Origin of the sequence: Pseudobacter ginsenosidimutans (genome assembly GCF_007970185.1) — a bacterium.
Taxonomy (GTDB): Bacteria; Bacteroidota; Bacteroidia; order Chitinophagales; family Chitinophagaceae; genus Pseudobacter; species Pseudobacter ginsenosidimutans.
Window position 1 is genome coordinate 634,385 of the sequence record NZ_CP042431.1, and the last position, 57,671, is coordinate 692,055.

The 57,671-nt window shown below is 47.7% G+C and carries 39 protein-coding genes (2 of these 39 running past the window's edge); 16 read left to right on the forward strand and 23 right to left on the reverse strand.

What is annotated here, in order from left to right:
* The 4 genes from FSB84_RS02460 to FSB84_RS02475 form a co-directional block, all read left to right on the forward strand.
* Window positions 1-524: the 3' portion of an endo-1,4-beta-xylanase gene (locus FSB84_RS02460; protein ID WP_225979964.1), read on the forward strand. 583 nt of this gene lie to the left of the window's left edge; the window shows 524 of its 1,107 coding nt (coding positions 584-1,107); its start codon lies beyond the left edge, outside the window; its stop codon occupies window positions 522-524.
* A 19-nt stretch (window positions 525-543) separates the two neighbouring features.
* Complete coding sequence (locus FSB84_RS02465) at window positions 544-2,193, forward strand: glycoside hydrolase family 43 protein (protein ID WP_130543062.1); 1,650 nt, start codon at window positions 544-546, stop codon at window positions 2,191-2,193.
* Window positions 2,194-2,379: 186 nt separating this feature from the next.
* The gene (locus FSB84_RS02470; protein ID WP_207234303.1) at window positions 2,380-4,767 is read left to right on the forward strand and encodes a TonB-dependent receptor; all 2,388 of its coding nucleotides are present in this window, start codon (window positions 2,380-2,382) and stop codon (window positions 4,765-4,767) included.
* Between the two features lie 165 nt (window positions 4,768-4,932).
* Complete coding sequence (locus FSB84_RS02475; RefSeq protein ID WP_130543061.1) at window positions 4,933-6,204, forward strand: NAD(P)/FAD-dependent oxidoreductase; 1,272 nt, start codon at window positions 4,933-4,935, stop codon at window positions 6,202-6,204.
* Between the two features lie 265 nt (window positions 6,205-6,469).
* Here FSB84_RS02475 and FSB84_RS02480 read toward each other — a convergent pair whose 3' ends face one another.
* The 8 genes from FSB84_RS02480 to FSB84_RS02515 all read right to left on the reverse strand — a co-directional run bounded on the left by FSB84_RS02480 (window position 6,470) and on the right by FSB84_RS02515 (window position 19,955).
* Window positions 6,470-9,019, reverse strand: coding sequence for a polynucleotide kinase-phosphatase (locus tag FSB84_RS02480; protein WP_130543060.1), 2,550 nt, complete (start codon window positions 9,017-9,019; stop codon window positions 6,470-6,472).
* A 6-nt stretch (window positions 9,020-9,025) separates the two neighbouring features.
* On the reverse strand, window positions 9,026-10,408 hold the full coding sequence (locus FSB84_RS02485) for a 3' terminal RNA ribose 2'-O-methyltransferase Hen1 (RefSeq protein ID WP_130543059.1): 1,383 nt from the start codon (window positions 10,406-10,408) through the stop codon (window positions 9,026-9,028).
* A 165-nt stretch (window positions 10,409-10,573) separates the two neighbouring features.
* Window positions 10,574-12,103: a RagB/SusD family nutrient uptake outer membrane protein gene (locus tag FSB84_RS02490; RefSeq protein WP_130543058.1), complete on the reverse strand. Its 1,530-nt coding sequence runs from the start codon at window positions 12,101-12,103 to the stop codon at window positions 10,574-10,576.
* 17 nt (window positions 12,104-12,120) lie between these two features.
* Entirely contained in the window at window positions 12,121-14,709 is a 2,589-nt protein-coding gene (locus tag FSB84_RS02495; RefSeq protein ID WP_158643754.1) for a SusC/RagA family TonB-linked outer membrane protein, read from the reverse strand.
* 20 nt (window positions 14,710-14,729) lie between these two features.
* On the reverse strand, window positions 14,730-15,512 hold the full coding sequence (locus FSB84_RS02500) for an STN domain-containing protein (protein ID WP_147122017.1): 783 nt from the start codon (window positions 15,510-15,512) through the stop codon (window positions 14,730-14,732).
* A gap of 41 nt (window positions 15,513-15,553) precedes the next feature.
* Entirely contained in the window at window positions 15,554-16,801 is a 1,248-nt protein-coding gene (locus FSB84_RS02505; RefSeq protein ID WP_130543056.1) for a FecR family protein, read from the reverse strand.
* A gap of 31 nt (window positions 16,802-16,832) precedes the next feature.
* On the reverse strand, window positions 16,833-19,340 hold the full coding sequence (locus FSB84_RS02510) for a zinc-dependent metalloprotease (protein ID WP_130543055.1): 2,508 nt from the start codon (window positions 19,338-19,340) through the stop codon (window positions 16,833-16,835).
* Between the two features lie 78 nt (window positions 19,341-19,418).
* Window positions 19,419-19,955 carry a S41 family peptidase gene (locus FSB84_RS02515; RefSeq protein WP_130543054.1) on the reverse strand — a complete coding sequence of 179 codons (537 nt, stop codon included), beginning with the start codon at window positions 19,953-19,955 and terminating at the stop codon, window positions 19,419-19,421.
* Between the two features lie 201 nt (window positions 19,956-20,156).
* Between FSB84_RS02515 and FSB84_RS02520 the strand changes: the two genes are divergently transcribed.
* From FSB84_RS02520 to FSB84_RS02530, 3 genes are all read left to right on the forward strand, one after another.
* Complete coding sequence (locus tag FSB84_RS02520; RefSeq protein WP_130543053.1) at window positions 20,157-20,756, forward strand: RNA polymerase sigma-70 factor; 600 nt, start codon at window positions 20,157-20,159, stop codon at window positions 20,754-20,756.
* Window positions 20,757-20,907: 151 nt separating this feature from the next.
* On the forward strand, window positions 20,908-23,766 hold the full coding sequence (locus tag FSB84_RS02525; RefSeq protein WP_130543052.1) for a TonB-dependent receptor: 2,859 nt from the start codon (window positions 20,908-20,910) through the stop codon (window positions 23,764-23,766).
* Between the two features lie 26 nt (window positions 23,767-23,792).
* Window positions 23,793-24,848: a phytase gene (locus tag FSB84_RS02530; RefSeq protein WP_130543051.1), complete on the forward strand. Its 1,056-nt coding sequence runs from the start codon at window positions 23,793-23,795 to the stop codon at window positions 24,846-24,848.
* 64 nt (window positions 24,849-24,912) lie between these two features.
* On the opposite strand, the gene FSB84_RS02535 is transcribed toward FSB84_RS02530, so the two are convergent.
* From FSB84_RS02535 to FSB84_RS02545, 3 genes are all read right to left on the reverse strand, one after another.
* Window positions 24,913-25,347, reverse strand: coding sequence for a hypothetical protein (locus tag FSB84_RS02535; RefSeq protein ID WP_130543050.1), 435 nt, complete (start codon window positions 25,345-25,347; stop codon window positions 24,913-24,915).
* A 40-nt stretch (window positions 25,348-25,387) separates the two neighbouring features.
* Window positions 25,388-25,525: a type II toxin-antitoxin system HicA family toxin gene (locus FSB84_RS31620; protein ID WP_130543241.1), complete on the reverse strand. Its 138-nt coding sequence runs from the start codon at window positions 25,523-25,525 to the stop codon at window positions 25,388-25,390.
* Window positions 25,526-25,608: 83 nt separating this feature from the next.
* On the reverse strand, window positions 25,609-26,826 hold the full coding sequence (locus FSB84_RS02545) for a glycoside hydrolase family 88 protein (RefSeq protein ID WP_130543049.1): 1,218 nt from the start codon (window positions 26,824-26,826) through the stop codon (window positions 25,609-25,611).
* Between the two features lie 79 nt (window positions 26,827-26,905).
* On the opposite strand from FSB84_RS02545, the gene FSB84_RS02550 reads away from it, so the two are divergent.
* The 5 genes from FSB84_RS02550 to FSB84_RS02570 all read left to right on the forward strand — a co-directional run bounded on the left by FSB84_RS02550 (window position 26,906) and on the right by FSB84_RS02570 (window position 36,232).
* Window positions 26,906-27,520 carry a DUF6252 family protein gene (locus tag FSB84_RS02550; protein ID WP_130543048.1) on the forward strand — a complete coding sequence of 205 codons (615 nt, stop codon included), beginning with the start codon at window positions 26,906-26,908 and terminating at the stop codon, window positions 27,518-27,520.
* A 132-nt stretch (window positions 27,521-27,652) separates the two neighbouring features.
* The gene (locus tag FSB84_RS02555; protein WP_130543047.1) at window positions 27,653-30,562 is read left to right on the forward strand and encodes a triple tyrosine motif-containing protein; all 2,910 of its coding nucleotides are present in this window, start codon (window positions 27,653-27,655) and stop codon (window positions 30,560-30,562) included.
* Between the two features lie 236 nt (window positions 30,563-30,798).
* Window positions 30,799-33,918 (forward strand): SusC/RagA family TonB-linked outer membrane protein, encoded by a 3,120-nt coding sequence (locus FSB84_RS02560; protein ID WP_130543046.1) that lies wholly within the window; start codon window positions 30,799-30,801, stop codon window positions 33,916-33,918.
* A gap of 26 nt (window positions 33,919-33,944) precedes the next feature.
* A complete protein-coding gene (locus tag FSB84_RS02565; protein WP_130543045.1) occupies window positions 33,945-35,351 on the forward strand; it encodes a RagB/SusD family nutrient uptake outer membrane protein in 1,407 nt (468 codons plus the stop codon).
* A gap of 380 nt (window positions 35,352-35,731) precedes the next feature.
* Window positions 35,732-36,232, forward strand: a complete 501-nt coding sequence (locus FSB84_RS02570; RefSeq protein ID WP_130543044.1) for a hypothetical protein — start codon at window positions 35,732-35,734, stop codon at window positions 36,230-36,232.
* A 40-nt stretch (window positions 36,233-36,272) separates the two neighbouring features.
* Here the strand turns inward: FSB84_RS02570 and FSB84_RS02575 are convergent, their stop codons facing one another.
* From FSB84_RS02575 to FSB84_RS02625, 11 genes are all read right to left on the reverse strand, one after another.
* Window positions 36,273-37,589, reverse strand: coding sequence for a MutS-related protein (locus FSB84_RS02575; RefSeq protein ID WP_130543043.1), 1,317 nt, complete (start codon window positions 37,587-37,589; stop codon window positions 36,273-36,275).
* A 6-nt stretch (window positions 37,590-37,595) separates the two neighbouring features.
* On the reverse strand, window positions 37,596-38,933 hold the full coding sequence (locus FSB84_RS02580; RefSeq protein ID WP_130543042.1) for a MutS-related protein: 1,338 nt from the start codon (window positions 38,931-38,933) through the stop codon (window positions 37,596-37,598).
* Between the two features lie 25 nt (window positions 38,934-38,958).
* The gene (locus tag FSB84_RS02585; RefSeq protein WP_130543041.1) at window positions 38,959-41,250 is read right to left on the reverse strand and encodes a Gldg family protein; all 2,292 of its coding nucleotides are present in this window, start codon (window positions 41,248-41,250) and stop codon (window positions 38,959-38,961) included.
* A gap of 44 nt (window positions 41,251-41,294) precedes the next feature.
* Entirely contained in the window at window positions 41,295-42,221 is a 927-nt protein-coding gene (locus FSB84_RS02590) for an ABC transporter ATP-binding protein (protein ID WP_130543040.1), read from the reverse strand.
* A gap of 86 nt (window positions 42,222-42,307) precedes the next feature.
* Entirely contained in the window at window positions 42,308-43,813 is a 1,506-nt protein-coding gene (locus tag FSB84_RS02595) for a PKD-like family lipoprotein (RefSeq protein ID WP_130543039.1), read from the reverse strand.
* Between the two features lie 21 nt (window positions 43,814-43,834).
* On the reverse strand, window positions 43,835-44,533 hold the full coding sequence (locus FSB84_RS02600) for a DUF4843 domain-containing protein (RefSeq protein WP_158643755.1): 699 nt from the start codon (window positions 44,531-44,533) through the stop codon (window positions 43,835-43,837).
* A gap of 18 nt (window positions 44,534-44,551) precedes the next feature.
* Window positions 44,552-46,015: a RagB/SusD family nutrient uptake outer membrane protein gene (locus tag FSB84_RS02605; RefSeq protein ID WP_130543037.1), complete on the reverse strand. Its 1,464-nt coding sequence runs from the start codon at window positions 46,013-46,015 to the stop codon at window positions 44,552-44,554.
* 11 nt (window positions 46,016-46,026) lie between these two features.
* On the reverse strand, window positions 46,027-49,530 hold the full coding sequence (locus FSB84_RS02610) for a SusC/RagA family TonB-linked outer membrane protein (RefSeq protein ID WP_130543036.1): 3,504 nt from the start codon (window positions 49,528-49,530) through the stop codon (window positions 46,027-46,029).
* A gap of 198 nt (window positions 49,531-49,728) precedes the next feature.
* Window positions 49,729-50,979 carry a FecR family protein gene (locus FSB84_RS02615; protein ID WP_158643756.1) on the reverse strand — a complete coding sequence of 417 codons (1,251 nt, stop codon included), beginning with the start codon at window positions 50,977-50,979 and terminating at the stop codon, window positions 49,729-49,731.
* 103 nt (window positions 50,980-51,082) lie between these two features.
* Window positions 51,083-51,667, reverse strand: a complete 585-nt coding sequence (locus tag FSB84_RS02620; protein ID WP_130543034.1) for an RNA polymerase sigma factor — start codon at window positions 51,665-51,667, stop codon at window positions 51,083-51,085.
* Between the two features lie 98 nt (window positions 51,668-51,765).
* Window positions 51,766-53,469, reverse strand: a complete 1,704-nt coding sequence (locus tag FSB84_RS02625; RefSeq protein ID WP_130543033.1) for a DNA methyltransferase family protein — start codon at window positions 53,467-53,469, stop codon at window positions 51,766-51,768.
* Window positions 53,470-53,557: 88 nt separating this feature from the next.
* Here FSB84_RS02625 and FSB84_RS02630 point away from each other — a divergent pair, with 88 nt between their 5' ends.
* Genes FSB84_RS02630 through FSB84_RS02645 form a run of 4 tightly spaced genes read left to right on the forward strand, consistent with a single transcriptional unit; the run spans window position 53,558 to window position 56,815 of the window.
* Complete coding sequence (locus FSB84_RS02630; RefSeq protein ID WP_130543032.1) at window positions 53,558-54,262, forward strand: hypothetical protein; 705 nt, start codon at window positions 53,558-53,560, stop codon at window positions 54,260-54,262.
* 54 nt (window positions 54,263-54,316) lie between these two features.
* Complete coding sequence (locus FSB84_RS02635; RefSeq protein WP_130543031.1) at window positions 54,317-55,279, forward strand: DUF2157 domain-containing protein; 963 nt, start codon at window positions 54,317-54,319, stop codon at window positions 55,277-55,279.
* Window positions 55,263-56,336 (forward strand): DUF4401 domain-containing protein, encoded by a 1,074-nt coding sequence (locus FSB84_RS02640; RefSeq protein ID WP_130543030.1) that lies wholly within the window; start codon window positions 55,263-55,265, stop codon window positions 56,334-56,336. The genes FSB84_RS02635 and FSB84_RS02640 overlap by 17 nt, the downstream gene beginning before the upstream one ends.
* Window positions 56,333-56,815, forward strand: coding sequence for a GDYXXLXY domain-containing protein (locus FSB84_RS02645; RefSeq protein WP_130543029.1), 483 nt, complete (start codon window positions 56,333-56,335; stop codon window positions 56,813-56,815). The genes FSB84_RS02640 and FSB84_RS02645 overlap by 4 nt, the downstream gene beginning before the upstream one ends.
* Window positions 56,816-56,980: 165 nt before the next feature.
* Here FSB84_RS02645 and FSB84_RS02650 read toward each other — a convergent pair whose 3' ends face one another.
* Window positions 56,981-57,671: the 3' portion of a PLP-dependent cysteine synthase family protein gene (locus FSB84_RS02650; RefSeq protein WP_130543028.1), read on the reverse strand. Its footprint extends 221 nt past the window's final position; only the last 691 of its 912 coding nucleotides appear in the window; its start codon lies off the right edge, out of view; the stop codon is at window positions 56,981-56,983.

The following is a 57,671-nucleotide window of genomic DNA, read 5'->3' on the forward strand; positions in this document are numbered from 1 at the left end:
ATGCGCATGAAGCAGACCCCAAAGCATTGCTTTTCTACAACGATTACAACGAGATCGATCCGGTAAAAAGAGCAAAGATCATCCGCCTGGTACAAAGCCTCCAACAAAAAGGCGTGCCCATCCATGGTATCGGATTGCAGGCGCACTGGGCAGTGAATGAGCCATCATTTACTCAACTCGACAGCACATTGAATGAATTCTCAGCCACCGGGCTTCAACTGCAGATCACGGAACTGGATATCTCTGTCTACCGGAAAGAACATGATGCCAGGCGAAGACAATCATCCGACGCTGATACCAGCTTCTCAGCAGAGAAGGAAGCCCTGCAAATACAACGCTATAAAGAAGTGTTCCAACTATTCAGGAAATACCGCCGCCAGATCACCGGCATCACATTCTGGAATATCTCCGACCGCTATAGCTGGCTTGATAACTTCCCTGTAAGAGACCGCAAAGACCATCCACTTCTATTTGATACCCGCTTACAACGGAAAAGCGCATACGAAGCAGTGGTCAACTTTTAACCTTATCAATTTTCAGCATATGAAATTTCTGTTCACCGCATTCCTCGCCATGATCCTGGGAATTGCAGCTGCGCAGCCAATGCAATACAGGAATCCCATCCTGAGCGGCTTCTATCCCGATCCCAGCATTTGCAGGGCAGGCGATGATTACTATCTCGTCAATTCCACTTTTGTATATTTTCCCGGTCTGCCCATCTTCCATAGCAAGGACCTGGTGAACTGGAAACAGATAGGACATGCGCTGGACAGACCCGAACAACTCAAACTCGATGGAGCCGGTGTGTCAGCAGGATTGTATGCGCCTTCCATCACTTACCACAATGGCAAATTCTATCTCGTATGTACCAATGTGAGCGATATCGGCAATTTTGTGATCACAGCTGATCATCCGGCAGGCCCCTGGAGCAATCCTGTTTCACTGCCCAATATGCCCGGCATCGATCCCAGTATTTTCTTCGATGATAACGGTGATGGATACATTGTATGGAACAGCGATCCTCCGGATAATAAAGCGCTCTACGAAGGGCACAGGGCCATCCGCATGATGCGCTTCGATGAAAAGAAACTGACCGTAACTGGTGAACATAAGATACTCGTGAACGGAGGAACAGATCTCAGTAAGAAACCCATTTGGATCGAAGGGCCACACCTCTACAAAAAAGATGGCTGGTACTATCTCATGGCAGCCGAAGGAGGAACCGAATTCAATCACAGCGAAGTGATCTTCAGAAGCCGGAATGTAGACGGACCTTATGTTCCCTATGAAAGAAATCCAATCCTCACACAAAGACATTTGGATCCCAACCGCTCCAACCAGGTGACCAGCACCGGTCATGCAGATCTCGTGGAAACAAAAGATGGAAAATGGTATGCCGTTTTCCTCGGCTGTCGTCCGTATGATGATGATCATTACAATACCGGCCGCGAAACATTCATGGCGCCGGTGCAATGGAAAGATGGCTGGCCGCATATACTTGAAGGCGATCAGGCTGTGCAATTATTCTATCCTGTGCCTTTCCCACAAACTACTGTCTCCGTAAAAAACCCTTACAGCAATCCCGTTCAATTCACAGACGATTTCAATAATAAGAAACTGGACTTTCGTTATATCTTTCTAAGAACACCGCGTGAACAATGGTACAGTCTCACTGAAAAACCCGGCGAGCTGATGATGAACCTGCGCCCTGAAACTGTCAGCGGAAAAGCACAACCTGCTTTCATCGGCTTCCGGCAACAGTCTGCGAACTGTCTGGCAAGCACCCGCCTTAAATTCACGGCCAAAAGTCCCAATGAAAAAGCCGGGATCGTGCTTTTCCAGAATGAGACGCATCATTATTTCCTCTGCATTTCTGTGGATGCCGGTAAACCGGTGGTGCAATTGTTCAAATCCTCTGCAGACAGTTTAGTAATGCTGGAGCAGGGGCCAATCCCCGGCGGCGCTGCTGAATTGAGCGTGAAAGTGAATGGTCCAACCATCAGCTTCAGGTACAAGAATGGGAAAGACTGGAAGGAATTAAACACCATCGCTGACGCCAGATTTCTCAGCACACATACTGCGGGCGGTTTTGTGGGCGCCATTATCGGTTTATATGGCAGTTCCATGGGCCAGAAAACGAGCTCCAAAGTGTATTTCCAGCAAGTCAGCTATTCTGATCTAAGCAAGCAGTAGTCAGCATTTCCGCTTTTCGTAAACCCATTTCCCGGATTCGATAAGAGCCCGGGTCCCCGGCATTTAATTTTGCGCCGTCAAACGGCTGCAACCTCTTCTCTATTGCATACATCCTGCAGCCTTCACTGACAACCAACCCGTCCCGGAATTAAAATAAATAAAACAATGATGAAAAAATCAGTTCTCATGATGACGCTGATCTTCATCTGCTCCCTGATCACATTTGCAGCAGATGAAACAGGAATCATCAGAGGAAAAGTAACCACTTCAGACGGCAACCCTGCAGAAGCCGTTACGGTCACTTTCAAAGGAACCAAAAGATCAGCAGTAACAGACGAGTATGGCAATTTTGTAGTGCGTAACCTCGAACCAGGGAACTACACAATCGAGATCTCTTTCGTAGGTCATGAAACCTATCAGAAAGAAGTGACGGTAAAAGAAAAAGAAACCATCAATATCACCATCGAACTGCAGGTATCTTCCAAAGACCTGCAGGAAGTAATTGTGAGCGGCAACAAGATGACGCGCACCAGCAGTGATTATGTATCAAAGATCAACCTTAAGAATACAGAGAACTCCCAGGTGTACACAACCATCACCGGCACATTGATGAAGCAACAGATGGCATTTTCTGTGGACGATGTGATCCACAATTCTCCTGGTGTACAAACCATGTGGCAGGCCACCGGCCGTGGTGGCGATGGCGGCGCTTATTACAATATGCGCGGCTTCATCGTTCAAAGCCAGCTGAGGAATGGTATTTCCGGAAATATCACCAGCCGCGCCGATGCCGTGAACGTAGAACGTATCGAAGTGGTGAAAGGCCCATCCGCTACGCTCTTCGGCAGCACACTTTCTTCCTACGGTGGTTTGATCAACCGTGTTACCAAGAAAGCATACGACCATTTCGGTGGCGAAATTTCCTACGCAATGGGAAGCTATGGTTTCAACCGCGCTACTGTTGATATCAACACACCGCTGGACAAAGACAAAAAAGTTTTGCTCCGCACCAACGCGGCCTATTATTCTGAAGGAGCATGGAGGGATTACGGGTTCAACAAAGGTTTTGTATTTGCTCCAACGCTTACCTACAAAGCCTCTGATCGTCTTTCTTTCAACTTCGATGCAGAGATTTACAACTCCAGCAATGCATCAGAACCTTTTGTATTTTTCTATTCCCCCACAGACCAGCTGGGAGCACATAACCCCAAAGAACTCGGCATAGACTATAAAAGGTCATATTCTTCCAATGATATTTTCCAGAAATCGAAAGTGGCTAATTTCTTTGGCCAGGCATCTTACAAAATATCAGACAAATGGACTTCACAAACCAATGTGAGTACTTCTTACAGTAACTCTGATGGTCCTTTTGCTTATTTCTACCTGGTGCCTAATACAGACCGTCCTGGTGCTGACTCCATGGTACGTGCCGTACAGTCTACAGCCAACAGTGACATGAATGTGTACGAAGTGCAGCAGAATTTTATCGGTGATTTCAAAACCGGCAAACTCAGGCATCGCGTATTGGCCGGATTGGATTATCTCCACCAGAACTCCGATCAGATGTTCTATGGCGCCGATTTCGATATGATACCCAAGAACGGAGTGATCCCTACTTACGGTAATTTCAACAAGGATAACCTGAACAAAGTATTGCAGGATGGTTCCACCGTTTGGTATTATCCTGTAAGATTCCAGGCTTCCACTTACAGCGCATACGTAGGCGATGTAGTGAACATCACAGATTACGTGATCGCATCTGCAGCTGTTCGTGTAGACAGATATGATTACAGAGGCAATTTCGATCCAACAAAAGGCGGTTATGAGGGTGGCTATGCACAAACATTCTTCTCTCCCCGTTTCGGACTGGTGATCCAACCCATTCCTGATGTAGTATCCATCTTCGGTAACTACCAGAATGGTTTCACCAATAAGCCCGGTGGTCCATATGTTGAAGAAGGAGAGCCCAGGAAGAGTTTCGATCCTGAGGAAGCAACGCAATTGGAAGGCGGAGTAAAAGTGAACCTGCTCGGAGGCAAACTCACCAGCACCGTGAGCTATTACAATATCAAAGTAAAAAATGTATTGCGTGCTGATCCTATCCACCCCAACTTCTCGATCCAGAATGGAACCCAGAGAAGCCAGGGTTTCGAAGCGGAAGTAATTGCAAACCCCGTGAAAGGTCTGAACCTCGTACTCGGTTATGCTTATAACGATTCTAAATTCCTGGAATCTGATGAAGGCGTGAAAGGCCGTCGTCCGGACGTTGCAGGGTCTCCCCACACATTCAATAGCTGGGTGAATTATACTTTCTCCGGAAAACTCAAAGGCTTTGGCATCGGTGGCGGTGTTAGATATCAGAGCGATAATATGATCGTGAACAGTGTGGAGAACGGCGTATTCACGCTTCCTGAATTCACACTGGTAGACGCAACTATCTATTATGATCAGGCTAAATGGAGATTCGGCCTGAAATGTAATAACCTTACCAACCAGGAGTATTATATCGGTTACACTACCCTCAATCCTCAGCAACTGAGGACCATCATGGGAAGCGTTACCTTCAAGTTCTAATCCTTTTCATTTGTTATATAAAAGAGCCCGGGAATACCCGGGCTCTTTGCTTTCAATATTTATTGGTAAATTTATGCCTGCCGGACAAGCCCCGCCGGCTAATAGCACTCCCCTTACCTCCCTGGCATAGTTTTATTTTTGAACACGTATATAAATCTTAATGACATGGCACAGGACATTCAGAAAGTTGTAGTTGTAGGAGGAGGATTTGCAGGGATCAATTTTGTAAAAAGGCTCGCCAATGACGACCGGTTCCAGGTAACGCTGGTAGACAAGAACAATTATCATTTCTTCCCGCCCCTCTTGTACCAGGTGGCTTCTTCTTTCATCGAGCCTTCCAATATCAGTTATCCTTTCCGCCGGATGTTCCAGAAAATGAGGAATTGCCGTTTTCATATGGGCAGTTTCCTGAAAGTGAATCCGGAGCAAAACACGATCGAAACCGATACAGGAATTCTCTCATACGATATACTCGTTCTATCCGTAGGTGCTGAATCGAATTATTTCGGCATGACTAACGTGCAGCAACATGCGCTGCCGATGAAGAATATCGATGATGCGCTCGTTCTCCGCAACCAGCTCCTGCTGAATATGGAAGAAGCTGTCCGTTCTGCCGATCCGGATGAAAAGGCAAGATTATTGAATATCGTTATTTCCGGCGGAGGTCCTACCGGTGTGGAAGTGGCCGGTATGCTGGCCGAGATGGGCCGCTATATCCAGGCCAAGGAATATCCTGAGATCCGCGACCTCACATCGCATATCTATCTTATTGATGCCGGCCCCACTTTACTCGGCCCCATGAGCCCGAAGGCGCAGAAAGAAGCCACTGCACAACTCGAACGCCTGGGCGTTCATATCATTCTCAATAAAGCCGTGAAAGATTATGTAGATGGGAAAGTGATCCTGGCCGATGGCACGGCTATCGAAACTCATGCACTGATCTGGACCTCCGGCGTAACCGGCCGCACTTTACCCGGTATTCCCGCGGAATCGATCGGCCGCGGCAAGCGTCTGCTCGTAGACGCCAACAACAAAGTACTGAACACAACCAATATCTATGCCCTTGGCGATATCTGTTTCCAAATCTCCGATCCAGCCTTTCCTAACGGTCATCCTCAGCTGGCGCAGGTTGCCATCCAGCAGGGAACATTACTCGGAAAGAATCTCAAACGCGCGGCAGACGGACAAAAAATGCTCTCCTTCTTCTACAACGACAAAGGCTCCATGGCCATCATCTCCAAATACAAGGCCGTTGCCGACCTTCCCAAAACATTCCTGAAGGGATTCATTGCCTGGTTCATCTGGCTTTTCGTTCACATCATCCCGTTAGTAGGCTTCCGCAATAAGGTATGGCTGGCCTTCTCCTGGATGTGGGCCTTCTTTACCAACAATCCAACGCTAAGACTAATCATCAGACCCAAAAAAGACAAAGCCTAAATAACCTACTGCAAGCACAACCCACCCCACCCATCATAACCACTCACGCAGAAAGCAAACCAGTGGATCCCACATTAAGATTGCTACACCTCCCCGCTGCCCATCTGTTTTGGGTATATGCGAACAGGGCCTCCGAAACATAAGCGAAGAAGCCCGGCTCAGTTCCACAGCCCAACCAAACCAACCAACAGCCCAAAAACATCCACCCGCGTTGGTTTGTTTCGCAGCCCGGTTCGCATACACCCAAAACAGCAAGCACAAAAAACTACAATCGGGGATCCACAGGTTCGCTTTCCAGCGCCAACACACCAAATACGCATTGGTGTACAGCTCGCAGCGGCATATGTTGGCAGAATCTTTCCAGTCCTTCCAAGCCCAGCGCAAACTCACGCAGCGCCAGTGAGCGTTTACCATTAAGTCCACGATTCTTTAATCTGTTCATATTCTCCGGCAAAGTATATTCAGCTCCATAGATGATGCGGAGATATTCACGTCCACGCACTTTGATAGCAGGTTGGATCAGTCCTTTTGCATTGGTCTCAATAAAGTTCCAGGGTTTCACTACCATTCCTTCTCCACCACTGGCATTAAGCTGCAGCCACCAGTCAGTTGCCTGTTGAATACTGTTCTCAGCTTGCAAATCGGTCACTTTGTATTCAGTTGCGAGCAGGATGCCCGGATCCTGTGCGCAGATAGTGGCGATGGTATCCATATGCCAGCCATGATCCTTATCAAAATAGGTCTGGCCTTCTGCTGCGAGAATATGGAATGGTGCAATTTTGTAATCTTCCAGTTGTTCAACCGGCCAGCAATATTGACGGTAAGCAGTGATAAAATTCTGTACGCTTGCCTGTTTTTCCTTATAGCGGCTTAGCAGTGCTTGTACATCTACGTGTGTACCTGCCTGTTGCAGTACCTGCATGGCAGCCTGCAGGGAACCCGTGGCCACAGCACCGACTGCTCCATATTGATTTTGCAATAGAGTTTGCGCTTTGCTGCTCCAGGGCATGAGCTCGGTATCCAGACAAACCCAATCTGTTTTGAATTGATCATAGAATCCCGCTGATTCAAGTGCTGTATTCAGTCTCTGCAATAAAGCCTGCTCAGTGACAGTATCAGTGAAGAACGCCCGTCCGGTTCTCGTATATATCACACCGGTAGCGTCCCCTGTAATACCAAAAGCTTTCTGAATGGCTTTCGCATTTCTTCCCACGATCACCACAGCCCTTGATCCCATATGTTTCTTTTCACAGACCAGTTTCTGAATTCCTGCTTTTCTGAAATAATCGAATGCCTCGGTGGGGTATTCGAGATAATCAGGCAGGCTGCTGGTTTCAGATGGACTCATTGTAGGGGGAAGATAGATAAGCCAGCGTGGATCTACAGCAAACCGGCTCATCACTTCAAGCGCCGTAATGGACTGCTCTTCACGAATAGTAATATTATGTCCGAGCCTGGTAGGAACGATCTGCTTTCCTGTGAAATCCGATATATCCAGCACATCATCCTGTTGTTGCTGCAGTGTAAGTGTAACCGGCGCCGGCGCGAGCGGACGCACGGGCTCGCTGTACACTTTTGCTGCCGGAACAGAAACCAATTCCTTTTCAGGATAGCGAAGGGCGGTCAACCTGCCGCCGAACACGCAACCTGTATCGATATCGATCGTATTGTTAAGCCATTGCGGTTCAGGCACGGGCGTATGACCATAAACTACCATCGCTTTGCCTTTGTATTCAGCAGCCCAGTTGTAACGGATGGGCAAACCGAATTCATCTGTCTCTCCGGTTGTTTCTCCATACAACGCAAACTCACGAACAGCGCCGGATCCGCGGCCCTGCATGGATTCTTTCATGCCCGCATGCGCTACTACCAGCTTGCCATCATCAAAAACATAATGGCTGATCAGTCCATCCACAAATTGCACGATCTCTTTCCGGAACTCATCGGACTCACCTGCCAGTTGCGCAACAGTAACTTCCAGTCCATGACGGACATGCACCTGCTTACCGGTGAGCCATCGTTTCAGTTTATCATCGTGGTTACCGGGCACGCACCAGGCAAGACCTGTTTTCACCATCGGCATGATCAGTTTCAGCACGCCGGGAGAATCTGGACCGCGATCCACCAGATCGCCGAGAAAGATTGGTTTTCTTCCTTCCGGATGAACCCAGTTATCATTTTCTTTTTGGTAGCCGAGTTTTTGCAACAGCAAAACCAGTTCATCAACACAGCCATGTATATCGCCGATGATATCAAATGGGCCGTGTACTGTTTTCTTATCGTTGTACAAAGGATCGCGGATGATGCCTTTGATATTGTCTGTGTCTTCCACGCTCAGTTCAAATATCTGTCGAAAGCCTTCTCCTTTCAGATAGCGTAAGCTTCTGCGAAGTTGCGAGATCTGATGCGGGATCACGTGCGGGCCAAGATCGCGATCCGGACGGACCTTGCTTCGTTGTGAGCAGATCTTTTCAGGCGTGTTCACTACGATGGCTACAGGCAGTACATGGTATTCACGCGCCAGTTTGATCCAGTCCTTTCTGGCGCTTTCCTGCACGTTGGTGGCATCTACTACTGTGAGTAAGCCATTCTTCAATCTCTTAGCAACGATATAGCGGGCCAGGTCAAATGCATCATTGGATGCAGACAGGCTGTTCTCATCATCGCTCACAATACCACGGCATTGATCGGAGCTGACGATCTCCGTTGGTTTGAAATGCTTCCGGGCGAAAGTTGATTTGCCGGAGCTGGAAGCCCCGATCAAAACTACCAGGGAAAGCCCTGGAATATGTATGTATTCTGCGTTGGATCGCATGAGGGATTATTTGTTCTTTGAGAAAATAGCCATTTGCGTAAGTGCGCCTGCTTCAGGCTGTTCTTCACCCACGGCTTTGAAGCTGACATGGTACCCGTGTTCGGCAGCTACGCGGTTGCCCCAGTCGGAAAATTCCTGGCGTGTCCATTCGAAACGATGATCTGTATGCCGCATCGCATTTTCAGGCATGGATTCGAAAAGTACATTGTATTCCTTGTTGGGCGTTGTGATGATCACATATATCGGCTTTGTATAGCCGAAAATCACTTTTTCCATGGCAGCCAGCCTGGGTTCATCCAGGTGTTCGATCACTTCCACCAGTGCGGCGGCTTCGTATCCTTCCAGCCGTTGATCCCGGTACATGAGAGATCCCTGGATCAGGCCGAGCCTTGCACGCTGCCTGTCTGGCATCCTTTCAGTTTTCAGCCTGTCATTGGCAATACTGAGCGATCGATGACTCACATCCATACCCAATATTTTTTTGAACTGCTTTTGTTCAATCAGGAGTTTGAGCAGTTTACCTTCTCCGCAACCGAGGTCCGCTACAGAATGTGCGCCGGTGAGCAGCAGCTCATCGCAAACCGCCTGCAGGCGCTGATCGTGCACGCGCAATTTAGGGGTATGCTCCGCTCCTTCAGTTGCATCTTCCTGTTCCTCGTCCTCCTCTTTCAATAACATGCTGAGGGCTTCATTGGTAAGACTGCTTTTATATTTGAGGTAACGTTTGGTGATCAGTTCGCGGGCGGGATGCGAAGGCAGCCAGTCCTTCCCTTTCTCCATCAGTTTTTCCACTTCATGCTGCCCTACGAAATAATGCTTCTCGTTATCACAAACTGGAATGAGCAGGTAAAGATGCGACAGCAATTGCTGAATAGTGATAGTATTTGTCAACTGAACTGAGTAGAACCGGCTAAGCCCCCATTCCGGGAATTTCGGATCAATAGGGTAACGGGAAGCAATAACTGTATAGCCCAGAGGTACAAACAAAGACCGCAGCAATTCCTCTCCTCCTGAAACGGGCAGACCGCTCAGCTGCACTTCCAGCGGGAACGGGATATCCACCAGTTCCGGCTTCAGCTGGCAACGGCCGCCCATGGCTGTACCAAAGGATTTGGCGATGGCGGCGCTCATGAGCGAACTGGCCACATAGGGGCGGTCGTTCACATATTGTTGCAATGCGAAATCGTTCTCGTTCTTTTTGCGGACGAGTCCCACGGGATCGATGTCCAGCAACAATGCGATGGTACATTTTTCGTCTGTGGATTCGGGATAGAATAAATGCGCGATGCCGGCAGAGATCTCTACCTGCTGCACTTTACCGGGATGTTTGTGCAAGAGAAAGCTCAGGTCGGATGCAGGTCTTCGTGTAGTGCTGATAGTAAGTAACATAAATAATTCCTGGTTGCCGGGAAAAAAGGGCCCTTTTCAAAAATAACTAAAAATCCTTATGAGTGGCAACCGGGAAAGGATAGATGCAGATGGCAATACTGTTCCATAAAAAAGCCCCGGAAAAATCCGGGGCTGTACTTAAAAGAACTACATGAAAGAAGAATATTAGTAGCCGGGATTGGGCTTCAGCAGCGGGTTCCTTTGAATTTCCCTGGCAGGGATCGGAAGCAATAAATGATCGGGATTCCAGGGCTGTTTGTTGGGCATTGCACCTAAAACTGCGTTGGCCTTTCCAAACCTTCTGAGATCAAACCATCTTTGTCCGTCTTCGGTGAAGAGTTCTGTTTGACGTTCATGCAAAACCGCTTCCAGCAGTTCTTCTTTGCTGGCTGCTGTTGTATTGCCTAGTCCGGCGCGGTTCCTGATCTTGTCGATATCCGCTGCAGCGCCGGTAAGATCTGCACCTTGCTGTGCCCTTGCTTCCGCCCTGATGAGATATTGCTCAGCCAGCCTGAGTACCATATGCGCCTGTGCAGGGACCGGTGCATTGTTTGCCGTTGGCAGTCCTTCATACTTAACCGGATAAAAATATTTCTTGCCATGATAACCTTCCATATCGGGAGAAACAAACCCATCTACCCAAACAGCTCTCCTGTCATCATCCGTTTCAAATGCCGCCAATTGTTCCAGCGATAAAAAATAAGAAGGAATGATCTGCGGTGCAACAGCCGGGAAAAAGGAAGGGTCAAGGAACAATGCCTGATAATCCGGCGGCAACATTGAATAACGGAAGAAAGGAGCCAGTCTGGAACCCTCAACAGTAATATCGTGCGTATTGCCGGGCACATGCTCCAGTTGAAAAATGGCTTCAGGGCTATTGGGTTTGAACACATTTGCCAAAGGAATAATATCGTAAAGACTGGTCTTATCAATCACTGCTGTAGCCTGCGCTTCAGCTTCCGCCCATTTTTGCTGATAGAGATACACTCGCGCCAGCAAAGCGGCTGCAGCCCATTTGTTGGGGCGGCTCCTCTGCTGTGCTGAGAATTTGTAATCATCCGGAAGATTGGCAAATGCATCTTTCAGATCTGCCTCTATCTGCCTGTACAGGTCTGCAACCGGGGTTCTGGGAACCAGTGCAGTTTTCCTGATATCAGTTGTTGTCATCAGCGGCACATCGCCATGCAGGTTGAGCAGCATAAAATGACAGTAAGCCCTCACAAATTTCGACTCTGCATTCAGTTGAACACGTGTTGTATCGGAAAGCAATGGCGAAGTGGAGGTAGTCACCCCTTCAATAATGGAATTGGCTGAATAGATCACCCGGTATGGCACATCCCAGAAAAGCGGTTGTGCCAGTGCGTTATCATTTCGTAATTGATTGGAGTAATACTGATAGTCATCCGGGTTGTTAACCCCTGCCAGCGACTCTACTTCATCAGCCATCATGCCGGCATAAATGCTAAGGCCGCCATTACTGAAATTAGGGCTTCCGTCTGTACCTGTCATCATCATGGAATACATACCCGCAAGGGCTGAGTAGGCATTCTGGTTATTGTTGAAGACTTTCTCTGTAGCGATCGTTTCGCGCGGCGGATCGATCTCCACCAGTTTCTTACACCCTGTTAAAGCCAGGGCAGTCAGCAGGAAAACTGCAGATCCGGCTTTTGTGTTTAATAGATTGGAGAAATTCATTTCAGCAGTTTTGGAGTTTAGAATGAACAGTTGAGTGTGAGTGCGATGGTTCTGCTGGGAGGCAATGAGCCACCGCCCCAGGACAATTCCGGATCGATGCCTTTGAAATTGGTCAGCAGAAAAAGGTTATTGGCATCCAGGCTGATGGTCATGGACGACAATCCTGCCAGCTTCAGCGTTTTCGGTGGTATGCTGTAAGCGATGGAGGCAGAGCTGAGGCGGATAAAATTCGTTTTCTCGAATTTACCATCGGAGTTCTGAAGATCTCCCTGATTGCTGGGAAGCGTACTGACAGTTGGTTTGGCCACATTGGTGATCTGCCCGGGCGTTGTCCAGCGATGATCGAATTCATACTGGCTGATATTCTGCATCAACCCGATCCTGCCGTTCAGGAAAGTGGAAGCCCAGTAACGTTTACAGCTGAACAAAAGATCGAGGGTCACCTGCTTGTACCGAAGCGTGCTTCTTACGCTTCCCTGGAAATCGGGAATGGGGTTCACAGTATAATACCTGTCGTCATCACCGGTACCTGGCGCTACACTGCTATTGGTTTTCACTTCTCCATCCTTATTGATGTCCACAAACTCGAATCTGCCGGTCTGCGGGTTCACACCAATAAACTTGTACACGTACTGATCGTTGATGGAAGCGCCTATTTTGTATTCTGTAAAGTAGGGGCTCAATTCCAGATTTGGATAGCTCTTGAGTTTATTTTTGGAATTACTGGTCTGGAAATTCAACTGCCATCTCCAGTCTTTCCTTTGAATAGCGGTAGCATTCAGTGTGAGTGCCCATCCGGTATTCAGTACATTGGCGGGAGAGTTGGCTGTTACATAATCGAAACCAGTAAATGATCCTGTAGGGAACTGGACCAGTTGATTATCTGTATTATTCTTCCACCAGTTGGCTGTTACTGAGATCCTGTTCCAGAAATCAAGCAATAAGTTCACAGACAGTTGCTTGCTGCTGGCCCAGTGAAAATCCTGGTTGGCCTGGAGTTGCGGCACCAGCGGGTTCAAGCCATTGTAATTGGTGAGTGGCGTGTAATTGGATTCACTGTTCCACTGTGACAGGTACCTGTAATCTCCTACACCATCAGTTCCTACGATACCGTAGTTAAAGGAGGGTTTGATGAGCGTAATGAATTCAGGTATTGCTTTGCGTGCCCACTCTTCTTCCGTGATGATCCAGGCGGCGCCGAATGCGCCAAAGTTGCCGAACTGTTTACCGGGCCCGAAGCGGCTGCTGCCATCTCTTCTTGCACTGATATCGAAGAACAGTTTATGGGCATAATCGTAATTCACCATTGCGTACACACCTGCATATTTGTATTGCCCGTATCGTTCGCTGGTGGTGGTTTTGGGGGCATTGGACAATGATCCGATCAGGTCGTCTGAAATGTAATCACTGCCATTGATGGAAAGGCTTTGCGTGATATTGCTCTGATAGGTACCGCCGATCCTTGCACTGATGGCTCCGTTGCCCACAGGCTTGTTGATGGTAATGCCAGGATCCACCGTAAAGTTGCTGACCCTGGTGTTACCGGTATAATTGTTCCCTTTCTGATCAGTAGTGGAAAATGGATTTTTGGAAGCAATGGGAACAAGGGAAACAGAGTTGTTATTTGACTGTGTGTATTTGAAACTGGTAACCAGGCTCACTCCTGTGAATAACAGGTAGCCCAGATCAAGGCTTGATTGCAATTGATTGTTCTTTCCTTCATTCGATTTTTTCAGATTAGCAAAAGGGAAATTCACTTTTGCTATTTCATAGGCAGCATAGTTGAGATTACCGCTGCTGTCCATTGCATCCGGTGCATTGGGAGGCAGTGTGTAGCTGGCACTCAGCAGTACAGCGTCGGTTTTGGAATGCACAAACATAGCGGTAAGCTGGCTGGTGAATTTCTTGTTGGCGCTTTTGTGATCGAGTGCAAACGAGAAAGTGGCAGACTGGTTGGTTCCGCTGACAGCCTTGATATCGGTGGTCTTTGAATAGCCGCCGCTCAACCTGAAATTGGTCATCTCGTTGCCACCCGAAAGGCTTGCATTGTAGCGGGTATAACGACCGGTATTGCCATAAAGATATTTCTGCCAGTTAACGTTGCGGGTAGTGTCCCACAACAGCAGGTCCGGCGCATAGTTGGGATCACCTGGAATTTTGGAAGGAGTTTTGCCGTCATTGGCAAAAGCTTCTCTTCTCAACTGAAGGTAATCTTTGATGTTCAGCATATCATAGTACTTCGTTACATAAGTAAGCCCCTGTGAAACTCCAAAAGTCACTCGGGTGCCACCGCCCTTGCCTCTCCTTGTGGTGATGAGGATCACACCGTTGGCGCCACGGCTTCCGTAAACCGCCGTTGCTCCTGCGTCCTGCAATACATCGATCGACTCAATGTCTGCAGGGTTCAATCCGAAAAGAATGCTCAATCCTCCAAGTCCGTACACATCCGATTGATTGAGGCCCGATGAGATCATGGTCGGTTCCATATATTCCACTTTCCTGTTGTTGAGGTCCATGATGGTTTGAGGAATACCATCGATTACGTACAGAGGATCGGAGGGGAAGTTCGGGTTGATACTGTTCCGCCCTCTGATCTCCACCTTCACCGGAGCGCTGGCTTCGCCACTCAGGGGGTAATAACGATGCCGGGTACACGACCGGTCAGGGCCAGCAATGGGTTTTGTACCGGCACATTCTCGATGTCCTTACCGGAAACAGTAGCGATGGTTCCAGTGGTAAATCTCTTGGTTGTAGTTCCATATGCTTTTACCACTACTTTGTCCAGTTCGTTATCCGCTACCTCCAGGGCAACCACCAGTTCCCTGCTCCTTGCTTTTGCCCTGTAAGTCGTATATCCAACATAGGAGAATATGATCTCTTCACCAGGGATCACTCCTTTGAGAACATAATTGCCTTTCACATCCGTGAGGGTTGAGCGCTTTGATAGGGTAGAGCTGATGGAAACATTTTCCAGTGGTCCTTTTTCCGTAATTACAGCACCTTTGAGGGTGATGGTATCAACAAACGATTCGTTCTTTGGCTGAGCAGGCGCAGCTTTCCTGCGGGTATTCACGCTCACTACTTTTCCAACCAGTTCGTATGTAAGATTGGAATTATCAAATACTTTGTTCAGTGCTGCTTTTAGCTCTTCATTCTTCAACTGTACAGAAACCGCCTGCGATTTTTCCAGGTCTTTGGCATACACGAAATAGTAGCCGGTTTGCTTTTCAATTTCTTTACAGACCTTTTCCAGCGGCATTTTATTGGCTGAAATGGTTACTGTCTGAGCTGCTACCTGTGCACCTGCCTGAATAAGACCCAGCAGTAAAAGAACAGCAGTCATCCTGACCATGCGCCAACGGGCCTTGCGTTGCAGTGTCCCGTTATAGATTTGGTGTGAGCCTTGCATAAGTTGTTTTGGTATTGCGTTGCTGTTATTCAAAAATTTTCTCAATCGGGAGATACTGTGACTGTTTTCCCTTCAAACTTGAAATGGACCCACCCTGTGGATTCCAATACTTTCAATACATCTGATAAATTCATGGTGCGGGGGATCTTACCCACAAATTGTTGTGTGATATTTCCTTCATACACCACTTCCACATCGTACCAGCGTGAAAGCTGGCGCATGATGTTTTGGATATTCACATCCTGTAAATAGAAAATGCCATTCTTCCAGGCCAGCACTTCCTCCAGGTCTGCGCTGGCTGTTGTAAGGCTTAGCTCCTTCAACCTTGCCTGCTGCCCCGGTTGCAGGATCACATGCGCATTTCCGTTATTAACTCTTACTTTTCCATTCACAAGCGTAGCGGCTCTTACAGGTTCGTCAGCATAGGCCTGGATATTGAATCCCGTACCCAATACTTCCACCTGCATGGGCTCTTCCTTACCGCCAACATTCACTTTGAATGGCCTGTTTGCATTCTGTGCTACTTCAAAATATGCTTCACCGCTGAGCTCCACTACCCTTTCCCTGCCTTTGAATGCTACAGGAAAACGGAGGCTGGATGCTGCATTCAGCCATACTTTACTACCATCCGGCAATGTAACCTGGTATTGTCCTCCGCGGGGTGTGATGATCTTGTTATATACCATTGCAGTATCGGCTCCTGTATTCCCCGGATCATAACTGAGCACTCCCTCCTCATTTTTCCGGATATGGGTTTCGCCTTGTTTTGCCAGCTCACCTGAAGCTGTGTCCAGCAAAATAGAGCGCCCGTCTTCCAGTTGCAGGATGGCTTTGTCACTCCCGGGCAGCGCCTCACTGTTGTAATGCGCTGTACGGGAAGTGTCAGTCTGGTCATCACCGGTACGGCTGGTCAGCCAGAATGTTGCAGCAATGCCCACGATCAGGATCCCGATGGCCGCAGCAGCAGCATAGCGGTACCAGGTTTTGCGTACAGGTATTTCCGTTATAATTTCCGGAGTACTTGTTTCATGGCTACCCTGTTGGATCCTGGTCAGCATATCCTTCAATGCAGCGTCCTCGTTGACAGAGTAGAAAGAACGAAGCGCAGATTCAATAGAAGCCTGATCTGTCAGGCTTTGATAGAATTTCCTGTTCTCCTCTGTTTGAGGCAGCAGCCATGCTTCCAGTTGCTGTTCACCTTCGGGTTGAATGGTGCCCTGCAGTTTCTGAAAGAAGAGAGCTGCCAGCTCCTGCATTTTTTGAATGGAATCCTGATCGTGCATTGCCATAGGGTGCGGTATTAGATAAGGTTGATAATAATTATTTTTCGTTTGCTGATTTGGCCAGTTTCAGTTCCAGGTCTACCAGGTGTGCTTTTGTTAAAGCATCACTTGCTTTATTGATTGCCTGCTTTACTATTGGCAACAGGGATTTCAACTCTGCAACAGAAATAGAATAAGAGTCGGTCTCAATATATGGGTTCGGCTCTCCCGGATTTGCTGAGCTGGTGGTATTGGCCAGATTGAACGACAACGCTCCCACATAGGCTTTCTGGATCGCGCGGCGATAGCCATCGATCTTTACGGAAGGCTGTTTCAATTCTTTCCAGACATTGTTGCGCAGCATGGTCAGGTATTGATCAGTTCCCAGGGTCTTTACATTCCCGAAACGTTTTTCATTGTTCACCACATTTTGGATAACTGGTGCATCCAGAAGGGTATTGATCACACGCATTTGTATATCTTCCACAAAATTCGCATAGGGGCCACCGGTACCCATCGTCCTGTCAGTGATCTTGTCTGAGAGCAACCAGGTAGGTGTGGTAAGCACTTCATCCACCAGGAAGTTCATGGCATCTACCTGTTTATCTTTGGCTACAGGCGCCACTACAGGTTTTGCATCATTGTCTGTACGGATGGTAGTGGTAGTTCCTCCCATGAATTTGATCACATGGCCTACATACCTGAAGTACTGGTTGGCTGTTTGATTGTACATCTGCGCAAGGTCCCTGTTGAAACCATCATCGGTTTTTGTCCATTCAGGCAGACCTTCAATTACGCGTTTCAGATTCCTGATCCCATAAGCATTTGCTTTGGCGGGGTTATCGCCGAGGTCTTCAGACTGGCTGCGCGGATCATGACTGCCTGTTTCATAGCTGCCGAAAAGCAGTCGTGAATTGGCATTGAGCTTTTGGGTGGTAAGATCGTAGAGTTCCTTCTTTTCATCACTGGCAGTTTTACCGGTGTACTTGTATCCCCATTCGATAGCCCAGTCATCATACTCGCCGATCCTTGGGAAGAGCAGTTCCTGCGGGATATTGTCTTCAGGTTGCGCTACATAGTTGAATCGTGCATAGTCCATGATACTGGCGGTATGGCCATGTTGTTTCAGGTAATTGATATCACGGAGACTTTCAACAGGTGTCTGGCTGCTGCTGATATGGTTATGCCTTAGGCCCAGTGTGTGGCCTACTTCATGGCTGGATACAAAGCGGATCAGTTGTCCCATCAGCTCTTCATCGAATTGCATCTTACGCGCTTCAGGATCATTGGGAGCTGCCTGTACCATGTACCAGTCGTGCACCAGGCTCATCACGTTATGATACCAGCCAATATGGCTTTGAATGATTTCGCCACTGCGTGGATCATTCACGTTAGGACCATAAGCATTGGGAATTTCAGAAGGGAAATAACGGATAAAGGAATAACGTGCATCGTCCATATCCATAGTAGTATCATTCTCCGGCCATTCTTTTCCTACGATGGCGTTTTTGAATCCAGCTTTCTCGAAAGCTTTGGACCAATCATTCACACCGAGGATCAGGTATTTTCTCCATTGTTTGGGAGTATTGGGATCGATGTAGAACACGATGGGTTTTGCCGGTTCTACCAGTTGTCCGCTTTTGTAGCGGGCCATGTCTTCAGATTTCGGCTCCAGTCTCCATCTTACAATGAAGCGTTGTGTTTCCGATTTTTGTTGTTTATCTCCGAACACATAAGAGTAGTTGGCAAAATATCCGATGCGCGGGTCCATGATGCGACGCTGCATAGGTACTTTGGGAAGCGCAATGAAGCTGGTCTTCATTTCAAGAGTGGCCGGCGCCTGATCGGGCCTTCCTGTGGCCTTGTCTTCCTTGAGCAGAGTATTGTGACTTGAAAGCAGTTCCACGTTCATGGGAAACACTTTGATCTGCATCAGTTCCTGGTCCCTGCGAATATCCAGCAGGTTTGAATTAACGCCCTTCGCAACTTTCTGAACAAAGCTTTGTCCGTCTTTCAGGAATTTGCTCATATCAATCACATAACTGGCGGAGTCTTTGCCATAAGCCTTGATGGGAAATGTACCAGCCACCGGATCAAGATTGGATAGCTTAACAGCTTTTGCGATCACCTGGTTGCTGTCTGCATCGGCGATTACCTGCCTGAAGCGGATCCTGATATTATCGTTTTGTGCTTTTTCAAAATAAATGGTGTTCTCTTCCAGTTCTTCGCCGGCATAGAGATTGATGCCTCCAGGTCCACGGTTCACCCGGTTGATCACCATAATATCTCTTCCCATTAGTGTATCGCCTATCTCAAAGAAAACACTGTCGAGTTCTTTGGAACTGTATACATTGAAGAGACCTTTTTGTACTGGGAGATTTTTTACTACCTGGTCTAATGGTTTCACGCCATTCTTGGAAGGAGGCACTGCCGGTGGTTTGGGAGCAACAACGGTAGCGGATGCTGGAGCATTTTTCTTGCTGACTGCTGCGTCTTTGGTTCCACCTTTGAACCAGGCGCAGGAACCTGCCAGCACACAGAGCGGCAGATAAAAATATTTCTTCATGATGCTTTCTCTAACAGTTTTGTACGGTTAATTTTTTTCAGTCTGGCCGGAGCCTTACCGGATCCGATGATCAATAGATCAAAAACAGCTATTGTTGTTAGCTTTCTTTTTAGCGCTGATGCTGAATCCGGAGATCTGTTGCGCGCTGTTCAGAAAGGTTTCAGCCCTTGAAGCAGAACGATTGTCCCACAGCAATACAACAGGCACTGTGTTGCCAGCAAACTCAACAGAATAATCCTGGCGGTTCCCATTGATCGCATTACTGCGCAGATCGATGATGAAACCCTTGCCATTACTCTGTTTGGCCCATTGGCTCAAAAAAGACAAGGCTAACGGTTTGTAGTTGTTTACCAGGCTGAGCGCCAGAGAATCATAATTCGGGTCAGGTAAAGAAAGGGAGTAGTAGGAACTGGCCCCTCCATCAGTTGACAAATCTACTGAACCTGTTGCAAATGGCAGCCCTGATTTGGCATCAGGAGTGGCCAGGGAAAACAACGGAATATCCGCAGCCTGACCATTGTCTGTGAACATAGGGAACTTTTTTCGTTCCGGTGGCGCCGCCGGGCCTCCACCACAGGATGCCAGCGTTCCTGCAAGTATAAACACTGCAGCCATTTTCCGGAATTGAGCAGTACTTCTAAAAAGCATAACTAATCTGGGTTATGGGATGATGAATGAACCTAGAACACCCTCCCTCAATAATTGAACTAGTCCATTTCAAATTATTTTTTTGTAACCATTCACCCTGCCTGTTTTATGTTGAATTCCCTAACTTAGCCAGCATCATTGCAGGTTCCTGCCTGCACGCCAGAGCTAATGACAGACATCAATGATTTTGACGACAACCTCATTCCTGCATTCCGGCAAGGAGATCAGCAGGCCTTTACTGTATTCTTCAGACAGTATTACAGGCCTCTCTGTTTTTTTGCCGAACAACTGTTAGGATCCATGAGTGATGCCGAAGACATCGTGAAAGACAGTTATCTCAAACTCTGGAACAAACGCACAGCCTTCGATCAGCCGCAAAGCATCAAAAGCTTTCTCTACACAGCAACCCGGAATGCTTCGCTTAACCATCTCCGTCACCAGAAGGTGAAAAACAATTTTCAGAAAGAGATGCATTACCTCGATGATCAGAAAGGAGATGAACTTGTATTGCAACAAATGATCCGCTCCGAACTGATGCGCTCCATTTACCAGGAGATCGAAAAACTGCCGGAGAAAAGGCAGCAGGTTTTCAGAATGATCTATTTTGATGGTTTGAAAAATGAAGAGATCGCCGAAAAGCTCGGCATCTCCGTTTTTACTGTGAAAGAACATAAAGCGAAAGCCCTCGCTCAACTGCGGATGAAATTCTCGGACGAACAACTGATGGTCTTCTTCATCATCTGCGGAGCTGCTGCCTTCAATATTTAGGAACTCCTTCATTATCAAAGCTTCTTCATTTCTCTTCATATTCCCCTAACAATTACTTCAACATTGCATAACATGCCGGAATGGGCCCCTGCACTGCGCTTCAAATACCTTCGCGCCGGGAAATATCCCATACTCACCAACAATTCAGTTTATGAAAAAATTGTACGCAGTACTGGTAGCTACCTTGCTGACCAGCATCGCTATGGCTCAATCTGCCATCATCAAGATCAAAGTGACAGATGAGCAACGCCTCCTCCTGCCCGGCGCCAGTATCCAGCTGGATGAAAAAGGCGCCCGCGCAGTTTCCGGCAATGATGGAATTGCCACCCTCATGAATGTGCCCAACGGAAAACATACCATTACGGTTACCTATATCGGTTATCAAACCCTCAAACTCGATTTCGAAAATGGCGGCAAGCCGGTAGAGCTCACTGCCAAACTACAATCCGGTTCCAACTCACTGCAATCCATACTCGTAATGGGTGATCGCATGAAAGGCCAGGCCAAGGCCCTGAACCAGCAAAAGAATTCAGATAATATCACCAATATCATCAGCGCTGATCAGATCGGTCGCTTTCCTGATGCCAATATTGGAGATGCCATCAAGCGCGTTCCGGGTATCACCATGCAGAACGACCAGGGCGAAGCGCGCAATATTGTAGTTCGCGGTATGGGCCCGGAGTTCAACTCCGTTACCTTCAACGGTGAACGCATCCCCTCTGCAGAAGGCGATAACCGCCGTATCCAGATGGACCTGATCCCTACAGATATGGTACAAACGGTTGAAGTGAACAAAACACTCACTGCAGACATGGATGCAGACGCTATCGGCGGCTCCGTGAACCTGGTTACCCGTTCCACACCCGGCGCCTTCCGCCTCTCCGGCACACTGGCCGGAGGTTTCAGTCCGATCCGCGACAATGGCTGGAACGGAACAGCCAGCGTTGTTATCGGAACCCGTGTACTAAAAGATAAACTGGGCATGATTTTCAGCGGTTCCTACAATCGTAATAAATTCGGCTCGGACAACGTGGAAGCCGTATGGAGCAAAGACGCAAACGGTAAAGTATTTGTGAACGACCATGACGTAAGGGTGTACGATGAACTGCGCATCCGTCGCAGCGCCGCCGCCACCTTCGATTACAAGATCAATGCACTGCATACCCTCACGCTCACCGGTAGCTATAACTGGCGCGATGACAAGGAAAGCCGCTTCCGCCTCCGTCACCGTTTCCGCGGTAAACTGGATGATATCAAACCCGGCGAACTGATCTATGATGATAATGGAGAGATCACCGGCTTCAACAACGGCGAAGTACTCCGCCAGACAAAAGGCGGAGCCGATAACAACCGCAGCGAGAACCGCCGCCTGGAAGATCAACGTGTACGCTCACTCGCTCTCAAGGGAGATCATATCTTTGGAAGGCTTCGCGCCAACTGGAGCGCACAATACGCGAAAGCTTCAGAGAAAAGGCCCAATGAAAGATATATCGCCATGCGCCGCAGGAATATCACCGTGGACCAATCCATCACTGATGCCAAATTCCCCGTCCTTTCCGATAACACACCACTCTCCGGATACGATAAACTGGATGAATTGACAGAACAATTCCAGGACCAGTTCGAAGAAGACTTCAACGGAAAGCTCAATCTCGAATACCCTGTAAGCATCATCCCCCAGCAAAAAGGCTGGCTGAAACTTGGTGGTCGTATCAGGAGCAAGACCAAAGAACGCAACAATACTTTCTTTGAATACGAGCCCGTAGATTTCGCAGACAATATTTCCGAACTGCCATTGGTAGATAAGACCAACAGCAGCTTCTATCCCGGCAGTAAATACAAAGCAGGTCAGTTCATCGATCCAAAATACCTTGGTGGACTCAACTTCAAAGACCCTGCACAATTTGAAGAGACTGACGCCATCGCCGAATATCTTTCCGGCAACTACAAAGCAAAGGAACTGATCACCGCCGGCTTCCTGATGCTGAAGCAGGATATCACCGAGAAATTCTCCGTGAACCTCGGCATTCGCGTGGAGCATACCAATATCGACTACACCGGTAATATCATCGAAGATGAAGACGTGTTCAAAGGACAGGCACCCGAGAAAAATAGTTACACAGACGTTCTTCCCAATATCAACCTCAAATACCGCTTCAGCAATTACTTTGTGATGAAAGCGGCCTGGACCAATACCCTGGCCCGTCCCAAATATTTCGACCTGGTTCCTTATTTCAACGTGAAACCAGGCGACAATGAGATCGAAGCCGGTAACCCAACACTGGAGCCCGTGAAATCTTCCAATCTCGACCTGATGGCCGAGTACTATTTCAAAACAGTAGGTATCGTATCAGCAGGCGTATTCTACAAGAAGCTGGATGGTTTCTTCTACACCTATATCGATAATAATTTCACTTCCGAAAAATTCGCCAGGGCATATCCCGATCTCACCAATCCAATCGCTCCTGGTGACAACTACACTTTCATTCAACGTCGCAATGGTGATGGCGCTGATGTGTACGGATTTGAAGTGGCGGTTCAGCGTCAACTCGATTTCCTGCCAGGCTTCTGGAAAGGTTTTGGAGTATATTTCAACTATACTTACACGCATTCCAAAGCCAAAAGCATTTATGATGCAGAGGGAACACTCGTGCGCAACAATGTGAAATTGCCAGGTGCAGCTCCCAATATCTTCAATGCATCTCTGAGCTACGAAACAAAACGTTTCTCTGCCAGGCTCTCCGCCAACTATACCTCTTCGTATGTTGATGATAGTGATGACGCGGGTTACAATGCAGATAGCTTCTACGACAGGTTCTACGATAAACAATTCTTCCTCGATGCCAACGCTTCTTATGCCATCACACCAAAATGGAGGATCTTTGCAGAGGCCAACAACCTCACCAACCAACCCCTCCGTTATTATCAGGGCGAAAAGAACAGGACCGCACAAGTTGAATACTATGGATCTAAATTCAACCTGGGCGTGAAATTTGACCTCGTAAAGTAAATTACACTGATCGTTAAAACATGTTGATGAAGCATATATTATTATCCCTGTTCACCATCTCCCTGCTGAGCTGCAGCCAGCAAAAGAAGATCGCAGCACTGGATCCCAATGCGCTCAAACCAGCGGTGGTAACAGAAAAAGTACCCTTCGATACGGATGATCCGGCCATCTGGGTCCATCCAACCGACAAATCACAAAGCCTCGTCATAGGCACCGATAAAGAAACAGGCGGCGGCCTCTATGCATTCGACCTGAACGGAAAGATCGTTCGCAAAGTGGTTGGACTGCAACGCCCCAACAATGTGGACATCGCTTATGGTGTGATGCTGGGCGGCCAAAAGAAAGACCTCGCCATCGTAACGGAACGCGAAACCAACAAGCTTCGGTTCTTCTCTCTCCCGGATATGCAGGAATTGGGAACAGGACTGGAAGTATTCGAAGGCGAAACCGCACGCAAGCCCATGGGCATTGCCGTATACACCAGGCCATCTGACAATGCCAGCTTTGTTGTGGTAGGAAGAAAGACAGGCCCTTCAGGTTCCTACCTCTGGCAGTACCGGATCCTGGATGATAAAGGACAACCCGCCATGCAGCTCGTTCGTAAGTTCGGTGAATACAGCGGCAAGAAAGAGATTGAATCCATCGCCGTGGATAATGAGAACGGTTATATTTATTACTCCGATGAGCAGGCTGGCATTCATAAATATCATGCTGATCCGGCCAAAGGCAATGAAGAACTGGCCTTCTTCGGTCAAAAGGATTTTAAAGAAGACATCGAAGGGATCTCCTTCTACAAATTCCCCGATGGCACTGGTTACATTGTGGTTTCCGATCAACAGGCCAATCGCTTCAATTTCTATCCGAGAGAAGGAAGCAAGACTAACCCGAATGAACATACGCTTATTGCCGGTCTTCCTTTCTCCACACAGGAAAGCGATGGCAGCGAAACAACATCCGTGAGCCTTCCCGGATTTTCCGGAGGATTGTTTGTAGCGATGAGTACAGACAGAACTTTTCAATATTATCGTTGGGCGGATATAGCCAAGGCCGCAGGGCTCAGGGTACTGAACGCCGCTGAATAATTTATTTCGAGAAAAATGGAACATGCCGCTCGCGTAAAAGTGAGCGGCTTGTTTGTTTATAAGATCAGGCAACATAAATAGTATGCGCCAGTAAGTCTGAAGCAATCTTTTGGATCGCTATGCGCAGTTTGTTCGCCTGTTCATTGGAAGGATATTTCACGCCGCTTGCATATTGCCTTACCAGGCCCGGATTCAATCCGGCAAATTTTGCAACTGAAGTGATATTGAGATAATCATGCTCCTGGAAATATGCCTGCAGATCATAACTGAACTCAAAGTCGAGTTTGCTGACATCGATCTTATTCCAGAATTTATCATTCTTACCTTTATGTTTGACATAATCCGTGATCAACTTTTTGAGGTTATCGATCACTTCCCAGGTATTGTTACCGTAAGGTGTAGGCGTGAAGTTTCCACGGTTCCCGATCCTTCCCCACAAAATACCATCATGCCTTTCAATAACAATATCCAGTTTTAATGAATTCGATTTTGATTTCATAATGGACCATTTTAAAAGAAACGAATTGTTTTCGCTCAGCTCACTTCTTCAACTTCCTCAATAAGGAAAAAGCTAGTCTGGTGCCTACCTCCTTACTTCCGTGAAACGGAACTGCCACTATTTCTCCGGAATTGGGGTTCTTGAAAATCTTATGACTACCAGACTGTCTGATTTCTATCTAACCCCAGAATAAAAGTAGCAATTAAGCTACCAAATAAAAAGTAACCAAATTGCTACCTATTGCAAAATTCTTATTTTACTTTATTTTCTTCCTGCCATTTCTTTATACCTCTTCAATGCTTCCACATAATAATAATCCGCATAACTGATCCCTACATTGATCTCAGACTTCGCGGGCAAATGGCCCACACTATGCATCAAAATAAAACCTCCATTGGTTCCGGGCGCTGCTTTATACACAGGCGCAGATAATGATTTCAAGATCCTTTCCGCAGCCGCGTAATATTTTTTTGCAGCCGCATCATCTGCATAGGTGCAAAGCTCCAGCAAAGCTGCCGCCATCACAGCTCCTGCAGATGCATCCCGCGGGGCATTTGGAATATCAGGCGCATTGTAATCCCAGTAAGGGACCATATCTGCGGGAAGGTTCGGATGATCAAGCATAAAGGCAGCGATCTTTTCCGCCATCTGCAGGTAACGTAGATCTTTCGTTTCGCGATAGGTCATGGTATAACCATATAACCCCCATGCCTGACCGCGTGCCCAGGCCGACTCATCAGCATATCCCTGGGCAGTTCTCCGCTGTATCACTTCTCCGGTATGCTTATTGTAATTCACAACATGATAAGAGCTGTTATCATTCCTGAAATGATGTTGCATGGTGGTATTGGCATGCGTTACGGCAATCTTGTAGAAAGAGGAATCGCCGGTAACCTTTGTGGCATAGAACAGCAATTCCAGGTTCATCATATTATCAATGATCACCAGGAACTCCGAAGAATCAGGAGAGTTCCAGGATTTGATACAACCAACAGCAGGATTGAACCGGGTACTGAGTGATGCTGCGCTTTTCACCAGCACATCCTTTGTACTGTCAGCCGGTTGCAGCCTTTGCAGGTTGCCGAAACTGCAGTACATCATAAAGCCGAGGTCGTGTGTGCCGGTATTGAACTGTTGGGATTTCAGTAAACCCAGTATGCGCTGCGATTCATTCCAGAGCTGCTTGTCTTTCGTCTGTTCCCAGAGATAGAGCAAAGTGCCGGGATAGAATCCGCTGCACCACCAACCCGGTCCGCTCGCTTCAAATTTCTTTGCAGCAGGATCGTAATTGCGGGGGAACTTTCCTGCGGGTAGCTCCTTCATCATCACTTTGTATTGGGAACCGGCATTGATGAACTCTCCACCGATCTGCTTCAAAAACTTTTTATCAGCAGAAAATCTTGTTTGAGCGGAGGATTGGAAAGCAAGCAGGGAAATCATGCCTGAGGCAAGAAGCAGGCGGTAAAATGAAGATCTCATGTAAATTGAATTATAGTATTGAAAGATAATTTTTTCTTTTTTAAATATCTTTACCTCTCAAATAAAAACTTATTCAGCTATGCATATTATGAAAGCGGCAAAAGGCTTACTACCAGCGGTGTTCATCACTATGATGATGGCATGTAACGACAATGCAAACTCTAAAGAACAGACGAAAAACGCAGACAGTCTTACATCAACAGCAACAATTAACACCCCTACAGATAGCAGCAATACCAGCACTACTGCTGCATCTCCTGCCCCTACAGCCGACTGTATGATCAAGGCTACGCTTGGCGCACGCGAATGGAAAGCATCGGGTGTAACAGTGAACCGGGTGAACGAACATTTGACCATCAGTCATGACGGCGACTATACCGATTCTACCGATATTCACAATATGCAGATCATCATCAATAATTATAATGGTCCGGGCACCTATACTTTTGATGGCAGCGGCAATGTCACATTCTCTTTCGGATTCACTCAAACAGACAATTACCTCACATCGTCGCAGAGCAGCACAGGCTCCATTATTGTTACGGAACATTCCAAGACCAGCTTCAAAGCCACTTTCAGTTTCAAAGCCAGCAATACTGATGGCGATGGGAAAACAATAGAAGTGATCAATGGAGAAGTCAGCGCCAAAGACGGCGGCAATTGCCGCGTGCAGGAATATGTGAATCCGTCATAAGCGTACGCAGATAAAAAATTAAAGGCCCCGGTAATTGCCGGGGCTTTTGCGTAAGTAGTGATTTTATCCTAAATTCATTCTCCAACTAACAGGCATCCAGGTTTCGTTCACTGAGAAAAATGTATCATTGCGATGAAGACGCTGCTGTGTGCTCTCTTTTGCTTGCTGCTGACCAGTCTCCAGGGTCAGAATCAGATCGGATTACCCCAGATCGTCAATTACCATAGTTATGATTATAAAGCTGGTGTACAGAACTGGGCTATTGGCCAGGATGTGAACGGCATGCTGTATTTCGGCAACAGTGAAGGACTGCTTTGTTTCGATGGAAAATTCTGGAAACGGTACAAACTGCCCAATCAAACAGTGATCCGCTCCTTAAAGATCGATGCCTCGGGCCGCATCTTTATCGGAGGCCAGGCAGAGATCGGTTATTTCTTTCCCGATGCCTCCGGCAAACTCAGGTATACCAGTCTGAATGCATTGCTTCCCGAAGAAGAAAGAAGGTTCGCAGATATCTGGAACCTGGTAGTGGTGGGAGACCAGGTGTTCTTCCGGTCCCGAGCCAAGATCATCCAGTACAAAGATGGATTGATGAATGTGTTCAAACCCGGCACCACATGGGATTTCATGGGAGAGGCCGGCAACCGCGTATACGCGCAGGAAGGCGGCAAAGGCATATTGATGTACGATAATGGCGTATGGCGCCCCGTATGCAATCACCCCGTGCTGGACCAAACACCCATCACGTCCATGATGGAATATGGCAAGGACACGATCCTGGTAGCCACTATGCGCAATGGTCTCTTTCTCCTTTATGATAATACACTCGTCCCCAAAAAAACAATGGCGGATGATGTGTTCCGCAATGATCGTCTCTACTGCACAGCCATAGTGAACAGTAACTGGTTCGCCTTCGGCACCAACTCTGCCGGCGTGGTGATCCTCAACAAAGAAGGCGAACATATCCAGACCTATTCCTATCGCGAAGGCCTGCAGAAGAACAATGTTCGCAGCCTGATGCTGGACCGGAACCGGAATCTGTGGATCGGCCTGGATGATGGCATCGATCAGTTATCCATCAACAGCGCCGTCAAATTCATCTATCCTGATAAAACCAAACAGGTAACGGGTTACGCAACACGTTTCTATCAGAACAAGCTCTACATCGGAACCTCAAACGGACTTTATGCCGCTCCCGTGAATCCGGGCATCAGCGATTTCAGCCAGGCAGCAGGTTCTTTCACAGAAGTGCAGAACACCACCGGACAGGTCTGGAACCTGGATGAGATCAATGATCATCTTTTTATCGGCCATGAAGATGGTGGCATGATCGTGAAGAACAACAGCGCGCAAAAAATTTACAAGACTGCAGGATCTTGGCTCTTCAAACCCACTTCTCCCGTTTATCCTACATCGAATATCATTGCTGGAACATACACCGGACTAAGACTGATCAGTTTCGTGAATGATCAGTTCAAGGATCGTGGCAATATCCAGGGACTGATGGAATCCCTTCGCTTCATGTCTTTCGACAACAATACCCGCACCCTCTGGGCATCGCACCCCAACAGAGGCATCTTCAGGATACTGCTCTCGCCTGACTTCGCCAGCATTGCGCAAATGAAACTCTACGGAAGCAGGGACGGCTTGCCGGATGATAACGGTAATTATATTTTTCGTGTGAAGAACCGCGTGGTATGCACATCAGTGGATGGCATCTACGAATTCGATCCGGCAAGGAACAGATTTCAGGTATCACCCAATCTGAATGCCATCCTGAAAGGAATGAACATCCAGTACCTGCATGAAGACAGTAAAGGCAACCTCTGGTTCATCTCCAATAAACGACTGGGCATCGTGGATTTTCATAAGCCCGCCAATGGCTGGAATTACAGCATTCAATATTTCCCCGAGCTGGATGGTCTGGTTCTGGCAGGCTATGAATCCATCTACCCGCTGAATGAAGAGAATATTTTCATCGCAGCCAACAAAGGCATTATACACCTTAATTATAAGAAGTACTGCGAGCAGCAGAACAAACCCGATATATTACTCAGCCAGGTAAAAGCAGAAGGGAAAAGAGATAGCATCCTCTTTGGCGGTCATGCCCTGGAAGGCGGAACAGTAGTACCTTTCAAGGCCAATTCCGTACAATCACTACCCGCCCATCTCAACTCCCTGCACTTCGAATATTCCAGTACGCTCTTCGAACAACTCCGCAACATCGAGTTCTCTTATATCCTCCGCGGCTTCGATAAAGAATGGAGCCACTGGAGCAGCCGCAGCGAAAAAGATTATACCAACCTTCCTCCAGGCAGTTACACCTTCTCTGTGAAAGCGCGCAACAACCGGCGGAACGAATCGGGTATCGTCAATTATAATTTTAAAGTGAATCGGGCCTGGTACAACAGTTACTGGATCTTCACTCTTTACATATTGATAGCGCTCAGCACTGTGTACCAAATGCTGCGCTGGCAGCAAAGAAAACACCGGAAAGAACGCGAACACCAGCGATACCTGCATCAACTGGAACTGGACCGCAATGAAAAAGAAATTGTGGAACTGAAGAACCAGAAGCTGGAAACCGATCTCAATTTCAAGAACAGGGAACTGCTCACCATGACCATCAACCTGGTGCAGCGCGGCGAAGTACTTAAAAAGATCAGGGAGATCATTTCCTCACTCATCAAAAAAGAATCTCCTTCCGACAATGCGGCTTCCCACAAGAATCTTCTTCGGTTAATACGTGAAGTGGAAAAGAGCAATGAAGACTGGGACAAGTTTGCCATCCATTTCAATAGTGTGAACATGGACTTCTTCAATACGCTTAAAGCGATGTATCCCATCCTCACACCCAACGAGCTCAAGCTTTGCGCATATCTGCGCATGAATCTCAGCTCAAAGGAAATTGCGCAGCTTCTCAATATCACTGCCAAAGGTGTGGAGGTTGCCAGGTATCGCCTGAGAAGGAAATTAGGTCTTCAGCCTGATGTGAACCTGGCAGATTTCCTTGCCGGCCTTTCATCTTCCAAATCCATCTAAGTTTTTACCAATCAGCAAATTGATTACTGATTGTAGGGGCATTGTAGTGTCCAAACAAAGTAGTATTCCATGAAATTTTTACCTGTAGGGTTTAAGTAGTGCCCTACTCTTTCACGGCCATATTGGACCGTGTATATTTTTATGCTGCACCGATTATTTTGACAGACTGCTCAGTTCCACATTTCATTTCAAGTAAAACCTTCCAGGGAATTTTTTAACGATTAAGACTAATTGCCATGCTTCAACCATTTAGCCTTTTAGATCATGTTGCAATCCGTAAGCGCCCCCGCTTACAGCTTGTATTCCGGCAGCTTTCGATTGTTTGGCTGCTGACCATTTTATTTTCCGGTTCGCTGTCCGCACAGGAAACAGCTATTTCAGGAACAGTTAAAGACGCAAAGGGAACACCACTCGCCTGGGTGACCGTGCATGTGAAAGGCACCAGCGCCAGTACCAGTACCGATGCACAGGGAAAATTCCAGATCAGTGCTGCTGTCAATGCAACACTTGTATTTTCCCACGCCGGTTTCGCCAGCCAGGAGATCGCACTGAACAACAGAACAGCGATAGATGTAACACTGGCTTTATCGGATCAAAACCTGGACCAGGTGGTGGTGATCGGTTATGGTACCGCCCGCAAGGGAGATATCACCGGGTCTATTTCTTCTGTAAGCGGAAAGGATCTCAAAGCGGTGCCTGCTGCATCCTTATCGCAGGCATTGGCCGGTCGTGCTGCCGGTGTGAGAGTGAGTACCTCTTCCAACATGCCCGGCGGCGGCATCTCCATTCGCATCCGCGGTGGCAACTCCATCCAGGGTGGCAATGAGCCGCTTTACGTAGTGGATGGTTATCCGTTATATAATGAGAACGGACCAGCCATCAACCCCAACGATATCGAATCAGTAGAGATCCTCAAAGACGCATCTGCTACAGCTATCTACGGTTCTCGCGGCGCCAACGGTGTGGTGATCATCACCACCAAAAGAGGCAAGGCCGGCAGAAACCAGATCCAGTTTGAATCATACTACGGCATTCAGAAAGTAAGGAAGAAGATCCCCATGCTCAATGCAGAACAACTGGCCACAGTGATCAATGAAGGCGTTGCCAATGTGAACAAAGACAACCAGGGCAATGCCGGCTATCCCAAACCGTTACCCTTCACCGAGGAGCAGATCAAGGGCTTTGGTGCAGGAACAGACTGGCAGGATGAGATCTTCCGCGAAGCGCCGATCCAGAACTATCAGCTCACTTTTTCTGGCGGTACGGATAAATCACAGTATGCTGTGTCCGGAAACTATTTCGATCAACAAGGTATTGTGATCAATACAGGTTTTTCAAGAGGATCCGTTCGCCTCAACCTGGACCAGGAGATCAATAAGCGCTTAAAGCTCGGCGTGAGTGCCACCATCTCGCGCACCAAGGGTACACTTGTGAATACCGATGGCGATGGTGGTGCAGGCGCCGGTGTGGTATACGGGGCGCTGAACTTCTCACCTACCGTACCTGTTCACAATCCCGATGGCACTTACACCATCAACAACAGGTCCGGTGGCATCCTCATCAGTAACCCCGTGGCCATGGCCAATGAAAGCTGGAATACCAATGTGGCCACACGCGCCATCGGTAATGCCACACTTGAATTCAAGATCATGGAAGGTCTCTTCATCAAGACGCTGCTGGGTACCAATATGAGATATGAAAAGAGCAGTACCTATCTTCCACGAACCATTTATTCCGGCGTTGCCAATAACGGAACAGCCAGCATATACAATGCACAGAATGCAGAATGGCTGAACGAGAACACGATCTCTTATCGCAAAACGATTGCAGACGTTCATCGCATCAATGCAATAGTAGGTTATACTTTCCAGAATGGTAATTATGAAGATGTGCGCGCCAACGCGCAGAACTTCGCCAATGATATCCTGCTTTACAATAACCTCGGAACTGCGCAGCAGACCAATACCGGCGCTTCCAACAAGAACGAATGGTTACTGCAATCCTGGATCGCACGTATCAACTATGATTACGATGGTAAATACCTGCTGACCCTCACAGGCCGCCGTGACGGATCATCACGTTTCGGTGCAGGCAACAAATATGCTTTCTTCCCTTCCGGCTCCGTTGCCTGGAGGGTCTCCAATGAAAACTTCATGAGCGGTATCAGCGCCGTCAATGATCTGAAGATCCGCGCCAGCTATGGCCTTACTGGTAACCAGGAGATCGGTCAGTTTCAATCACTCGGTGCATTGGGAACACAGAACTACAATTTTGGAAACACACTCTCCGTTGGTTATGCACCCAACCGCGTAGGCAATCCCAATCTGAAATGGGAATCCACAGCGCAGATGGACTTCGGCCTTGATCTCAGTCTTTTCAAGAACCGTATCCAGGTCACTGCCGACTGGTATGAGAAAAGAACCAGGGACCTGCTCTACAATGTAAGCCTGCCCATCACCACGGGCTTTTCCACCTCCCTGCAGAATGTTGGTAAAGTGAAGAACTCAGGCATTGAGCTTACACTGAACACCATCAACTTTGCCGGAAAGGATTTCGAATGGAGCACCAGCTTCAACATCGCCTGGAACAAGAACGAGATCCTGGACCTTGGTAATGTAACCGGCGATATTCCGGTGGGCGGCGCCAGTGGTCACCTGCAACTCGCCAACTCAGGCATTCTTCGCGTAGGCTCACCCGTTGGTGTATTCTTCGGACTGGTAACAGATGGTATCTTCCAGAACGCTGAAGAGATCGCCAAGTCTGCACAGAAAAATGCAAAACCCGGCGAACGTCGCTACAAGGATATAAAAGCTGATGGCGTGATCAACTCTTCCGATCGCGTGATACTCGGCAAAGCACAGCCCGATTATATCTACGGCTTCACAAATAATTTTTCGTACAAAGGCATCGACCTGGCAGTATTCTTCCAGGGAGTATACGGCAACAGCATTTTCAACATCAACAGATTTGAACAGGAATCAATGACCGGCGTGAGCAATCAATCCACAGCCGTTCTCGATCGCTGGACACCCACCAATCCCAGCCAGGTTATGCCCCGCGCCGCTTCTGTAGGTCAGCCCTACCAGGTTACCAGCAGACAGGTGGAAGACGGCTCATACCTGCGCCTGCGCAATATCCAGATCGGTTACAACCTGCCGGAAAAATGGCTGAAACCTGCAGGACTTACTTCCGTGAGATTGTACCTGAGCGGACAAAACCTCTGGACAAAAACCGACTATTCAGGTTATGATCCCGAAGTGAGCCGCTTCAACCAGGAAACACTGAGCCAGGGCATCGACTATGGCAGCTACCCTGCCAACAAAGCCATCCTGATTGGACTGAACATCACACTTTAATTGCTCACAGCATCAAAACTATTATCATGAAACGCATTTTAATCATATTCGGAATGTTGCTGGTGGCGTTTACTGGTTGCCGTAAGCTGGACGAGAACCCTGCCAACTTCATCTCCCCTGAAAACTTCTATCGCACCCGCAGTGATGCCATCGCAGCTGTAACAGCAGCCTATGCGCCAGTGCGTAACAATGGTTTCGTAACCAGGAACTACGCCATTCTTGGTGAGATCACTACAGACAATATGTTCCCGCTGCCCAACAACAACGATCGTGTGCAGCTCGACAATTATGTTCACACACCCACAAATGGCATCCTCCGCGAAACCTGGACCAATTTCTACCAGGGCATCGCCTATGCCAATAACGTGATAGACCGCGTACCGGCCATCAATATGGATGAGAACCTTCGTGCAAGACTGGTGGGAGAAGCGCAGTTCCTCCGCGCATTCTATTATTACCATCTTGTACGTTTGTTTGGAGATCTTCCGCTGGTGACCAAAGCACTGAAATCACTGGCAGAGCTCGAATACCCTAAACGCAGTCCCAAAGCCGATGTTTACAAAGTGATCATCGATGATCTCAAAGCAGCAGAGAGCGTGCTCCCTCCTACCTATTCCGGTGCAGACCGGGGACGCGCCACCAAAGGTGCGGCCAGCGCCTTTCTCGCGAGTGTTTATCTCACGCAGAAACAATATCAGCTTGCAGCTGATAAAGCAGCTGAAGTAATGGCGCCGGCATCAGGATTCGGATACGGACTCTGGGATGACTATGCAGATGTTTTTGATATCAAAAATGAATTCGGCAAAGAAGCCATCTTTGATGCGCAATTCGTGAGCGGTCCTGCCGGTCAGGGAGGAAACCTCATCGCCTTCTTCGCACAGGAGAACAATGCGGTGGGTGGTCGTGGGTTCGGCTCCTTCCAACCTACTCAGGAACTTTATGACGCCTTCCAGGTGAATGATAAACGCAAAGCCATTTTCTTCACAAAAGGCACAGACAACAAATACTATTGCAATAAATGGATCGATGCCGACGCAAAAACTGAAAACCAGTCAGACAATAATTATCCGCTCATGCGCTATGCAACAGTAGTGCTCACTTTCGCTGAAGCCTACAATGAAGTGCATACGCCCGTTGACGACAATGATGCCTACAAAGCCATCAACAGTATCCGCCAACGCGCAGGTCTTCCGTTGTTCTCCGGACTTACGCAGGACCAGCTCCGTGACTCAATCCTAAACGAACGCCGGCTGGAACTATGTTTCGAAGGTGAGCGCTGGTTCGATCTCGTCCGTACCGGATTGCTGGAATCCACACTTAAAGCAAAGGGCACGGCCAATATCAAACCTTATCACGTATTGTTTCCTGTTCCGCAGTTCGAGATCGATCTCAATCAAAATCTCAAACCACAGAATACGGGATACCCGGATTAAGAAATGATCTAAGATTTTGTCTCTGATTGAAAACAAGATCTAATGAATTAAGAAGGTTCACAAGATGCAGATCTTATGAACCTTTTTAATTTCCAAAATTTCCAAGGTTAGTTTGGTTTGGAGTAATTTTGCCTGGCAATAAAACTCCAGCAAAGAAATGACTGCAAGTGAATTGACCCAATATCTTTTGAGAAAATTTGCCTGGTAGAATTCTCGGAAATTGTACATTTCTTGTTAGCGAAGGATTGTGGGTTGAACCCATTACTACCAGTGATTCTAAAAAGACCATTTGGATTATACATATCCCCAAACACTCACCCAGGCAACCTGTAATTGCACATAAAAAGGCATGGCAACGAAGCGGTGATTCACTAATCGAAATGACACATTCAAGAAAAGAAACGATACTTAGTGAACCATTATTCAAAAATGACGACTGGAGTTCGGCAGTTTGCCCCAACAGTTCCTTGTCGGATCTTGATCCCCAGGCTATATTAAAGGCTCGCAGTAATTATAGAATTAAGAACCCAAGATTAGCGAATGAAGTAGATACCTGGGATGATGCAACTTTTTTGATAAAATCCAAAATAATGGTTAATGGGAATCTAACCCGAACAGCAATTATCCTTTTGGGAAAACCTGAATCTACCATATACTTAGGAAATTGTAGTCCCAGGATCACATGGGTACTTTATGATAAAGACAAATTTGAAAAGGACTATGAACATTTCTCTCCTCCATACATAGATTCCATGGATGAAGTATTTGGAAAGATCCGGAATCTGAAATTCCGATATCTAAAAGACGGTTCATTATTCCCCGAAGAAGTAGATCAATACGATGCGCAAAACATTCGGGAGGCTTTAAGTAGGCCCCGGTAACAGACGGGGCCTTTGTGTTATTACACATGAGAAGGAAATATCAGCCGATTATTTCGAGGATCTTTTCGTTTTCGATGATCATCATGCCATGCCTGTCTGAAGTAATGCCCTGCTGCATTTTGTAAGTGTATCTTGGTATTGGTCCATCCATTACCGTAGGAAGGTATTCAAACTGTAGATTATTACATTTTTCCATCAGCACTTCTCCCACTTCGATGATATGTGTTGAAATGATGAAAGCACAATTCCTGTATGCGGAGAATGCCTCTCCCACGGCAAGCGTGGCATCGTAAGCGTCTTTCACGTTAGTGCCTTTGAACAGTTCATCGAAGATTACCAGCAGGTCTTTTTTGGAGGCCACTTCCTCTGCCACATTCTTTACACGCAGCACTTCTGCATAAAAATGGCTCAGGCCCATATCCAGGTTGTCTGGTACATTGATGGAAGAATAGATCCCATCCCTTACAGAAAACCTCATGGAAGCCGCAGCCACGGGAAATCCCATATGCGCCATGTATACCGCTACGCCAAAGGATTTCATGAATGTGGATTTGCCCGCCATATTGGCCCCGGTGAGGAAGAGCATATTGGTTTCCCTGTTTAGCGTGAGGTCATTACCAATGGCTTTATCAAGTCCCGGATGCCGGCAATCCCTTACGGAAATGATACGGGCATCCCGTGGTAACGCTTCCGCATACACGAATCCTTTCTCCCGGGCCACATCCGATACGGCCATGCAAACATCTATCAGGTAGATCAGCTGTAGAAATGCTTTCATTTGATCGTGCAGCACATTTCTCAACTGGTGATCATAATTGGCCACCCGGATCCCGTTGAAAGAACCTTCTTTCACGGGATCCATGAGCCAGGTCAGCTTTTCATGGCTATACAATTGGTGAAAAGCTGCCAGTTCTTCCTTAAGCGGACTATCTTGTTCATCTATTTGCTTAAAGAACGAATGCCATTGCCGCAACAGACTGACCGTAGTGTAGAATCCTTTATTGAACAACTGGTATTCCTGCATTAGCCCCATCGCTTTCAGCGATCTTCTTCTCGTTACCTGCAAGGCATTGCTTACCCATCCCTGTCCACCACCTGAAAGCAGGTATGTTTCCATCACGCCAAAATCATCGGTATCTACCGGGAAGGCATATCCTTTTTCCTGGAAATACCGAAACAAAGCGCTTCGTTTATTGATGGCCTTCTCATCGGTAAGCGGATGATTGAACATGCGGTCCATCAGCAATGCGCCTCCATGTGTACGGGTCTGGTTGAAGATGCTGTACAGCGAATTGCTCTTGTACCTTCCCCTGATATTGAGATCGTCCAGTGTTTGATTGTCTGCAATGAATGCCATACTTGATTAATTGTTAAGTCCCTGCTTCAGGATATCGATGATACCCTCATTATTGATGATCACCATTCCATGCCTGTCTTCCGTAATACCTCGCTCCAGCTTGTAGGTGTACACCGGTTTCTGCTGGTCCATTTTGGTAGGGAGGTACATGAAATTGATATTCGCATGGTTTGGTTTCAATGTATCGCCTGCTTCCATGATATGCGTACTCACCACGAACATGCAATTGGTCTTCCGTGCAAAAGCACCGGTGATGGCCACTGTGGCTTCATAGGCATCTTTCACATTGGTGCCGCGGAACAATTCATCCACGATCACGAAAATGTTCCGGTTGGCATGCAATTGTTCCGCCACTTTCTTCACACGCAATACCTCTGCATAGAAATGACTGTATCCCATATTGAGGTTATCGCTGAGATTGATGGTGGTGAACATGCCATCGCGAACAGAGAATTGCATTCTGGAAGCAGCCACCGGAAATCCCATATGCGCCAGGAAAAGCGCGATGCCTAAGGATTTCATGAAAGTGGATTTGCCGGCCATATTAGCCCCGGTCAGGAAAAGCACATTGCTGCCGGGAGTCACAGACAAATTATTGCCGATTGGTTTCTCCAGCTGCGGATGATATACATTCTCGAGATGGATACTGTGCAACTCGCGACTGATGGCTTCCGGAAAAACATATCCTTTCTCAGTAGCCACCGCAGCCACAGCGATGTACACGTCCAACGTATACAGGTGATGAAGCAAGGTGCGCACTTTATCAAGATGCTGGTAACGGAACAATCTGTCCAGAAGGGCATTATCGTCGAAGCTCAGTTTTGATCCGGGTTTCCGGTCGAATACAGACTGCCATGCTTCGGATTCCAATATTTCCAGCATCACCTGCAGATCAGGCTGATAGCCAGCCGCGCCTGCCTCCTTCACCAATTCACCGGAGAGTTTCCTCAGCGTATGCGATACCTCCACCAGTGACGACACGCCTTTGGCCAGCAACTGGTATTCCGTATCGGATCCGATCAGGGTCTTGAATTTCCTTTCCAGTGTATTGCTTTCATGTGCGAGTTGACTTCGCTCATCCGTATTGCTGAGGTATTGTTCGATTGCATCGAACTGATCACTCCGGAAAGGGAACGACTGCCTGCGTTGCTGGAAATATTTGATGATACCCGCACGACGGTTGATGGCATCTGTATCAGAAAGAGGATAGCGGAACATTTGTTCCAGTTGTTCCGCTCCCCCTCTGGAACAGGTACGGTTAAAAATGGAATAGATGGATTGTTTTCCTCTTTTTCCGAAAATGTTCAGATCGTCCAGCGTTTGTTTATCTGTAATGAAGTTCATAGTATGATCGATCGATGATAAAGTTCTATCTGCCTCTTCTCCTGATCCAGATCAGCAGTCCGCAAACCGCCAGTACTGCAGGGAATACCCATTTCAGGAAAATATCGCTCAGCTTCCAACCGGATTCACCCACTTTGAGTGCTTTGTCCGGCATCGGAGGGCGGCGCATATCTATCGGTACTTCGCCGTCAGACAACCAGCTGAAACCACCATTGATGAGATAGAAATTTCCAGCTGGCAGATCTTTTCTCGACATTCCCAGCTCTCCGTTGCTGAGCCAGTCTGCATCACCCGTTACGAGGATCTTTTGCTCTTTTCCATTTATTGTTCTCGACAATGCAGCAACAGTTGGAATGGGTTCCATCTTTTCAACCGCGGGATTGAACACGGCTGAATCATCCACAAAATCTGTGGTCTCCGTTTCATTCCAGCTACCTGTTGAATCGGATGTGAAGAGGGTGGTAACCTTGAAGCCTTTGCTGCTGTCTATCTGCAATCCGCCGCTGGTGGGCATTGTAAGCAGGGCTTCCCTCTTGAGCATATAATCGAAATAGTAAGAAAATTTGGTAGCGGCTTTGGTGGGTTTCAGGGTAAGGAGTTGCGGCTGGTATTTCTCAGAAGGTTTTACCAGCGTTCCTTTCAGGAAGCTGACGCCGAATTGTTCTGTGAAACTGTTCATCACTTCCTGACGGCCAGGCTCACCCGCAATGAGCATGTTACCACCGCGATCAATGTATTGCTGCAATATTTTCTTTTCATCATCATTCAGCACGCGTTTGGGCTCAGCGATCATGAGGATGCGGATACTGTCAGGGATTGGCTGGTTAAGTACAATATCTGTGAAATCGAAGCCCTGGTTGATGAGTGCATGACGGAATGTTTTTTCCTGCGCAAACATCTTGTAGCCCCTGTCGAAAGGATTATTGCTTTCCCTTTCACCATGTCCGCCGAGAAACCCTACTGTAGGCAGTTTTTCCGTCAGGCGTTTGAATGCTGCGCTGACCTCTGCTTCTGAAGGAAAACGTTGCGGATCGTCGAAGATGCGGAGGAAAGTTTTTTGTCCGTTCTCTCTTTCCAGTAAACGAACGAACCGGAACATTTCAGGCTGCAGGTTCACCTGGCCGGAAATGGCGCTGTAAGGAAGGATAGGAAACCTGAAGTCCTGGATCTTTTGCAGTGTATCCATCCTTTCTTTATCGTTAAGCGTTGGATATTGCTTATCCAGGTGTTCATTCTTCGCTTTGTGATAATAGTAGATGTATTTCATTTTGATATCCGGTTTGAAACGGATATAGCGACCAAAGTTGTAGCTCACATCCCATTTGTAGGAAGATGGCAGGGCCGAGTAGGCATTCTCCTCCAGCATATTGGTATATGTAGTAACAGTGAGGCCTCCATCAAGTTTGGCTACGATATCCTGGCTGGCGCGATTAAGGGTATTGGTTTTGGTGCGCGTTACATCCAGGTATCCCATCAGCTTGGGCTTGGAGCTGAAATAGCCGATAAGCATGGCAATCACAAACACTGTTGCATACCTGCCGAAATTGGCGATCCAGGTACTGCGCACTCTTCCTGTATGGAGTTTGAGAATGGTGAATGCGATGAACATACAGATCACCACCAGGAAATAGAGCAGGTCTTCACTGGTGATCATACCGGCAATGAATGTATCTGCGCGGCCTGAGATGGCCAGCCAGTAAGTGATATCACGAACGAATTCTATTTCCTGTCCAACCGTTTTCACATAATTCAATACAGCCAGTGTGGCCAGTGTTCCCATCGCCGCAACAACGGTATAAGAAGTGAGCGAGCTCATGAACAATCCCACTGCTGCATAGGCGCAGATGAGCAGGTACAAGCCGAGCATTCCGCAAAGGATCAGGGGCAGATCCCTGTGCTCGATAGTGATGGCGGCATAAGCGCTGAATACGCCGAGGATGAGCATCAGCACCAGGCCGAAGATCATGAGCGACAAATATTTTCCGAGAATGATCTGGTAATTGGTAAGCGGTGAGGAATAGAGCAGTTTGATACCGCCATTCCCATACTCACGGCTCATCACTCCCATGGTGAGAAGCGGAATGTAGAGATAGAGATAGGTTTGCACGTTGGTGAACATTCCCATCATTCCTCCAAATGTATTGGGAGTAAGTGCATAAAGGCTCCATCCCAAAGATTGCTGACGGACGAATCTTTCAAAGATGCCCGTGAAACCAAGCGCTACCTGGAATGCGAAGATCACCAGTATCAGCCAGGCCACAGGGGAATAAAAAAGTTTTTGCAGTTCCGTTCTTGCTATTTTGAAAATCGTTTTCATCACAAATATTTTTTTTATTAAGGTTCAGAGGCTTGCTCTGCCTGCTACTTTCTTTTCTTGCTGAGCTCTGCGAAAATGGTGTCGAGCGAATTCTTTTCGAGATTGATCTCCATCAGTCGCCAGTTATTGGTAACACTGGCCGCCACGATCCTTTCGGTTACTTCAGTGGCATCGCTGAACTGGATACGGAAACGGGTGCCGCCAAGGTGGTCTGCATTGATCACACCGGGAATGGCTTTCAGTGCATCAGGAGAAGGCGTAGCCATCAGTGATACTACCAGTGTGTTGGGCATGATCTGGTTGTCGAATTCATCCAGTGTGCCGGAGAACACAACATTGCCTTCATTGATCATCCAGATATTGTCGCAGAGCGCCTGCACTTCCTGCAGGATATGCGTGCTCAGTACTACAGTCCTTTCTTCTGCGATCTCGCGGATGAGGTTACGTACTTCGAGGATCTGGTTGGGATCGAGCCCATTGGTAGGTTCATCCAGTACCACAAAATCGGGCTTGTGGATGATGGCCTGCGCAATGCCCACGCGTTGCTGGTAACCGCCGGATAAATTCCTGATCAGTCTTTTGCTGAAATGGCTGATGCCAACCTTGCTCATCACTTCATCAATGGCTGGCTTCACGGCTGTGGGTTTCATCAGCCTGATATTGGCGCAATGCCGGAGATATTCTTCAACAGTGAGATCGGTCTGAAGCGGTGGTTGCTGGGGAAGAAAACCGATATGGCGTTTTGCTTTCACGGGTTCATTGCGGAGGCTCACACCCTGGATATACACTTCTCCCTGAGTTTGTTTGATCACTCCGCAGATGATGTTCATGATGGTGGATTTACCAGCGCCGTTGGAACCGAGCAAACCGTAAATACCATTACGGGTAAGCTCGAAATTGATGTCTTTGATGGCCCATTGCACACTGTACCGGTGGCTAAGGTTCTCCACTTTCACGATGGATGCACTCATTTGCTTACTGATTTTTGGATAAAAGAATAGTGATATGAAGCGCAGCGGTAAGGCCGCGCTTCATTTTATAAAGCAGGTAATTGTTACTAGTTGGTGTATCCGCCCTTGACGATCACATCCACCACTTTACCCAAACCGGTGAGGCGATGCAGCTCTTTGCTCACGCCATCCACTATCACCTGGTTGCTGATATCGTACACGATGAATGTGCCGTCTTCCAGGCCCACGCCAATGGAATTGCCATTGTCATGCGCTGTGATGACGTTTATCTTTGATGGGGTTGTTGCATATTTTACTACCGGCGCACCTGTTCTTGCATCGTAATACCAGAGCTCATCATTGTTGCTTCCTCCCGTGAAGAAGAGATAATCCCTCGGCTTCACTGCCGTGAACTTCGATTGCGCTGTTACTACACTGTTACCCTGAAAAGGTACCCGGGTTCCGGGAGTGATCTTTGGGAATACGCCGTCAGAATTGAACTCGAAGGTTTGCCAGTACAAATTGTTATCATCAGGACTGCGAAGGATGAGGGCTCCGTCCATGAAATTCCATCCGTCGTTGAAAGTGCCGCCCCATACGTATTGCCAGTTACCCATGCGTTGCAGTGAAGTGTAATTGGCAGGATAAGGCACTTCAGGTACAGGAAAGGTATCGATGGCAATGGCCGGATTGCCCATATTCGGAACATATGTGCGTAACCTGAGCAAACGGTTTCCGGTTTTTTCGTAAAGGATGCCCCAGCCGCTCATGGTGGTCCAGGTATCCCAGATATCGCCCACTTTCAATCCTCCGGTAATATACAGTGGCGTAGATACCCAGGGAATGGCATAAGGCAGTGCGTTCTGTGGCAGCACACGCGCATATACATTTCCGTTATGATTCACCATGAAATCGGTAGTCGGGAAAAATCCGATATCAACAGGTTTGAAATCAGTTGGCGGTCCCTGTGTGAACACATTCTTCGCCACCAGTTTCTTTTTGAGGGTATTCGCATCCAGTTCGATGGGGCCCTGGCCGCCATTCTGCAATACGTACATCCCTCTTCCACCTGTTACATAATAATCGCGGATCTTCACGGGGTCACTGCCCATGCTTTCGCCATCATTGAAGGCTTTGTACAGACCAGTATAATCGAAATAGGTGGTGCCAGCTACACGCACGTGCGCCAGTTCGGATTCGCCATCCTTTTCATACAACAGGCCCCAGCCGGCGCCGTATGGTGAAGTAACGTTCAGGTTCACCTGACTGGCAGCGGGAAACTGAATACCAGACCTCTTATCCTTCATGTAATAGTAAGCTGAAAACTGCCCAAGCTCCTGCCCAACATATTTGAGAATGGGCTCATCGGAAACCTGTTTGCCATTGATGAACCAGGCATGCTCAAATTCCGTGGTATCATTGGGATTGCTCCAGGTACGCATGGGATACACTTTGATAGTGTCTTTCAGGAATGCATTATAGCTATAGGTGGCATACCGGATAGTTACGGAATTGCCATAGTCGTATTTATAATTCCCTTTGTCTTTTATGCAGCCGGGAAGAAAGGATATTACCAGGCCTGCCGACAATATTTTGGTGATCATATTTTTCATCAGTGATAATATTTATTAGGCCTAGCCGGCAATTGGAATAGTGGATAACATATCGGAACCATCATCTTCCAGTACTGGGGTTCCTGCATCTTTCATCTGGATGAGGAAGTATTTGAAGCGCTTGATCAGTTCCGTTTTTTCTGTATCTGATTTCTCACTCAGGTCGCCCACACCTGTGAACTCCATGAATTTCCTGAACTTCCTTTCGGTGTAAACGCCCAGATAGAAGCGGTCCATATTGCTATCCCACCAGCTGGGTTTTGTAACCATATCATTGATGCGGAAGATCCTCCTGGCATAAGTGGTTTGACCGGGCTGCACATCACTGGTGCTGGCGATATCGATAGCCAGGAGATATGTGGTGGTGGCCAGTTCCGGCGATTTTTTGATGGTGAGATAAGCAGTATCGATTGCAAGCCCCTGCCTGAAATCGAAACTTGCCGGTAATGAATAGTGTTTGGCTTCGGCCGTTGTAACCTTCGGGTCTACCTTCAATTGATATTGCAGGTTGCCTTCAGGCATGGTGCCGATCAATCGCAATGGCAGGGCCAGTGTTACTTCTTCCTTACCGGGATAAAAGAAGAAAGAAAGATTGGTGGTATCTGCCAGTGAATTGGTGAACTGGATGTAGTGGCCTGACTTGTAAACATCCATATTTTCCTTTTTACAGGAGATGAATACTGTAATCAGTATGCTGTAAAAAATATAAGATCGTTTCATGAGCAAATTCATTGTCGGTTAGAAATTGGTTTCCGAATCTGGAATGGCCAGTACGAACCGGTTGTCCATGGGAATGGTCTGTGTTTCCACCTGCAGCGATCTGTCCAGCCGCTTATGCTGAAAGATCACCTGCCCTTCCAGCAGGAATTCGCGATGGAATTCATCGAACAACTCTTTGTAGAAGTCGCCGGGCACAGTACTGCTGAAAGTGGTGGTGCGACCTCTTGCATTGCGGATCTGATTCAGCACGGTCAGTGCCTCATTTGTTCTGCCTGCTTCGAAAAGTGTTTCGCTGTAGATATAATAGATCTCACTGAAGCGAAGAACAGGGATAATGGAATTCTGTTCTTTTCTCCATTGCCAGGTGGAGAGGTTCTCATTCCATTTGGCGGAGGTATATTTCGCTTCGTCGATAAGATTTCTCCTGTAGTCTCGCTCGGTGGGTGGCATATACTTATTCACTTCAGACCTGGACACTGCGAAATCATACCAGCTGGCTTTGGTGGTTACAAAATATTCGATCAGTCTTGTATCATAGAAAGCCAGGATCACATCGTCCACCAGCTTCGAGTATTTGTTCTCTCCTTTCGATTCGGATTCATTGGTGAAAGCCCACCATTTCAATCTTCCTGCAGGACTATAGGTCTTGTACAGGAATTCGGCTTTCTTCAGGGCATTTTCCCTGTCGCCATTATAGAGGTACACTCTTGCCAGCAGTCCCTGAATGGCCACATAGTTCATCCGGTGCATCCTGAAATTGAAGAAGAGGCCGCCCTGCGTCTGGCTGCTGCCGGAGAGCAGCGACTGCAGCTTCTGGCTCATTGCGCTGCGATTGGTGATGGTATCATTCCTCACCACCAGCTGTTGTGCATCTTCCAGGTCTTTGATCACATTTTTCATTACAACGTCCACCGTTGAAGGCGCCGTTACATAACTCGGATAACTAAGCTGATAGGGAATAGCATTTACGGTCCTGTTCTTCATAGGCGCCGGTGCAAATAATTTCACCAGTTCAAAATGCAGCAGGCCGCGCAGGGCTTTGGCTTCACCGAGAATGAGATCCCGTTCCACGCCCTTGAGCGGGAAGATCATGGTATCAGCCTTTTCTATTTCGGTTATGATCTTGTTGCAGTTGGCGATGGTATTGTAAGCAGCAGACCAGATCCCGGAGAACATTCCTTTCACATTATCGTCATCCCAGTTATAGCCCATAACCTGGTACATATCGCCGTCCACCGTATTGCGGTCGTACTCCTGTCCCATCGCAGATGCAAGTCCCCAGCTAAGTGGCTTGCCATATAGTTGATAGCCTGAGGCCTGCTGGTAAACTCCATTGAGTGCAATCCGGAATCCGTTTGCATCTGCAAATAATTTATCGTCACTGAGATTGTTCTCGGGATGAACATCAAGCCATTTCTTGCAGCCTGTGCAGCAGAGGGCCACAGCCAGTGAAACGTAAAGTATTGATGATAATTTTCGCATGTTGTTTCGGTTTATAGTCCCACAGTTAAAGAGAAATCGAATGATCTCGCAAAAGGATAGCTCAATCCCCTCTCCTGTTTTACAGTAGAGATAGTGGCGAGATTATTGGTGCTGAGCTGCGCACGAAGCATGCTCAGGCCAAACCTTTTAAGCATATCAGGTCTGAACTGGTATCCGAGACTGAGTGAGTTGATGGTGATCACATTGTAATCCTGGATGAACCTGGAAGTGGGCCTGGTGGCCATATTGCGCTCCTTGATGTCTTTGAGTGCAGTGATATCACCGGGTTTGATCCAGCGTTGCTGCAGCACCCTGCGGTCTGTGTTCCTGTTGTAAAGATCAACGGTTTCCACTTTATCGCGCAGTGTTTCGTTGTATTGCTGACCACCGGATTCATACAAGCAGGAAGTGAAAAGGGTGAAGCCCTTATAGCTGATATTGAGCCCGAAAGCGCCCGTAATATCAGGAGCAAGGTCACCGATGATCACCTGCTCGGCAGCTTCCCAGTCGTAAGTGACAGTGCCATCAGCTTTAAGGAAAATCTCTTTTCCATCCATCGGGTTGATGCCGAGTGATCGCATACCGAAAATGGAAGTAAGTGATCCGCCGGGAACATATTTCGTATGCGCCCTGCTGAACTGGTCTTTTTTGGAGGGATCGGTAGAGCTCCATTGATTGTAACCATCATATTGTGCATCCACACGTTTGTTGTATTCCTTGAGCGATTGTGAAATGTCGAGGATCTTGTTCTTATTGTGGCCCAAATTACCATACACGGCAATGATCACATCTTTGGTCTTGTAAACATCTGCGCGCAACTGGATCTCCACACCCCTGTTGAGGATGCGGCCGATATTGTCCTTGTATTTGGAAAAGCCGGATGAAGAAGGGAGATCCACATCGTTTACGAGGTCGATGGTTTCCTTATTATAGAAGTTGATATTGAAATTGAAACGATCGTTGAGCAATCCCACGTCGAAGATGAGGTCTTTGGTGCGTGTTTTCTCCCAGGTCAGGAGGGGGTTGCCCAGTCCCATCAGGGTAGCGCCCACACCAGTTCTGTACCAATCGTTCCTCAGCGCGAACATATCTTTTGCTGCATAGGGCGGGAAATTGGTCTTACCCAATTGTCCGATATTGGCCGTAACACGCAGCCTGCTGATGATCTTGTGATCGCGGAGGAATTTGTACTTGTGGATATTCAGACCGGCTCCGAGCGACCAGAAAGGTGCGATACGTTTTTCTGTACCGAATTCCGAAGATCCGTCGAGACGTGCAGAAACGTCGGCCAGGTAGATCTCATTGAAGGAATAGTTCAATGCGATAAAGGACCCGAAGTTACGGGTATGATTATCCGAAAAACCAGGTTTGAGCGCTATTTTGGCTGCAAATGCGGGTGAATTTTGTGAGCCTGAAGGAAAGCCTGTATACGTACTTTGTTCTCCGGTACTTTTAACCTCGTCCGTATTAATACCGGCAGAGAAGTTCATATCGTGCATTCCGATCCTGTTCATGTAATTGGCGAAGAGCTTGGTAGCAATGGCCGTTCTTTCAATCCTGTTCAGCCTTAGTTCTCCGATCTCGCTTTGGTTGAGACCGTAACCGGTAAGGTACCTTCCGGACACAGGATCAGTGAACTTCTCACTTTCATCTGTGTTCTTGGTGATCGCCAATTGCCCGCGGAGGTTGAGTTTGGGAAGGATGCGGTACACAAGTGAAAGATTGTTCACAAGGTTATTATACCCTGTTCTGTCGAAGTTTTTGGTATTATGCACTTCATACAGGGGATTCAGCAGATTGAGCTCGCTGCTACCACTGTGCCAGAGATTTGTCTGGAACAGGTAATTTCCATTCCTGTCAACCATCTCATCATAGGGTGCTTTCCAGGTATAATCGCTGAACACGCCGTAAGGTGAGTTGGTGGCTTTCACTACATCGTAGTTGATATCATTGCGCACCTGGAATTTGGTGGTACGGTATTCGAATACGAAGCCTGCGCCCATGCGTTCACGGCTGGATTTCTTCATCACGCCATTCTGTTTGTCGTAGCGCAGAAGAGCATTGAATCGGATCTCGTTGGTTCCACCGTCGAAGGAGAGAGCATGTTTCTGACTGAACTCATTGGTGAGCGGTTGTGAGATCCAGTCAGTATTGATGCCCCGGAGGATCTGATTATTCTTCTTGATGTATTCATTGTGCAACTGGCCCATTTGATTGGGATTGTCACTTTCAAAGAAACCTGCAAGTTTTTCCGCTTCCAGTTTTTCCGAAGCGTTCATCAGGTTATAGTCGGAAACATCCGGTAATGTAAGGGTGGAAACGAAATTATAATTCACCCTGATCTTACCGGGCATGGGGGCTACCGTTTCGATCACCACCACTCCGTTTGCTGCGCGTGAGCCATAGATGGCGGTAGCAGCGGCATCTTTGAGGATGGTGATGGATTTGATACGGGTTGGATCGAAGTCGTACACCCTTTCGGCCGTTACCTCAAATCCATCCATGATGAAGATGGGAAGATTGGGATTATTGGTGAGGGCAGCCTGCGACACATCGATATTGTCCAGGGCTTTCACCCCGATACCAGAACGCCCGCGGATATAGAATTTAGGCATAGTATTGGGGTCCGATCCCATGATATTGTTCATTTCAATCCTGAAAGACGGATCGAACACCTGCAATACATCTATCACGTTGCGGTTGCTCACTTTCAGGATCTGCTCACGATCTACTCTAACCGAATTACCGGTAAAGCTTTCCTTTTTGAGATTACTGTATCCTGTGACTACCACATCTTTCATGGCAGCTTCGGAAGTTTTCAGCACGATCCTCACGGGTTTTGACGGATCAATAATTTTGAACTCCTGTGATTCCATACCAATATAGGAGAACAGGAGGGTTTGTTTTTCTTTTGCATCGATGCTGAAATTGCCCAGGTCATCGGAAGAAACGCCGATGGAAGTTCCTTTCACACGAACACTTACACCTGAAAGGGGTTTGCCATCTTCGGCCAGTACCCGTCCTTTCACGGGATCGGCTTCCGGCTCGGGCTCTTCAATCACTACAGGTGCAGGCTGGATGCCTTCAGACAATGCGCCGGCTTCATCCTCCTTGCTGTAGAGGACAATTGTTTTATCCAGAATCCGGTAAGTAAGGGGTTGATTACTGAACGCAATGTGAAGGAATTCCTGCAATGGCATATTGTTGGCTACAATGCTCACCCGGTGGGTGTTCTTAAGCAGTCTTGCATTGCCGAATACGCCAAAGCCTGTCTGCTGTTTGATAACGCTGAACAGTTTGGAAAGGGGCACATCTTTCCCCTCGTAAGTAATGGTTTGAGAATGAGTGGCTGCACAAAGATGGAGGCTGCCAATCAATAAAAGCAGGGCTGTGAGTTTCATCGCAATCAGTATTGGTTTCTGAATGAGGCGATGCCGGCTTCTTTCAATGCCCGGTGGCGCTACCGGGTTGGAAAAGGCAACAACATCCCGGATACAAAAAGCAGTTTTTTGCATACTTTTGCATTAGTTATGGTTAATAAAAAATTCTCCTCCATTGAATTTGGATTAGCCTGACGAATTCGCCGGAAGCAGGTCAGAGCGCTTCCGGTTTTTCATTACAGGCAATCATTTTTTTGCAATGTCAAGTTGTGGCGCTTGTGCAGCACCGGAACATTAAAAATTTGCTAATTAGAGTACCAGGATGAGGTATGGTTATTGAGGCAATACAACTATTTTTCTTCCGCTTGTAACTTTGAATTGAACGCCTGCCACTTCCAGTGCCGTCAATACATCCGCGAGGCTCATATCCCTTCTGAGGTCACCAAAGAATTCTATTTCAGGAACGGCTTTTTCATACACTACTTCTATATTGTACCATCGTACCAGCTGGTTCATCGCGTCCCGGGAGCTCATACCGGTAAAATTGAAAAAGCCATTCTTCCAGGCCAGTACCTTGTCTTTATCGATATCGTTCAATACCAGTATTCCGGAGCTATTCTTGTTTTTCGTTTGATCCTGTGCGTTATCTGTGATCACGCCCTGCTGTCCGGGTACGAGGCTCACTGCCTTTTCGGGCTTCACCTCACTGATCACCGATTGCGGACAATGCCAGCAGGATGTGTCAGTTGTCTTGTAAAGCTTCACGGCACCTTCCACCAGCGTGGTAGCCATGGTGGCTTCATCAGTGTAGGCTTTCACATTGAACTCGGTGCCTGTTACTTCCACAACTGCCTGGTTATTCACTTTCACCTTGAATTTTTTCCTGGCATCTTTGGCTACATCCATGTAGACTTCGCCGGTAACTTCCACTCTTCTTTCTGCGCCGGCAAAGAATGTGGGATAAGTGATGGAACTGGCGGCATTGAGCCATACCTGTGTGCCATCGGGCAACATCACTTTGAACTGTCGTCCCCTGGGTGTGGTGATAGTATTCCAGGCGGGTTGCGCTCCTTTGCTTCCGGCTGCATTGTATGCGATGCGGCCATCCTGTAACGTGATATCAGCTCCAAGCTGACTGGCTACCAGTCCATCCTTCAAACTGTCGAGCAATATTTTCCGGCCATCAGCCAATGTAAGAACAGCGCCATCTGTACCTGGTTGGATATCTGCATCGAGGCTTTGGGCATAAGGCTGACGGTAATCAACCGACGGCCGCCGCTGTGTCCAGAGGAATATACCCGCTGCCACCAGTATCAGCACTGCTGCTGCAATATTCCAGGTACGCCTGCGGTAGATCAGATGAACAGGGGCCGGCAAATACTCTTCAGGATTCATCTTCTCCCGCACCTGCTGCCAGATGCGGCGCTCCTGCACAAGGTCCCTGGACTTTCCTGCATCCACGGAATCCCACCAGGCATCCAGCTGTTCTATCAGCACATCATCTTCCGGCAGGTCTTTCACCAACTGGAAAAAAGTTTCCGTCTCCTGTTCCGTACTTTCATTTGAAACAAGCTTCTTGAACAACTCCTGGATTTCTTGCCTGGGAACGGACATGCCGGCATATTTCTACTAATGACGACAACTAATTCTCCTGGTAGTATCGCATCAGCAGATTTTTTTTAAAGATTTACAAAAGGAGAAATATGAGCAGCCCTGCAAGACTGTCTTTATAATGCGTACGCAGGAATTCACGAATGGAATCCAGGGCGATGGACATTGTTTTCTTGACAGTTGCGGGCGATATATTCAGCTGTTGAGCAATTTCGTTGTACGATAAACCTTCTTCGCGGTGCATGAGGAAGATGCGCTGACGCGCGGGACTGAGCTTACTGATGGCCTCACGCCAGATGCGTGCCGTTTCTTCGCTCATCAGCTTATGGTCCGATACGGGACGCGAAGAAAGAATGACCATATCTGCGTGATAGGCCAGCATCAGTTTCTTTTTCCTGGCTGTAGTTTTAAAATAATCGAGTGCTTTATTGCGGGCGGCAGTGCGAAGGAATCCACCCACATTCTGGATCTGCTCCAGCCATTCCCTGCCGGACCAGAGTTTCACAAAGATGTCCACCACCAACTCTTCGGCAGTCTCCGGACTCTTCACAAGGCTCTCCATATAAGCATATACCCTGGGCCAGTATTGCTCATACAGCTCGTTAAAAGCCTGTTCGTCTCCACGGGAAATACGATATAGCAGTTCGGTTTCGTTTTGCATCAGAGCTCAGATATCGTCGGGTTAATTTGCAATTTAGTGTTTTCGGCAACAGTATCTGATGTAGACCTTCAAAAAAAGCGAACATGGTCACCAGACAATCATGAACCGGTGGCCAGCCATCGACAGTAAGCAGCCCATCTTTGGACAGTTATTGACTGCCCATACCTGTTGTTCAGTTTTTCTATTTCCTCTTGCAATTGCATTTCGGGCAAATGTTTTGCCAGCGCCTGCAGATCGATGCGCATCAATGCTTCTTTGGTGAAAGTCCGTTTGGCATCGCTGAAGGTAATGCTCGCCAGGAAATCCTTTGCAACAGCGGAATTCAGCAGCACCCAGGTATAAACTGCGTAGTCCGGCTCATCAAATCCCAGCATATAACAGGTATCATCCAACATGAGCGGTTTTCCATTTTGCGGCAATACAAGTGCAAAGCGGAATGATTTGTACAATCCTGATATAGCCACTTTGTAAGGCTTGAAAGAATAGTCGCCAATTCCGAAGATGGAAAATGCCGGTTTGTTTTTATAAATCGATGAACGACGGTTCAGGAATAACTGGCGGTGCTGTTGCAGGTAATCCCAGGTGGCCGGATACTGACGGATGAAATCTGTGTCTGCTCCGGGTCTATGCTGGGTAACAATGGTGAATTTCCGAACGGAGTCCACCAGGTCCTGTTGCAGATCGGAGCTTTTGAGCAATCCGAAAACCAGTTCATCTTCCAGGCGAATGGTTTGTTGCAGGGCATTCCGGTAATCCTGTCCGGTTTTCTCCAGTTCCATCACCAGGGAGCAATCATGCTTCAGGCCCTGCCGCCATTCCAGTGGCGATTTCCCCTCTATATAACGATGCTGAATATACGAATCTGTGTTTGAAACGAACTTTTCTTCCACCCAGCCGAATGCCAGCCCTGTTTCTTCCGGTCTGTAGAAACTTCTTTGAGTACAGGTAAAGTCTGCTTCACTGTTCAGCTTACAGGAAAACAAAGAGGCTTCAGCTTTCACTTCAAATTCCTTCAGGCTGTTGATCTGGTATTGCCGCATTTCACCAATGCTGAACCGCAGCCTGTATTGCTCCAACAGGATATTCCTGATCACGGAATTTTTTACCAGCAATGTCATCTGCCCGGAAAAACCGTGAAAGGCCTTCAGCAGCATCAGCGTGATATTCTCTGCAATATCGAAATTGCCTTTGCCTGTAACGGCGGCAATACCATCCTGCTGTTTGAAGTTGGATTTCTCCGGCAGGTTGGAAGATGCCATGCTGCCGAGCATCGCATTGGTGACCCAGGGAGGATTACCGATGATCAACAAAGGTTGCTGATCATTCAGCACCAAAGTTTCGAAGTTGAAATCGAAAACATTTCCATGGTGTAAATAGATGGCTGGTTTGTTCAAATCAGGTTGCCCGAGATAGAGATCGATAAGGGAGAATTTAGTTTGCCAGAGATATGGCTGATGAATATCCAGACCATGCACTTCCCTGATGCAGGGAAAGGTACGGATAGCTGCAATGATGAAATGCCCCTTGCCGCAGGTTGGCTCAACCAGGATACCAGGCAGGCTGCCATTCCTGGATACCAGCTTCGTGATCTTTTCCGCCAATGCGGGTGGCGTTTGAAAATCCCCGAACTCAGCACGGTCCCTTTCAGTCTTCACTTCCTCTCCGGAATCCAGGGCAGACCTGAATTGCAGCCATTCTTCCTCCCCCTTGAAGCATTGCCGGATTCCTGTAAGCGATTCCAGCTCCTCATTCACTTTGTGAAAAGAAGCCTGCTGCTGCATCCTGAGAAAGATAGTCAGCACAGCCGGGGACATATGGGCGCCAAAGACGTTCAATTGCGAACCTGACTGGTTTTATATATTTTTATCGGTACCATTCAATTCACCCTGTATGAAATCCTGCATCATTTTTCTTTTACCCTTATTCCTGACAAGCTGTATCACAAGCTCCGTGATCAAGAAAGCCGCCACAGACCGGAAGCCACAACGGATCCATCAGATCCGGGATGCATGGACAGATACCTCAGGCAATATTATAGTAAACTTCACAGCAAAACTATCGGGAACAAAAAGAAATGTACCGGTCCATCTGGTAGTGCCCGTGAATACGCTGATGAGAATTTATCTGAAGTATAATAGTGTAAAAGGGGAATTCTCTCCCGGCGAAAAGCTTTTATATGGCGTGAACCGCATTCATTCCATCCATTACAATACTTCGGATTCACTGGCTTATACACCGGAGATCGAGTACCAGCAGGAAAAAGTTCTGGAAGGATTTTATGCACCCGGTCCAACAGATAGTAATATCACACACCGGTTCAGGCTGCCCATCGATCCGGATGAATACAGGTACGAAACAGACTGGATCATGAAAAAACAAAAGCGGATGTTGTTCCTGTACCAACCCGCAATCCCTTATCAAAGCACTTATGTTCCCATCAACAATATTGCTATTTCCGTGGAGCCTTCACATAAGAGGAAATACACCCGCTACCTCCTGACGTTGGTAACTATTCCTGCAGATGTAGCCACAGCGCCGCTCCAGGGAATTGCAGCCGGGTATATGATGTTGCTGGCATGGGCTATGCGCTTTTGAGCCTGTCCTTGCAAATATTGCCGTTAATAGATAACTTCATTAAAACAAACACTGATGACTACTCCTGACAGGGAAGACATCCATCTTTTGAGCAGGCATAGTAATCTGCCTGTTGCCTCAATCCGGTCTGCATTGCGCAATTTTGTGTATAGTGGAAAGGATGCCTGGCAACAGTTCCTGAAAATATTGTTCCTGAGCCTGGGCGCCGGCTTCATGCTGGCAGGTGTGATCTTTTTCTTCGCCTACAACTGGGATGCCCTGCACAAATTTGTGAAGCTCGGTATCATCGAGGGGCTGGTGATCCTGTTTACACTAACTGCCCTGCTCATACGAAAAAATTTGCTGGTCCGGAATATACTGCTCACAGCAGCATCCGTGATGATCGGCGTTTTATTTGCCGTATTCGGGCAGGTATACCAGACTGGAGCCGACGCCTATGACCTCTTCCTGAACTGGACGCTCTGCACTCTCCTCTGGGTGATAGTTGCCGGTTTCGCACCACTCTGGCTGATCTGGCTCGCATTGGTGAATATCACGGTTCAGCTGTATCTCCGGCAAACAGGAGCCGATCTTTCTGAAATGACTGCCCCGCTCCTGCTCTTCCTGGTGAATGCCATCGGCCTGGCAGTGACACTGCTGCTGAAACATTTCGGATCAGGATCAATCCCACAATGGTTCATCATTGTTCTGGCACTGGCCGGAGCAACGGTGGCTACCATTGGCGTAAGCACAGGCATCTTTGGCAGGATGAGCATCTCTTTCACACTATTGCTGGCTGCCGTGATCATCAGCTATGCCGGTATCATTTATTATGCTTTTAAACAACAAAGCGTTTTTTTCATTGCCGTGACCGGCTTCAGTATGATGATCATCCTCTGTGCCGGCATACTGGAAATAGCTAATCCCACTACCGGTTCTGTATTGCTGGTTTGTATTTTCCTCGGAGCCGGCACCACGATGCTCATCAAATCATTGCTCACCCTTCAAAAACAATGGAGCCATGAAAAAGCAGCCTGAGATAAATGCAGTCCTGGAAATATTCCGCGCGCGCGAAGGCGGATCCTTACAGATAGATGAACCAGCACTTCTCACCGCTTACGAAAAAGCCAATGCGGACAGGTCGGGCATTGCCATCAAAGTACTTACTGTTATTGGCGGCTTCCTGGTTACCTGTGCATTTTTGGGGTTCCTCTTTTTAGCAGACCTGTACAATTCTGGTCTTGGTATGGCCATTACCGGTTTCATCTTCGTGGCCGGAGCCCTGATCGTAAAAAGAGTATATGACATATTGATACTGGACACATTTGCCGTTTCCTTTTTTATATGTGGCTGCCTCCTGATCCTGCTGGGCACCATGGAAAGCCGGATGGACGAAACGGCTGTTTCCCTGATGTTCATCATCATTTCGCTGATCTCGATGTTATTCGTTCAGAATTACATGATGTCTTTCACTGCTACCTGCATTTTACACGCGGCCATCATAGGTTTGATTCATTCCTTCCGTTACAGGAGTTATCTTCCCCTGGAATCGTATACCGGCCTGGTGATCCTCTTTTTCACTTTCTGGCTATTGGAAGAACCACGCATCGCTTCCGGCAATACCAGGCTTTCACGGCTGTACAACCCCGTTAGGTTAGGTTCGCTTGCGGCCATATTGTTCGAGGGTATCTACTTATCCAACGATGGCTGGCTGTTCCGGACAAAATATAGCGGCTGGATATCTTCCATACTCGCCATTGTCTGCATCCTTTTTTTGACCCCGAAGATCCTGAAGAGATTGGAGTTGCATCAACCTGCGGCAACTGTTATTGCATTCACGGCGGCTATCCTGACCCTGGCACCAACCTTCTGGGCTCCGAGCATTGCCATTTCACTACTGATCATCCTGCTATGTTTTTATGTGAATTACAAAACAGGGATCGTGGCCGGTATCCTGGCGCTGATCTGGTTTGTGAGTGATTTCTATTATTCGCTCAGCGCCACCCTGCTTACTAAGTCGCTCATGATGATGGGTACAGGCTTCTTCTTTCTGCTGCTCTGTTTGCTCACACACAAAAAACTGACATCAAAATGAAAAGATACCAGCTCTTCATCATCCTGCTGAACCTTGTACTGGCGCTCGGTATCTACCATTACTCCGTAATGGAAAAAGAGAAAACACTGGCAACGGGCAAACTGGTTTTGCTGGAACTGGCGCCGGTGGATCCCCGCTCACTCATGCAGGGAGATTACATGAGCCTCCGCTACGCCATTGCCAATGAGATCAATGAGAACGTTCCGCGCAAAGGTTACTACGTGATCACGCTCGATTCCGGCCTGGTAGCACGCAGACAGCGGATCCAGGCGGGGCGTCAACCGCTGAACTCCGGGGAATACCTGATCCAATATCATACTGACTCCTGGCGGCATTCCCTGGGCGCGGAGGATTATTTCTTCCAGGAAGGCAGGGCTGATACATTTGCCATCGCCAGGTATGGCGGCCTCCGGATAGATGATAAAGGGAACAGTATTCTGGTAGGTCTTTACGACGAAAAAAAGAAACTCATTCAATAGTATCAGACTACAAGTTGGTAGAACGGGAATCTCAATTCCAAACTATCGGTGATGGATATACCCAACACTTACAAAGTAGTTTTCACATTCCGGGAAAAACAGATCTTCAACAATAATATATTCTACTAGCCGAACAGGCGGCGTGTGTCACTCACCTTGAGCATTCTATCTGTACAGGTCGCCATTAAGGTATTTCAATCCGGTATCGGGGAGAATGGTCACGATCTTTTTTCCGACGCCCAGCGCCCTTGCACGTTGTAAGGCAACCCATACATTGGCGCCGCCGGTGATACCCGCACAGATACCTTCCACCCTGGTGAGTTTGCGGGCCATTTCATAGGCGTCCTCATCTGCAACTGCTACGATCTCATCTGCGAGATCGAGACGGCATATGGAAGGTACGAATCCGGCGCCGATCCCTTCCAGCCGGTGTTTGCCGGAGATCTCGCCACCGGAGAGTGCACGTACATGCAGCGGTTCTATGGCGATGCATCGTATGCCAGGCAATTCGCGCTTCATGATCTCAGCATTGCCGGAAAAACTGCCGCCTGTTCCAACACCTGTGATGAACTCTGCAATATCAGGCCCCATGGCGCGGATGATCTCAGCTGCCATTTCGTGATAGGCATTGCGATTGTCTTCATTGTTGAACTGGTCTGTCCAGAATGTATTCGGTTCTTTACTCAATTCCCTGGCCCGCTCTATCATAGAAGCGATCAGTGAAGCAGTGATACTGCCATTATGAGAAGGAAATATTTCCAGCTCAGCACCGAAGGCGCGCATGGTACGCAGTTTTTCATCCGCGAATGCATCCGATGAAACGAAATGCGCTTTGTAACCTTTCGCTGCACAGATC

What these genes read in the sequence shown, in the direction of transcription:
- FSB84_RS02465 (WP_130543062.1), top strand. Translation starts at nt 544, where the DNA reads ATGAAATTTCTGTTCACCGCATTCCTCGCCATGATCCTGGGAATTGCA.
- FSB84_RS02470 (WP_207234303.1), top strand. Translation starts at nt 2,380, where the DNA reads ATGATGACGCTGATCTTCATCTGCTCCCTGATCACATTTGCAGCAGAT.
- FSB84_RS02475 (WP_130543061.1), top strand. Translation starts at nt 4,933, where the DNA reads ATGGCACAGGACATTCAGAAAGTTGTAGTTGTAGGAGGAGGATTTGCA.
- FSB84_RS02480 (WP_130543060.1), bottom strand. Translation starts at nt 9,019, where the DNA reads ATGCGATCCAACGCAGAATACATACATATTCCAGGGCTTTCCCTGGTA.
- FSB84_RS02485 (WP_130543059.1), bottom strand. Translation starts at nt 10,408, where the DNA reads ATGTTACTTACTATCAGCACTACACGAAGACCTGCATCCGACCTGAGC.
- FSB84_RS02490 (WP_130543058.1), bottom strand. Translation starts at nt 12,103, where the DNA reads ATGAATTTCTCCAATCTATTAAACACAAAAGCCGGATCTGCAGTTTTC.
- FSB84_RS02500 (WP_147122017.1), bottom strand. Translation starts at nt 15,512, where the DNA reads ATGCAAGGCTCACACCAAATCTATAACGGGACACTGCAACGCAAGGCC.
- FSB84_RS02505 (WP_130543056.1), bottom strand. Translation starts at nt 16,801, where the DNA reads ATGGCAATGCACGATCAGGATTCCATTCAAAAAATGCAGGAGCTGGCA.
- FSB84_RS02510 (WP_130543055.1), bottom strand. Translation starts at nt 19,340, where the DNA reads ATGAAGAAATATTTTTATCTGCCGCTCTGTGTGCTGGCAGGTTCCTGC.
- FSB84_RS02515 (WP_130543054.1), bottom strand. Translation starts at nt 19,955, where the DNA reads ATGGCTGCAGTGTTTATACTTGCAGGAACGCTGGCATCCTGTGGTGGA.
- FSB84_RS02520 (WP_130543053.1), top strand. Translation starts at nt 20,157, where the DNA reads ATGACAGACATCAATGATTTTGACGACAACCTCATTCCTGCATTCCGG.
- FSB84_RS02525 (WP_130543052.1), top strand. Translation starts at nt 20,908, where the DNA reads ATGAAAAAATTGTACGCAGTACTGGTAGCTACCTTGCTGACCAGCATC.
- FSB84_RS02530 (WP_130543051.1), top strand. Translation starts at nt 23,793, where the DNA reads ATGAAGCATATATTATTATCCCTGTTCACCATCTCCCTGCTGAGCTGC.
- FSB84_RS02535 (WP_130543050.1), bottom strand. Translation starts at nt 25,347, where the DNA reads ATGAAATCAAAATCGAATTCATTAAAACTGGATATTGTTATTGAAAGG.
- FSB84_RS02545 (WP_130543049.1), bottom strand. Translation starts at nt 26,826, where the DNA reads ATGAGATCTTCATTTTACCGCCTGCTTCTTGCCTCAGGCATGATTTCC.
- FSB84_RS02550 (WP_130543048.1), top strand. Translation starts at nt 26,906, where the DNA reads ATGCATATTATGAAAGCGGCAAAAGGCTTACTACCAGCGGTGTTCATC.
- FSB84_RS02555 (WP_130543047.1), top strand. Translation starts at nt 27,653, where the DNA reads ATGAAGACGCTGCTGTGTGCTCTCTTTTGCTTGCTGCTGACCAGTCTC.
- FSB84_RS02560 (WP_130543046.1), top strand. Translation starts at nt 30,799, where the DNA reads ATGCTTCAACCATTTAGCCTTTTAGATCATGTTGCAATCCGTAAGCGC.
- FSB84_RS02565 (WP_130543045.1), top strand. Translation starts at nt 33,945, where the DNA reads ATGAAACGCATTTTAATCATATTCGGAATGTTGCTGGTGGCGTTTACT.
- FSB84_RS02570 (WP_130543044.1), top strand. Translation starts at nt 35,732, where the DNA reads ATGACACATTCAAGAAAAGAAACGATACTTAGTGAACCATTATTCAAA.
- FSB84_RS02575 (WP_130543043.1), bottom strand. Translation starts at nt 37,589, where the DNA reads ATGGCATTCATTGCAGACAATCAAACACTGGACGATCTCAATATCAGG.
- FSB84_RS02580 (WP_130543042.1), bottom strand. Translation starts at nt 38,933, where the DNA reads ATGAACTTCATTACAGATAAACAAACGCTGGACGATCTGAACATTTTC.
- FSB84_RS02585 (WP_130543041.1), bottom strand. Translation starts at nt 41,250, where the DNA reads ATGAAAACGATTTTCAAAATAGCAAGAACGGAACTGCAAAAACTTTTT.
- FSB84_RS02590 (WP_130543040.1), bottom strand. Translation starts at nt 42,221, where the DNA reads ATGAGTGCATCCATCGTGAAAGTGGAGAACCTTAGCCACCGGTACAGT.
- FSB84_RS02595 (WP_130543039.1), bottom strand. Translation starts at nt 43,813, where the DNA reads ATGAAAAATATGATCACCAAAATATTGTCGGCAGGCCTGGTAATATCC.
- FSB84_RS02600 (WP_158643755.1), bottom strand. Translation starts at nt 44,533, where the DNA reads ATGAAACGATCTTATATTTTTTACAGCATACTGATTACAGTATTCATC.
- FSB84_RS02605 (WP_130543037.1), bottom strand. Translation starts at nt 46,015, where the DNA reads ATGCGAAAATTATCATCAATACTTTACGTTTCACTGGCTGTGGCCCTC.
- FSB84_RS02610 (WP_130543036.1), bottom strand. Translation starts at nt 49,530, where the DNA reads ATGCAAAAAACTGCTTTTTGTATCCGGGATGTTGTTGCCTTTTCCAAC.
- FSB84_RS02620 (WP_130543034.1), bottom strand. Translation starts at nt 51,667, where the DNA reads ATGCAAAACGAAACCGAACTGCTATATCGTATTTCCCGTGGAGACGAA.
- FSB84_RS02630 (WP_130543032.1), top strand. Translation starts at nt 53,558, where the DNA reads ATGAAATCCTGCATCATTTTTCTTTTACCCTTATTCCTGACAAGCTGT.
- FSB84_RS02635 (WP_130543031.1), top strand. Translation starts at nt 54,317, where the DNA reads ATGACTACTCCTGACAGGGAAGACATCCATCTTTTGAGCAGGCATAGT.
- FSB84_RS02640 (WP_130543030.1), top strand. Translation starts at nt 55,263, where the DNA reads ATGAAAAAGCAGCCTGAGATAAATGCAGTCCTGGAAATATTCCGCGCG.
- FSB84_RS02645 (WP_130543029.1), top strand. Translation starts at nt 56,333, where the DNA reads ATGAAAAGATACCAGCTCTTCATCATCCTGCTGAACCTTGTACTGGCG.